This is a genomic window from Dichelobacter nodosus (assembly GCF_001263335.1).
Taxonomy (GTDB): Bacteria; Pseudomonadota; Gammaproteobacteria; order Cardiobacteriales; family Cardiobacteriaceae; genus Dichelobacter; species Dichelobacter nodosus.
The window spans coordinates 160001-217671 of sequence record NZ_LGVW01000028.1 but is presented as its reverse complement, the minus strand read 5'-3'; the positions used below and the strand labels follow the sequence as shown (position 1 = coordinate 217671).

Genomic DNA, 57671 nt, shown 5'->3' with positions numbered 1-57671 from the left:
AAAGCGTTGGGCGATGATTTGGCTGAAGGAAAGCCGACAATGCCGTTGATTCGGGCGTTGCAACAATTATGTGATCCCGATCAAAAACGATTGCGCGCGATTTTGCAAACGGGCGACCGAGAAGCGATTACGGAAGTAATTACCTTGTTAAAAAAGACGGACGCTTTGGCATACACGCAAGCGCAAGCGGAAAAAATGGCAACCGCGGCGGCGGAAGCGTTAATGATTTTTCCAGAAAATGATTATAAAAACGCTTTGATTTCTTTAGCTTATCAAGCAGTGCATCGTGAAGCATGAAAAAAGCAGCCTAAAAATTAGGCTGCTTTAAGTTTCTAATGATTATTCACCGGCTTTTATTGGTGCTTTTCCTGTTTTTTCTGTGATTTTTTCTGTCATTTCCGCTTCCAGCGCTTTCATTTCTTTAAATACTTTTTCAGCTCTTGCCATAGAGGTTTCCGTTGCTTTTTCTGCTGAAACTTCTGGCAGTTTATTCAATTCTGCTTGTTCCTCGATAAATGTTTTTTCCATCGCTTGCCATTTTTCTAAAACGGAATTGCCGAATAAATCGGGGTAATCAAACGCCATTTTATCGATGTTTGCAGCAACCCAATACCATGAATTTTCATCGTATTTTGTGCTTTGTGAATTTTTATAAGCAGAATAAGTATCTGTAATGTTGCCGTAATACGGTAAATAAGGCGCGCTGCGTGTTAATCCCGTTGCTAACCATAAAACGCTGTTGGTATTCTGGGGTAATTTATCGCTTAATTGATAAATATGACCTTCCAAGACGTATTCATTGCCGAGAGGATATTTATAAACCGCGCGATCTTTTAAATCAGTGATGGCGTAACGACCTCGAGCGTTGTAAGTGACGGAAGGCGCTTTATCAGAGGGTTTAAATTCAGGCAAATGCTCGAAGCGATTGCGTTGCAAATTCATAACGTCAACAATGCTGATTTTACGATCGGAACTTTGTAAAAGTTCGTAGTGCGTATCGGTATATTTAATATTGGCGTTGGGATTTAAAAGTTTGATGCCAGAATAAGTGCGCGAACGGTTTCTATCTTCCATTTCTGGCGCATAAGATAATGCAACGTGGAATTTACCTTCTACAGTGGTATACGTGGTTGCTTTTCGTCGCTGTCGTATTAGCTAAAATTGAAACAAATAAAAAGGACGCTTTTTACTGCGTCCTTTAAAATTTGATTGGTCGGGGTAACAGGATTTGAACCTGCGACCCCTTGCACCCCATGCAAGTGCGCTACCAGACTGCGCTATACCCCGAACAGGGCGTTTATTATAGAGAGTTAAAGAAATGATGCAAGTAAAAAAAACATTATGGTTGCCGGCACAATGGTCAGAAAAGCTGCCAGTGATTGCCGGCGTGTCATTAACCGCGCAGGAAGATAAAAAAACGGGCTTTAGTCTTGCTCGTGATAACGATTTATCTATTGTGACCGCGCGCCGCGCACAATTAGCGCAATCTAGCGGTTTAACAGGCTCGTGGTTATGGTTAAATCAAAGCCATAGCGCGCAAGTTATCAGCGATGACGATTATCCACAAACGCAATCTGCCGATGCGTTAATTGCGCGTTCGAGCGGAACTGTCGCCGTGGTATTGACGGCGGATTGTGTTCCCGTTTTATTAAGCAACCGCGACGGCAGCGAAGTTGCCGCGATTCATGCCGGTTGGCAGGGACTTTATCGTGGCATTATTGCGCAAACCGTTTCACAAATGCACACGCCACCGCAGGCATTATATGCGTGGATCAGCGCCGCCATTCGTCAACCAAGTTATGAAGTTGACGAAGCTTTTTATCAGCGGTTTTTGGCATTATCTCCTGATTATGCGGCATTTTTCCGCGCCAATCGTTTGGGACATTATTTGGCGGATTTGCCTGCCATCGCGCATCAACAATTGCAAAACGCCGGATTACAACGCCCGCATATTTGCGACAGCGGATTATGTTCGTTTTCGGATCAACGGTTTTTTTCCTATCGCCGTAATCAACAAAATGCCGGACGCATGGCAAGTTTTATTGCCGTTTGCTAAAAAAATCCCCCGAACGAGCGGGGGAGATTCATTTAACGATAACCGTTAGGATTTTTTGTTTGCCAGCGCCAAGTATCTTTCATCATTGTTTCCAAATCACGCGTTGCTTTCCAGCCGAGTTCCCGCTCGGCTTTTGCAGGATTGGCGTAACACATCGCAATATCGCCTTGGCGTCTTGGCGCAATTTGATAAGGAATATTTTTACCGCTGGCGCGTTCAAAAGCATGAATGATTTCTAACACGGAATAACCCGTGCCCGTGCCCAAATTCCAAATATGCAATCCCTTTTTTTGTTCGATCACATTAAGCGCGTCAAGATGACCCTGCGCTAAATCCATCACATGAATATAATCGCGCACGCCGGTGCCGTCTTGCGTCGGATAATCGTCGCCGAAAACAGATAAATGCGGAAAAACGCCGGTTGCCACGCGCGCAATATAAGGCAGCAAATTATTGGGAATACCGTTGGGATCTTCACCAATTTCCCCGCTTTCATGCGCACCAATCGGATTGAAATAGCGCAAAATGGCAATATTCCAATCATTATCAGCGCGGACAACATCGCTTAACATGCGTTCAATCATCAATTTAGTAGCGCCGTAAGGATTGGTTGGGCTTTGCGTGGGATAATTTTCATCGATGGGATTTTGTATGGGATCGCCGTAAACGGTTGCCGATGAACTAAATACAAAAGTTTTGATTTTTGCTTCTTGCATCGCTTGCAACAGCACGGTAGCGCCGTATACATTGCAATGATAATAATCCAGCGGTTTTGCCACACTTTCGCCCACGGCTTTCAGCCCCGCAAAATTCATTACGGCGTTGATCGGATAATCGCAAAATAATTGATCCAGCAGCGCACGGTCGCGGATATCGCCTTTTACAAAAGGGATATTTTTGCCCGTGAGTTGCGCGACGCGGCGCAATGATTCTGGACTGCTGTTGCTTAAATTATCCAAAACAACCAGTTCATAGCCTTGATTTAAGAGTAATAACGTGGTGTGCGAGCCGATATAACCAGCACCGCCTGTAATTAAAATCATAATTCCCCCTCAATGTCGCCAATATCGCGGCGATAAGTCATACTGTTAAACGTAATGAGCTGAATGCCGCTGTAGGCTTTTTGTTTGGCTTCGGCAAGTGAATTGCCCAAACCGATGACGTTTAACACGCGACCGCCATCAGTTAAATATTCGCCGTCGAGTAATTTTGTTCCCGCGAAAAAAACATGTGAAAAAAACCGTGCTTTTTCAATATGTTCTATCGTGTAACCTTTTTTAAATGCCGCGGGATAACCTTGAGATGCCGCTACCACGCAAACCGCCGTTTGCTTTGACCAAGTCAGTGGCGTTTCTTCAAGACGCGCTTCCAAACACGATTGAATCACGGTTAATAAAGAACTTTGCATTAACGGCAATAAAGTTTGCGTTTCCGGATCGCCAAAGCGTAAGTTGTACTCTAACAGAAACACTCCGCGCTCATTAATCATTAAACCGAAAAAAATCACGCCGGCAAAACGCAAATTTTCGGCTTGTAATCCGCGCAATGTGGGTTGCAAAACGTCGGTTAAAAACTGCTGATATTGCGTTTCCGTAAATTGCGGGTGCGGCACAACAACACCCATGCCGCCCGTATTTTCCCCCGTATTATGTTCGCCGATGGTTTTATGATCTTTGGCGGCAAGCATGGGTTTGATGTATTTGCCGTCGTAAAAACTTAAAACAGAAGCTTCAAAACCCTGCAAATATTCTTCAATAACGATTTCTAATCCCGCTAAACCAAAGCGTTTTTCAATCATCATGTTACGAACGGTTGTTTGCGCTTCGGTATGCGTTTGACAAATCACAACGCCTTTTCCCGCCGCCAAACCGCTGGCTTTAATCACTACCGGATAACGGCAATTTTCTAAATAAGATAAAGCAGCTGACGGTTCGGTAAATATTTGATAATCAGCAGTTTTTATCTTGTATTTTTTCATGAAATCTTTGGCAAATGCTTTACTGCCTTCCAACATTGCCGCGGCTTGATGCGGTCCAAAAATGGCTAAATTTTCGTCATGAAAACGATCAACAATTCCTTCAACTAACCAAGCTTCCGAGCCGACAATGGTCAAATCAATATCGTTATCGAGCGCAAAAGCAACGATTTCATCGAGATCATCGCAACGCACGCATTCGGCTTTTTGTAATTCAACAATGCCGGCATTGCCGGGAGAAACGTAAATATTTTGAATTTCAGCTTCTTGAGCGAGCTTCCATGCGATAGCGTGCTCGCGCCCGCCGTTACCGATAATGAGGATCTTCATAAGAGGAAAACTCCTTATAGATGGCAATAAAGCTCTATTTTAACGGAATTACCGCGCATCATCGGGGTAATTTATCGCTATTTGATGATGATAACGATAAAAATCCGGTGCTCCATTCATGACGCTTGTCAAGCTATCGCGTATAATTTTCTCTTTTTTACGGGAATTCTATGATGGAGCTGAATTTAGATTATCAGCAGATTGATGAATTATTAGAACGAGAGCAGTCGCTGCGGAGGTATCTTTGACTACGCTGGAAAAGCAGAACGTTTAGAAGAAATCAACCGCGAATTAGAACAACAAGCGATTTGGTCGCAGCCGGAACGCGCCGCCGCGCTTAATAAAGAGCGTTCCAGCATGCAAACGGTGGTTTTAGGATTGGATAACATTCATCAGGGATTAAATGATGCGCGCGAACTCATGGCGTTAGCAGAAGATGAAAATGATGAAGAACTGGTGCAATCCGCGCGTTTGGATATTGAGCGTTTACAAAAATCTGTAGAAATTTTGGAATTTCGCCGCATGTTTTCCGGCGAATTAGACGCTAACAACGCTTTTTTGGATATTCAATCTGGATCGGGCGGAACAGAAGCGCAAGATTGGGCGGAAATGTTAGAACGCATGTATTTACGTTGGGGTGAAGCAAAAGGGTTTACCACCGAATTATTGGAAGAAACGCCAGGCGACGTTGCCGGCATTAAATCGGCAACTATTCGTTTTACTGGTGAATATGCTTATGGTTGGTTAAAAACGGAAATCGGCGTGCATCGTTTAGTGCGCAAATCGCCTTTTGATGCTAATAATCGCCGTCATACGTCTTTTGCCGCGGTTTTCGTTTCTCCAGAAATTGATGATGCTATTGAAATTGACATTAATCCTGCGGATTTGCGGATTGATGTTTATCGCGCATCTGGCGCCGGCGGGCAACACGTTAACCGAACCGAGTCCGCTGTTCGGATTACGCATTTGCCAACGGGAACCGTTGTGCAATCGCAAGACAGCCGAAGTCAGCATCAAAATAAACAAACTTGCATGCGCCATTTACGCGCTAAATTGTATCAATTAGAGTTACACAAACGTTCAGAAAGCGCGCAAGCGCTGGAAGATAGCAAATCTGATATTGGTTGGGGGAATCAGATTCGTTCTTATGTTCTTGATCAACAAAGAATTAAAGATTTACGCACCGGTTATGAAACCAGCAATACACAAGCGGTTTTAGACGGTGATTTAGACCCATTTATTCAGGAAAGTCTCAAACAAGGGGTAGAACTATGAGTCACAATGAAAAAATACAAGATGAAAATAAGTTGATTGCCGAACGCCGGCAGAAATTGCAAAAAATCCGCGATACGCAAAAAATTGCGTTTCCTAATGATGCGCGTCCCACGCATAAAGCCGCGCAATTGCATCGCGATTTTGATCACGGCGATGAAGCCGCTTTATCGCAAGCAGGAACCGTTGCCATTGCCGGACGCATGATGGGAAAACGGGTGATGGGAAAAGCCAGTTTTGTGCATGTTCAAGATGGATCTGGTGAACAAATTCAATTGTACGTTTCCAGCGATGCGTTAACCGAGGAAGTTTATGAAGAATTTAAAACGTGGGACGTCGGCGACATTATTTTTGCGTCCGGTTCTCTTTTTCGCACTAAAACCGGCGAGTTAACCGTACAAACAAACGCCATTCGTTTATTAACAAAATCATTGCGCCCGTTGCCGGATAAATTCCACGGTTTAACTGACCAAGAAATTCGTTATCGTCAACGTTATGTGGATTTAATGGTTAATGCACAAAGCTGCGATGTTTTTAAAGCGCGGTCAAAAATTATCAGTTATATCCGCCATTTCTTTGAAGCGCGGGACTTTTTAGAAGTGGAAACGCCGATGATGCACCCAATTCCCGGTGGCGCCGCGGCAAAACCGTTTATTACGCATCATAATGCTTTAGATATGCCGCTTTATTTGCGCATTGCGCCGGAATTGTATTTAAAACGGCTGGTGGTAGGCGGTTTTGAGCGCGTTTTTGAAATTAACCGCAATTTCCGTAATGAAGGCGTATCCGCGCGGCATAATCCCGAGTTTACTATGTTGGAGTTTTATCAAGCTTATGCCGATTACAACGATTTGATGGATTTAAGCGAAGTATTATTCCAAGGTTTGGCGCAAACCATTTTGGGCACGACGAAATTTGATTATCAAGGAACGGAAATCGATTTTTCACAATTCCGACGTTTGCCGATGCGCGATGCCGTTTGCCAATACGTTCCCGAAGCGGCAAATATTTTAGAAGACGCGCCGAAAATGGTGCAATTGTTAAAAGAAAAATTCCATATTGACGCGGGCAATGAAAGCGATTGCGGCAAATTGATGACGATGATTTTTGAAGAAGGCGTGGAACATTTATTAATTCAACCGACATTCGTCATCGAATATCCGGCGGTGGTTTCACCTTTATCACGGCGCAATGATGAAAATCCAGACATTACCGATCGTTTTGAACTCTTTATTGGCGGACGCGAAATTGCCAACGGCTTTTCCGAACTCAACGATGCCGAAGATCAAGCCGAACGCTTTAAAGAACAAGCTGCCGCATTTGAAGCCGGCGATGAAGAAGCAATGCATTATGACGGTGATTTCGTGCGCGCGTTGGAATACGGTTTGCCGCCCACCGCGGGTCAAGGCATTGGCATTGATCGTTTAGTGATGTTATTGACCAATGCGCCTTCAATTCGTGATGTGTTGTTATTCCCTCATATGCGTCCCGAGTAGGTCATGATACGGATATTATTGTTAGTAATGAGCGTGACGATGATGCGTCACGCTTTTTCCGAACGCTTTGTATTACCGCCGGCAGGCGTTGATATCGTCGGCATGGTGCGGCAAGTAAACGTGCAAAAAGATGAAGATTTGCTCGATATCGGACGTCAATTTGGTATTGGCGTTGAAGCAATGCGTCATGCAAATCCTGACGTTGATTTATGGGCGCCGGAAGTTGGGAAAAAAGTATTGGTGCCTTCGCGTTATATTTTGCCGGAAGTGCCGCGGGAAGGCATTGTGATTAATTTGCCGGAAATGCGTTTGTATTATTTTCCGGAAGGTAAATCATTGGTTTACGTTTACGCCATCGGCATTGGTCGTGAAGATTGGGGAACGCCGCTTGGTGTGCACACGATTACCGAAAAACGTCCTAATCCCACGTGGACGCCGCCGGCTTCTTTGCGCGCCGAACACGCTGCAAAAGGCGATATTTTGCCGGCGGTTGTAGAAGCAGGCCCTAATAATCCTTTGGGACTTTTTGCCATGCGTTTATCGAATCCGAGCTATTTAATTCATGGCACAAATAAACCGTGGGGCGTCGGCATGCGCGTTTCGCACGGCTGCATTCGTATGTTTCCCGAAGGGATTAAAGAATTATTTGCGATGACGCCGCAGGGTACGAAAGTAAACGTAATCAAACAAGAAATGAAAGTCGGCTGGTTTGGCGATGAATTATTTCTTGAATATCACCCGCCGATTGATGAAGATCGCATCAGCGCTCAAGCGGCGATGAAAAAAGCCATTGCCGTGGTGACAGAAAAAGCATCAGCACGCGGATTGCGCGTTTCAGAAAATTTGATTCGAGCGGTGGTTGAAGAAGCATCGGGCATGCCGGTTCCCGTGACAACGACGCCAGCAAACAATCTTTAACGCAAAAAGCGGAAGTTATTCTTCCGCTTTTTCTGTATGTTCTTCATTCGTTGCGACAACTTTTAACTGCAAAATGCGCCGTTGATTGGCTTTACTGACGATAATTTCCCAACCATCGATGGATAAACGTTCGCCGTTGATGGGAATGCGTCCAAAATAATGCAGTAAATAACCGCCGATAGTGTCGGCATCTTCATCGGGCAAATGAGTTTGAAATTGTTCATTAAAATGCTCGATCATCATCAGCGCTTTCACTTGATAACTGCCATCGGGTAGCGTACGAATTTCCGCATCGGGAATTTGATCGTGTTCATCGTCAATTTCGCCAACGATTTCTTCGATAACGTCTTCAATGGTTACCAATCCCGATAAATTGCCGTATTCATCGATGACGATCGCCATATGATTGCGGTTGGTTCGAAAATCGCGCAGCATCGCATCGAGCGGTTTACTTTCAGGAACAACGGTTGCCGAACGGATTACTGCCATAAAATTGGGATTTTCGTCGTCATCAACCAATATCGGCAGTAGATCTTTAGTAATTAAAATACCGAGAATTTTTTCGTGACTTTCATCGATGACGGGATAACGCGAATGTCCCGATTGAATAATTACGCTTAATACTTTATCAAGCGACCAATGCTCATGAATAACAACCATTTGCCCGCGCGGAATCATCACATCGCGCACGTGCGTATGATTGAGTTCAAGCAAGGATTCCATCATCGTGGCAGTATCATCATTGATGGTTTGATTGTGACGGTAGTCGTCTAACAAAAGATGAAAGGCATCTTGGGGATTTTCGGGTTGTGTTTTATCGGTGAGTAAAAGCGCCAGTTTTTTCAACCAGCTGCTTTTCGATCCAGAAAATTCATCATTCATTGAGGTTAAGGAATAATTGATACGGCGATTATTGTAACGCATTTAAAAGTAATTGTGCTTTATGCGCGGTGATACGGGTGATGATGATTAATTGACCACGCGCGATATAACGCTTCGGCAACGATAATGCGCACTAAAGGGTGCGGCAAAGTCAGCGCGCCTAATGACCAACTTTCTTGCGCGCGGTTTTTTACTTCCGCGCTCAATCCTTCAGGTCCGCCGATAATTAAAGCCAACGAACGGGCATTTTCTTGCCAGAATTGCAAACGCGCCGCCAATTGTTCGGAGCGATAATTTTTGCCAGCAATATCAAGCGTCACCACATAATCTTTGCCGGCGAGCGCGGCTAATATTTGTGCACTTTCTTTGCTGCGCGCGGCAGCGATTTGTTTATCATCACCGCGTTTTTGCAGGGGAATTTCTTTTAATTGCATATTGATTTCCGCATTAAAACGCGTTGCATAATCAGAAAAACCTTCATTAACCCAATCCGGCATTTTATTGCCCACCGCAATAATTGTGATATCCATTTTTATCCTTTGAAAAATAGCGCGTACCGTAAATGATTTTGCCGCCGCGGTAAAGTCGGAATAACGGCAGCAATTTTCTTTAAAGTGCGGCGGTAATCACTGCGGTTAAAAAATCTATTTGCTAAAATATTACTTTTTAAACAGGATTTTTATCATGAGTGTACGTCGTATTTTTGTCAGTTCGGCTTTGCCGTATGCCAACGGTTCCATTCATTTAGGGCATATGGTGGAACACATTCAAACCGATATTTGGGTGCGTTTTCAACAATTACGCGGGCATGAATGTTATTACGTTTGTGCCGATGATGCCCACGGCACCGCGATTATGTTACACGCCGAAAAAAAAGGCGTTACACCAGAAGTATTATTAGACGAAGTGCGCGCCGAACATATCAGCGATTTTCAAGGATTTTTAATCAATCATCATCATTATCACACCACGCACAGCGATGAAAATCGTCAACTCACCAACGAAATTTATCAAACGCTGAAATCCAAAGGTTATATTCTCAAAAAAGAAATTTCCCAGCTCTTTGATCCGGAAAAAAATATCTTTTTACCCGATCGCTTCATCAAAGGCATTTGCCCTAAATGTCAGGCAAAAGATCAATATGGCGATAATTGCGAAGTTTGCGGATCAACTTATGCGCCCACGGATTTAATCCAACCGTATTCCGTGTTATCCGGCGCGACGCCGATCATGAAAAAAAGTGAACATTTCTTTTTTGATTTGCCGCAATTTACCGATTTTTTAAAAGATTGGTTACAACGCGCGGATCTGCAACCGGCAATGCGTCATAAATTAGCGGAATGGTTTGAAGCGGGATTACAACCGTGGGATATTTCGCGCGATGCGCCTTATTGGGGTTTTACCATTCCTGAAGCAAAAGATAAGTATTTTTACGTTTGGCTTGATGCGCCGGTAGGTTATTTGGGCAGTTTTCAAGCATTTTGCCAGCAACATCAACACGTTTCTTTTGACGATTTTTGGCGTGATGACAATAAAACGGAACGTTATCATTTTATCGGCAAAGATATCGCCTATTTTCATATGTTATTTTGGCCGGCGATGCTGGAAGGCGCAGGATTACAAAAACCGACGGGCGTTTTTTGCCACGGTTTTTTAACAGTCAACGGCGAAAAAATGAGTAAATCACGCGGCACATTTATCAAAGCCCGCACTTATTTAAAACATTTGCGCCCCGAATATCTCCGCTATTACATCGCCAGCAAATTATCGGCGAAAGTTGAAGATATTGATTTGAATTTGAACGATTTCCGGCAAAAAGTAAACAGCGATTTGGTCGGAAAATTGATTAATTTAGCCAGCCGCAGCGCGCCGTTTTTACAACGTTTTGCCGATAACACAACAGTTTCCGCTTTTTCGGATAGCGCATTATTGGAGCAATTGCGCGGTAAAAGTGAAACCATCGCCCGCGATTATGAACAACGCGAATTTGGTCAGGCGGTGCGCGAGGTGATGGCGTTGGCTGATGCGGTAAATGCTTATGTTGATGAAACAAAACCGTGGATTTTGGCAAAAGAAACTGGAAAAGCGGCGGAAATTGCGCAAATTGCCAGCGTGGTTTTGGAAGCATTTCGTTTATTAATCATTTATTTAAAACCAGTTTTACCGAAAGTTGCCGCTGATGCGGAAGCGTTTTTAAAATTATCGCCGCAATCGTGGCAAGATATTGAAAAACCGATGATCAATCATGAAATTGCCGCATTTTCGCCGATGATGCAGCGGATTGAAGAAGCAACTTTAAATGCGCTGATTCAAGACAGCCGAGAAGAATTGAAAGCCGAAACAAAAGCGCCCGTGCAACCGTCCGCCGCGCCGGAAAAAAGCGAAATTACGATTGATGATTTTGCACAATTGGATTTACGCATTGCCAAAGTTTTGGCGTGTGAGGCGGTGGAAGGTTCTGATAAATTGTTGAAATTTCAATTAGATGTGGGCGATTTGGGCAAACGCCAAGTATTTTCTGGCATCAAAAGATTTCATCAACCAGAGGAATTAGTTGGGCAATTAGTTGTTTACGTAGCCAATCTTAAACCGAGAAAAATGCGGTTTGGCGTCAGCGAAGGCATGATTTTATCTGCCAGCGACGATTGCGATTTACAAATTCTTTTGGCAAACGGACGCGCCCGCGCCGGTATGACCATCAGTTAGCATTAAATGAAGATTAATATGCGCGCCGGCAACGCTTTGGACGTTGCCGACATGGCGCGCGAATGTGGCGTTTATGTGCCGCAAGAACATGATGAATTGATTGTTGCCGTTGATGGTAACACGTTATGCGCGTTTGCGGCGTGGCAAAAAGTTTTCGATGAGGCAACGTTATTATCGTTTGCCGTGGTGCGCGATTATCGGCGCCGCGGTATTGGTAAAACATTATTAGCTGAATTTTGTCGGCAATGCGATGCGCGCGGCGTGGCGTGTTGTTTTTTAGAAGTGCGCGCGAGTAATGACGCGGCAAAATGTTTGTATCAACAGTTGGGTTTTATGCCGATTGTTCGTCGTAAACATTATTATCCCGCGTCGAACGGTCAGCGAGAAGATGCGATTTGTTATTGTCGAAACGCGGCGGTTGACGTTTTACAAAAGGAAAGAAGATGACGGAATCATTGGAAATGGGTAAAAGCATTGATTTTAATGTGCAAACTTTTGATTTTAAATCGGCACAATTTTATCTCGATCGGGCTTATGCAAATGCGCCGTTTATTCATTGTTTAACGAATAATACGACTAAATTTTTTGTGGCAAATGCATTGTTGGCAATTGGCGCGAAACCGGCAATGGTGGAATCGTGGCAGGAAGTCGTTGAATTTTCTCAACGTGCGGCAAATGTGGTGATGAATTTGGATTCGTTAACCGATGAGCGGTTGCGTTCTTTATCGATGAGTGCGCAAGTAGCGCATGATCACGGCAAATGGTGGGTTTTTGATCCGGCAGCGGTCAGCGATATTTTGTCTTACCGCAGCGGTTTTGCGCGCGAATTATTGCGTTATTATCCGCGGGTGATTCGTGGCAATGCCTCGGAAATTTCTTATTTGAATGATACGTACGGACGCCGTAGTTTTGAAAATGTGATGAGTTCTTCGGAAGCAATTGAAGCGGCAGTGAAATTAGCCATTCATCAACGTGCGGTTGTCGTCGTTACGGGAGAAATTGATTATGTGACCGACGGCGAGACGATTTTAGCAGTGCGCGGCGGACACCCTTTTTTAGGGCGCGTTTGCGGCACGGGTTGCGTTTTATCGGCGATGATTGCGTCAACGGTATTATGTGGTGACGTTTTGTATGGCGCGGCTTCTGCGTGCGCTTTGATGAAACGCGCCGGTGAACGGGCGGGTTTAACGACTTCGGGATTAGGCAGTTTTTATGTTGCGTTATTGGATAATTTAACGTTTCCAATGCGTTATCAAGATTAAGCGTTGATTATTAAGCGCATAAAAAAATCCCCTGAAAAGGGGATTTTTTCTGGGTGGAGGGTGGAGTTTTTAGGCAAAAGCCACTTGCAATAACAAGAATGTGATACTTGCCACCATAACGTATGCAAAAATCGGGAAAATAAACCGCAACCAATGGGTATATTTCATGCCGGTGAGTTCGGAAGTAACTAAAACCATACCGGTCGGCGCGATAAAGGACATGGTATTTTGTCCCCAAATATAAGCCGAAACGATAACAGAACGATCAATACCGGCTGTATCTGCTAAAGGCGCCATAACAGGCATTGACAATACGGCAAGTCCTGAAGATGACGGCACCACGAATCCCAAAATGAAGAACACGAAATACATCACGATAACAAAGAGATAACTGGACATACCCGCAACGCCGCTAGATGCATAATTGAGAATAGTGTCTGAAATCATACCGTTTTCAAGGATAATGTTGATACCGCGCGCCACGCCGATAATCAATGCAACGGATACTAAATCAGATGCGCCACGCATGAATGCGCCGATTACTTTTTCTTCACCCATATTGGCAACAAACATCATGATCAAAGTAATGGCTAAAAATGATGATGCCATTTCTGGGAACCACCAGCCCAAAGCTACCACGCCATAAATCATGATGAAGAAGGAAGTAATGAATAAGCAAAGAATGATTTTTTTGCGTGCGGTGAAATCGGCAGCAGTTTCGCTATTTAAATTAACGGGATAGCGCCGCATATAATCTTCTCTATCTTCATAAGCATAGGAAAATTCTGGATTGGCTTTAACTTTTTTGGCGTACCAATACAAATAAGAAATCACCACGATACTACCCAAAATTAAACCGATAATCCGCCAGCTGATACCGTTAGTAAACGGAATACCCGCCGCGCCAGAAGCAATAACCACGGCAAACGGGTTAACTGTGGTATACGTGGTACCAATGGTTGAAGCTAATAATACCGCGCCCACGCAAACGAGCGAGTCATAACCCAAAGCGATAAAAATCGGGCATAGAATCGGATAAAACGCAACAGTTTCTTCCGCCATACCAAAACTGGTACCGCCAAAAATCGTAAAGATGGAGACGAAAAATACCAAAATAAATTCGCGACCTTTGGTGCGTTTGGTCAGCGCCGTAAGTCCTGCTTCAAACGCGCCGTTGGCGTTAACGATACCAATCATACCGCCGAGTATTAAAACGAATACCATGATATCTGCAGCTTCAATGGTACCGTTGACAATGCTCATCACCAATTCTTTAGCGCCTTGGCGTTTGCTTTCTAAACGTTGATAAGTATCGGGAACGGAAACCGCTTTGCGAATTTTTCCTTCGGTAAATTGACCCAAGTCAATCGAAATTTTTCGGGCTTGTAACTCTTCTTTTGTAGCTGGTGCAGATTCAACGCGTCCATCTGGATGTGTGATGCTAAATTGCTGTGTATCGGCATCATATTTTAACTTGGCATACGAACCGGCTGGAATCACCCACGTTGAGAACGCGGAGAGCACTAAAATGATGAATAAAATGGTAAAAGCTGTTGGCATTTTCAGCTTTCTAAAAAAGCCACCGATAGACATCGCATTATCTCCAATTTAATTAATTAGTTGAATGAAAAGGATTTTATCTTCTAATCTTGATAAAAGGTCAGAAAATCCCCCGCGCGGGATTATACTATGAGCGTTTCAATTTTTTAATATATTTGCGGCGCGGATTGGGATTTAAGTGCAAAAGCAGTGTTTTTTAATAAAAAACGGCACAAAATGTGCCGTTTTCTTATCTTTTTAAATCCAATTAGTTCATGGATTTCATCAAACGCTGCGCTTCAAATACTTCCTGCCGCATTTGCTCGCTAATAACGTCTTTATCGCAAGCTTCATCAACGCGCGCGGTAAATGTTTGTGCGGTTAATGTTCCGGCTTTATGCGCTTGATGAATCGCATATTCAGCGGCTGCCGCGGTTTGTAATGTCTTTAATGCAGAATGAACGGTTGCAACGGCGGGATTCGTTTTTTCATCGCCTAAATAGAGTTCCTGCGTTAAATTTTTTAATGAAACCGCGTTATTTTCCACCGCTTGAGCACAAGCAAGAATTAACGCATGACTGGGGCATTTTTGCCGGCGTCCCAATGGAAAACACAAACATTTCATTAAAAACACCATTTTGCGGCAAGAAAATGCTTCAATCATGGCATAAATAGCATTTTCGGCAGCGAATAAAGCCGTGGTCAATCCATATTGAGCCAACGCCAATTCATCGGTTACGGCGCCGTTATTTTGCCAAAATGCCAACGTTGCCCGCGCGCGATAAAGCGCCGCAAATGCGGTAGTTGCGTGTTTTAAAAAACGCGGATTATCGTCAATAGCGCGACTGATGACCGCAACATCTTTAATAAGCGCAAAACTTGCTGCCAAACGCGTTAATTGTGCGTAATAAGGAAATAATTCCGGAACAAACGGCGCCGGCGCTTTAAATCCTTTGCCGTGCGTGATGCCCAAAACAACGCTACGACCATAATGGCGCAAAAATTGCCGCGCGTGGCGGAAAAGTACTTTTTCTAACGTTAAATCTTGTTGTTGGCTGATGGCTTGACTTTCTTCCAACCAAAAATCGTGTTGACCGATTAGTTCGGAAAGGGCAGTTAATTCTGGTTTTTGCGACAAATGAAAATGCGGCAAAACATGGTGAAAATGATTCAGCGGCGTGCAAAGCATTTCCGTGCTTGCCAATGTTTGTAACGCCAATGAGCGCTCGATTAATGCCGTCAATAACGATTGACCTTGCGCTTGCCCGATGAGAGTTAACGTATTTTGGTTTTGAGCGGCGGGTGCGGCAGCTTGCAAAGCGCGTAATTGATAAGTAAGACCGGCAATATCGGCTAATTCGTCTTCAAATTTTTGTCCGTGACGCGCGGTTGCCATACTTGCCCAAGCCGAACTCAAATATAAAGCGGTTTGACTCATGCCCCAACGAACGGTTGCGCGATCAGCATTTATATAAAGTAATGCGCTGGGACTATGAGATGCGATTTTTGCCATGATATGCGCGGCGGCAGTGGTTGAAAAACCGCGTCCACCGCGTTCTTTGGCGATTGTTAATGCTTGAAAACCGTGTTCTTCAATATATTTTTGCGCAGCTTTGGATAATGATTGCTGTTGGGCGATTTCTGTTTCATCGAGTAATGCACACAATTCCTCTGTTTCTTGAGCTAAAAAGGCACGTTCTGCTTCGGTTAATGCTGTTTGCGCAGCGGGTGCGCTTTCGATAGTGCCGTTAAAGAGATCTTTTTCCCAACCTGTATAAACGGCATCAGCCAATTGTTTTTGTTCACTTTCTGTGATGACAGGACAATATTTTTTAAGACGCGGAAAAAGGTAAGGGCGGATTTTTTCGCGCAACATTGGCAAAGCAATGGCGGCGCAGATTGCTAAACTGAGCAGTAATACCAAAGTAGAATTAATAATGGTTGCCAAAATGGCAAGACCGACAGCCCAACCCCATAAAGGTGCGCCGCAATAAGCGAGCAGGGTAATTCCAGCGATGAGAATGAAAAAAGCAAAAATAAATGTCATTTATACAGTCCTTTAAGAATAATTGACAAACGAAACGGTTTGCCGGCGTGGTGATGGCGCGTTCCATAAAATTGGGCAAACGGTGCGCAATCACGCATGAGATTTATTTAAAAGATTGTAAACATTTTTTTACCGTTAAAGCTATATCAAATTGCTTTTTGAGTATTAAACGATACGGGCAGCGAACGGTCTGCGTTTCTTGGATAAGCAAAATTGGGAGAGAATAAAAAACGGCGTAAAATCGATTTTTATAAAATTTTTATTTTTTAACAATGAGTTGAAAGAAAAAAGATGATTTTTGAACGTTATTTTGGGATTTCGCGGTGGAGCGAAATCCCATTTTTTTTTGATTATTGATGATCTTTATCAAATAAGATAATTTCATTGGTTTTTGCGGCGCCGGTACGTTGGATTACCGTCATCACGCGTTCAACTGCTGCTTCAGCAGCTTTTTCCAAAGAATGTCCTTTTAATAAATGTGCAACTAATGAAGCGGCAAAAGTATCGCCGGTGCCGTAGGCTTCCACATCGTGAAACGCGTGCGTTTTAACGATGGTTTTATCTGCGGTTACAATCACATATTTCATTTCACCATTAGCCCAAGTTTGCGGCGCGGCGCTGGTTGCGATAATCCAACGCGTGGTATCAGAAAGCAGATTTTTTGCCGCCGTAATCGATTCTTCTAATGAATTGATTTTACAATCAGCAAGATATTCTAATTCAAAGTGATTAGGCGTCATACCGGTTGCGAGATGGCGTAATTTTTCCCGATAAACTTTCGCTAAATTCGGATCAACATATAATCCGCAGCCCACGTCCCCTAAAACCGGATCAATTTGAATTAAAATATGCGGATAGTCGCGACGAACTTCAGTTAAAAAATTTGCCAAGATATCAGCTTGTTTGGGACTGCCTAAATAACCCAAAATAATCGCGCGCGCGCTTTTTAAAACGTCTCGTTCTTTTAAAGCGGTTAAAAAGCCTGCAAACCATTGATCGTCGATAACGCCGCCGTACATGGTGGGATAATGCGGACGATTGGAAAGTAAAACGGTGGGAACAGAACTAACGGTTAAATTGTAGTGTTCCAGCGTTGGAACCGCCGCGCTATTGCCCACGCAGCCATAAACGACTTGCGATTGAATAGAAATCACATCAACGGGCAACGGTAAATTTTGACTCATATTTCCTCCTACAGTTTAATTTGGGGCGGTCATTGTAACCTTTTATTAAAATGATAACTAATACATTTAATCTATAGCGTTATATCTTTGAAGGTATCGCATGTGCTCATATCACCCGTTTTGATGCCGGCTTTTAACCATTGCATGCGTTGTTGAGAAGAACCGTGGGTAAAATTTTCTTGATACGGTTTTTGTCCATAACTTTGCAAAATATGATCATCGCCGACGGCTTTTGCTGCCTGAATACCTTGCGCAATATCTTGTTCATCAAGTGCAATGTTGTAACGCGGAATATTAGCCGCCCAAACGCCGGCAAAACAATCCGCCTGCAATTCTAAACGCACGGATAACGCATTTGATTCCGCTTTATTGCCGGCATAATGCATTGCTTTTTGTGCTTTGGGCAAAATACCGAGAATATTATGAATATGATGACCGTATTCATGAGCGATAACGTATCCCATCGCGAAATTACCGGCAACATTACTATTTTGGCTGGCGCCTAATTGTTGCATTTGACGGATAAACGTCAGATCAATATAAATTTTTTCATCTAACGGACAATAAAAAGGGCCCGTTTGTGAACTTGCCATGCCGCAGCCGCTTTTGGTTCGGTCAGAAAATAAAACCAATTTAGTGGGGCGAAAAGGAATATTTCTTTTTTGAAATTGTTCCTGCCAAACGTCTTCATTGCTTGCCATCATCACGCGGATAAAGTCGCTTGCTTCATCGGCGCGGCGGGATTTTGTTGATTGATTAAATTGCGGATTGGAATCAGCGGGTTCTAATAACATGGATTGTCCGCCGCCGTTGAGCAGAGAAAAGAGAAATTGAATAACAACGCTGGGATCTTTTTGCGTAAATGCGGTAAATAAAACGAAGATAAACATGACTAACATCGCTGGTTTTGATTTACCCAAACCCATTAATCTTTGCTGCCCCATGTTGGTTGATAACCGCGGTTGGGAACCGCCCGAATCGCGGCGGTCTTCAACGTTATCGCTGCGTCTTCCTTTTTGCCAGTCCATATTGAATCTCCTTAAATGTTTTGTGATTGGGATAGTTTATCTTGAATTTGCCGAAAATAACCGCCCGCAAATATTAAAAGCAGGGTAATTGCATTGAATAACGGGCATTTGTTTGAGGTAAATAATTATTGGGATCAAAATATTATGCCGTGCGTGCCATTTTTCTGCTGCTTTTCAACGCTATTTTTCGCCGTTGATTTCTAAAAAGGGAAAAAATCTATAATCATTTGAAGAAAAGGAAAGGTACCAACGGGTTTATTTGTTCCGTTTCCTCTTCCTGATATTTTTTTATGAGGATTTTCAATCTATCATTTCTTTTGATTTGATTGCATTTTTAGCCAAAAATCATGTTCCTGTTGACCGCATTCATCGATTAAATGACGGAAAATCGTCTCTAAAAATTGCCGATCAATACCATATTCATCGGCAATTGGTATGACGCGATGAATAATTTCCTCAATCCGCGCTTCCACGCGAATGGACGCTAAATCAGGTTTTAACGGCGCGATTTTTTTCACCAACAATAAACGTTGACACAATAAATGCGCTAATTGTTGATCGTAGTGATCAATGCATTTTCGCAGTTCGGCAAGTTCGGGCGTGATCAAATGATTCATAATATTGGTTTGAAAAAGAAAGAAATTAAATGAGTTTCAACATTCATCGCAGCATTTTAATAGTTCATCAAATCTGCCGGCAACTCAATTGCAAAAGTATGAACGCACGCTAAAAAGTGAGACAGTTTATCGAATGTTTACCTTGTTTTTGAGATGAAAATGTTATGATAAAAACGATATTTTAGTGATTGAAGTAGGGCGAAATGGGGATTTTTTTTACAGCAGATACGCATTTTTTTCACCGCAATATTATTAAATATTGCCAGCGTCCCTTCGCCTCACCGCAAGAAATGAACCGCGCGATGATTGCCATTTGGAATCGTCAAGTGAAAAAAGAAGATAGCGTTTATCATTTGGGCGACGTTTCTTTTGGCGGACTTTCGGAGACGTTTCGTCTGCTGGCAGAACTCAATGGCACGATTTACCTCATTTGCGGCAATCACGATGATGAATTGTGTGCCGATTCTTATTTGGTTAGCCGGTTTGCTTGGATTAAACCGTATGCAGAATTAGTCATTAACGGGCAGGAAATTGTGATGTGTCATTATCCGATTGTTCAGTGGCGTAACGCGCAGCGCGGCGCGTGGCATTTATATGGTCATACACACGGCAGCATTCGTTTGCGCGGTCGGGCGATGGACGTGGGGATTGATGCGCACCCCGCGTTTCAATTATGGCGCTGGATAGATATTGCTAAACATATGCATGCCCGAAAAAATTTGCCGTATCCCGCAAAACCCAATTACCCCAAACGTGTTTTAACCCGTGAATACCATCTTATTTCGTCTCAACCTCATCAGCCGGCGGGAAAACATGTTTAAGCGCAGATTTTTTGCATTATAAAGAGAGTGGATTATGCAACAACGTATAGGATTCATACTGATAAGTGCACTATTAATGGTGGGATTTACGCGTCCTTCCATCGATGAAGTGATTTATCAAGATGAACAAGAAAAAACGCAATTCCCCGCACCTGTTCAACAAGAAACATTACCGGATTTATCGTTAATTAAACGTCTCATTGGTGATCGCGATACGATCGAAGCCGTGGTATCAACGCCGATTGATGACTTATTTCAAGTTACTGCCGGCGCGCAAGTATATTATTTAAGCCGCGATGGACGTTACATGTTGCAAGGTGATTTATTAGATTTAAAACAATATAAAAATCTCACCGAAACGCAACGCGATCAAGCGCGTTTAGCGGTGATTAATCGTCTTAATTTATCGGATTTAATTATTTATCCCGCCGTGGGGCAAACGCGTTACACGGTCACCGTTTTCAGCGACGTTGATTGTCCGTATTGTCAAATGTTATTCGAGCAAATCGATGACTTTTTAAAATTGGGCATTGAACTTCGTTTTGCGGCATTTCCGCGCACCGGAATTGATTCGCGCAGCTACTATAAATCCGTATCCGTTTGGTGCGCCCCCGATCGTAAAACCACATTATTACGGGCAGGGCGCGGTTTAAAACACGAAAAATATTCCTGCGAATCGCCCGTGAAAGAAAGTTACGATATCGGCGTTAAAGCGGGCATCACGGGAACGCCGTCATTCGTATTTAGCGACGGCTTTCTCATCTCCGGATTTGTTTCACCAGAAAATCTGATGACGATGTTACAAACCCATTTTTCCAACAAATAAAAATGCTGCCCAATCAGCAGCATTTGAATAAAAACGTATCACAAAAAACGATCAAGCCGGCAATTGCCGCACGTCCACAACCGGATTAGTACCAAATAAACCGCTCAAACAATAAGAAAGAATTTGCATCGCCGTATCATCAACATTTTGTAACTTATGATTTTCATGCAGCGCCACAAAACGTTCCCGCGCCGGAAAATAAAGATTATTGCGAATTGCTTTTTGCATCGGCGTATCCACCACGCCCGGCGCGATGCTCACAACCGTAATCAACGGATTATTTTCGCTAAGCGCCACGCGCGCATGCATATCCAAAGCCGCTTTTGTTGCGCCGTAACAGCTCCAACCGGGATACGATTTGCGCCCCGCGCCGCTACTGATGTGAACAATATTCAGCGGGATTTTTTTGCGTTCCGCCCACGCTGCAAATACTTCACTTAAAATAAACGGCGCGGTAACGTTGAGCGCAATGGCATGATTAATCGCATCGGGCGTTTGCATACCGATATTTTTACTATCGCCAATCGTTGCCGCATTATTAAACAACCAAATGCGCGTACCCTCTTGAAAAAATTCATCATATTGCGGTGTTTCTAACCATTCCCGAAGTTGTTCAATATTGGATAAATCAAGCGATACTTCATAAAAATCGTCCGGAAAATCATTCTTTAACGATGGATTACTCCGGCGGGCAATGCCGAGTACTTTTGCCTCGCATTCCAACCACGCGCGAGACAAAGCCGCTCCCAAACCACTACTGTGTCCGGTGATAATCACCCGTTCGTTCATAAATTTTTCTCCTTGAGATATAAGGCATTAGCAAGACGCGCAAAGCTTGCGCCGTCAATAGTCTCGGCTCTTGCCGTCGGATCGACATCAAGCGCCATCAATTCTTTTGGCTCAAAATACGCCGCCAATGATTTGCGTAACATTTTCCGGCGTTGCGAAAAAGCACTGCGTACAACGCATTCAAAATGCGCGATGCTTTCTATATTCCATGTTAATTGCGTCTGCGGAATCAAACGCACAACCGCTGAATTGACTTTTGGCGGCGGCGCAAACGCTTCTGGCGGAACGTCAAACAACGCTTCAACTTGGCAATACAATTGAATCATCACGCTTAATCGACCGTATGCCGGCGTATCAACGGGCGCGGTGATGCGGTCAACGACTTCTTTTTGCAACATAAAATGCATATCTACGATGTCGGATCTTTGCGCTACACAATGAAACAGAATCGGCGAGGAAAGATTATAGGGAAGATTGCCAATAATGCGTATCGGCGCCGGCGCTACTTCAGCAAAATGAATGTTTAAAATATCGCGTTCGATCAAATGCAAAATCCCAACGGCGGCAGCTTTTTCGCTCAACGGCTGCAATACACGATGATCCAATTCGACGGCATATAATTCGTGGCAACGTTCTAAAACGGGCAGCGTCAATGCTCCTAAACCCGGACCAATTTCAAGGATTTTTTGTTGTGGTTTGGGATCAATTGCCGCTAAAAGTTGCGTGATGATGCCTTCATCGCGCAAAAAATGTTGCCCCAAACGTTTTACTGCTTTTATTTCTGTCATGGAAACCACCGAATATAAGCCGCTTGTCGCATTTGTGCGCATTTTTGCTCCCAAGCTAAAGCCAGTGCTTCTTCATATAAAGTGCGGCGAATATGATCGCGGATACGTTCTTCACTGCGATCAACGGTTTGCCGCGCAAATACTTCAATAATATGCCAGCCCAAAGCCGATTCAAACGGTTCGCTGATTGTATTAAATGGAATGCGGTGCATCACGGCAACAAAACGCGGATCGAGTTGATCCGTACTCATCCAACCGAGATCGCCGCCGTTAACGGCAGATCGCGGATCTTGTGAATAACGCGCGGCTAATTGCGCAAAATCGGCGCCGGATTGCAATTGCTGATAAAGCTGTTCAATTTGCAAACGGCTAAATTGCGGATTATTGGGATCGCGGCGAATCAGAATATGGCGCAATTTTCCTTGCTCAACTTCATAATGTTGTCCGTTGGCAGCGGTTTTAGAAACGACTTTTAAAAAATGAAGTCCATCGGCATCAGCAACGGGTTCGGCGACAAGTTCACCCGAGTTTAAAGTGGCGACCGCTTGAGCAAATTTTGCAGGAATTTGCCCGAGATTGACCGCGCCTAAATCGTTAAATTGAGCTTTGGGTAAAAGTTGTGCAGTTTTTGCTAAATCATTGCCCGTTGTTTTGAGCGCTTGAGAAATGGTTTGCATTTGTTGACGGTACGCCTGTTCGGGCAATTCTTTTTTGGGCAGCGGCAGCAATAAATCTTGAAGATGAAATTTCGTGCCGCGTTGACGAATAATTTGCGTAATTTGGTTATTGATTTGTTGTTCGGAAATATTGATATCACGACCGATTAAGCGTTGTTTTAATTCATCTTGCAGCATTAATTGCGCGATTTGTTGACGGTATTCGGTTTGGCTCAATCCCATCGTGCGCGCGATTTGTTGATAAAGCTGCGCGACGCTGATTTTATGCTGCGCGGCAACGGTGGCAATGGCGTGATCAATTTCAGCATCTTTAACGGTTAAATGAGCGGATTTTGCCATTTGTGCCATTAAAATTTGCATAATGATTTGTTCTTGCAGCTGTTCTTCGGAATACGGCTGATCGCGCGGCGCACGGGCGCGTTGTTGTTCTAATAATTCGTTTAACCGTTTTCGGCTGATCGCTTCTTCATTGACGACTAACCCGATTTCATCTAACACGTTCTGCTGCGGCATTGGTTTGGGGCCAAAATCCAGCGCCCAACTGGGCAACAGCATCAGGGCAAAAAATAATATTATTAATTTCATCAATATTCCTTAACGTATACCTCAAAAACGCACTTCTTCGGGGAGCGGTTGAAAATCGGGTAATTGTTGGTGCAACAATTCTTTAGTGTCATTACCCATCGTTCCCAGTCCTTTAAAGATAAATTCCAGATAAATACCTTTTTCCATAGCATTATCTTGCGGGTGCTCGCGATAGTGCCGTCCGACTAATCGCCACGCCCAACAGCAATCGCTATATTCTGCTGCCAACATTTGATTGATCGGCTGTTGCTCTTTTAACGAATAATCATAACGGGCAAAAACGCGCCAATCATTGCCCAGCTTCCAGCCGCTGTTGAGCGTAATTTGATCATAATGGGGACGATGATAACGGTGTCCAATTGAAAAGTAACGATTTTGATCAATGTGATAACGCAAATCGAGAATATTGCCTTGATTGCGGTGCAAAGAGCTATCCCAAAAAGATAAACCGTATAAATGCCAGTGGCGATCAATTTGATAATTGCCCTCGCTGATTAAAGCCGAGCGCAGATTATCATCATCGATATTGCCGTGCAATCCAACTTTACGCTTGGAAAAATAATAAGTTTGCCCGACGGAAAGCCGCAATTTTTCAGAACCATCGTGGTGACGATAAAACCGCGTGGTGCCGGCAACCGTTAATTGATGCGCATCGCCAATGCGATCGCTGCCGATAAAACGATTGCGGTCAAACAACGATTGCCACGATAAACTGCTGTTAGTGGTATCAAAAAGCGGCAACATACTTTGATCTTGATAGGGCGTATATAAATAAAAAAGTCGCGGTTCTAACGTTTGCGCATAATGTTCAGCGCCGAGCGTGGCATCGCGTTCAAAAAATAAACCCGAATCAAAACTAAAAGACGGCAAAACGCGGCTAATGTGTTCATCATGAAGCTGATTTTTCTGCCGCGCGAGCGTGTAATACCGCGCATCTAAGCTAATGGTGGGTTTAATAAAACCATATGAACGCTCTAAATCGTAATGCAGCGCCGCATTCACGCGAAAACGATCATTTTTACCATCGGCGTGGCGATAAAAGCGCACCGCTTCCGTGGAAAAATCAAAATTCCAATAACCTTGTTGCCAATGATTGCGATACACGATTTGCGGCAGCCGGCTAAACGGCTGATTATCCGCATCAAAATGAGGAACGGCTTGTTTATAATCTTGAATTTTAAACGTAAATTGTCCCCAATCACCCGTGCCGTATAATGCCGCATAACGATCGAGATACCATTCATGCTCGCGCAAAAGCGCACCCGTCATATCCGCGAGATAATGTTGATCGGAAACGTTTCGATAATAAATAGTGCTGCGCCAATTCGGCGAAAAATAATATTCATGTTGCACATTAACTTCACCGCGCGCTTCGCCATATTTTCTATCATTAGGCAACCACGAAAAATTAACTTCCCCCGATTGTTGGCGCCCGAGATAACGGTATTGACTTTCCAGCATCACGCCGCGCGCACTCATCGGATGCAGCGTAAAAGTTGCATCTTGATTGGGCGCAATATTCCAATAAAACGGCATTTTTACTTCTATGCCGCGCGAGTGAGAACTGGCAAATGAAGGCGTTAAAAGTCCCGTTGCACGTTGACCGTCAATCGGAAAACTAAAATACGGTAGCCATAAAACAGGCACATCACCAATGCGAAAAGTCGTATTGCGTACATTGCCGCGGTGGCGATCGTAATGAATCGTCATTTGCTGCGCGTTTAATTGCCAAACGGGATTTTCGCGATTACACGTGGTATACGTCAGATTTTTAAAACTATCAATATTGCGGTTGCGGTCGATTTCGGCATGAACCGCAGAACCTTTGGCAGCATTGGGTTTGCGGTCTAAATAATAATCGAGCGTATCAAAACGCGCCGTTTTTTCGTTGAAATGATAACTGCCGTTGGTGCCGCTGATGACTAAATTAGGCGCTGCTAAAATCATACCGCTTTGACTGTCAACGCGTTTTTTTTCGGCATCGTAATGCAGTTGAGGCGCTAATAAATGTTTATCGCCTTGCTGAAGTTGCACGGATCCGCTGAATTGTTGGCGAGTAAAATTGCCTTCTGATTGATCCGCCTGAATATAAATATGATCATCGTTATTATCGCCGCCTAATTTTGTGTAATTCGCCAGCGGATCAACCAAACACGGTGCAGCGGTAATGCGTATTGAAACCACAGCGGATAAAAATAATAACGATCGCAACATATATCCCTAAAAGACGGCAGCAAAAAGTCGCATCATTTTAGAGAGCGCAACTGCTCTTGTCATCTGTTGACACAGATTTGAACACTGCAAATTAAATCGTAATTTTGTATGATGGCGCTTTTTGGGGAGACTTTAATCATGACTGATGCTCAATTACTTTTTCCGCGGCGCGCTTTGTTAAGCGTATCTGATAAAAGAGGAATAGTTGATTTTGCGCGACGTTTGGTGGAAAAAGATGTTGAGCTTTTATCCACCGGTGGCACGGCAAAAGCATTGCGCGAAGCGGGCATTCCCGTTTGCGATGTTGCGCAATACACAGAATTTCCCGAAATTATGGGCGGACGCGTGAAAACGTTACACCCGAAAATTCACGGCGGCATTTTGGCGCGCCGCGGCACTGATGAAGCGGTAATGGCAGAAAACGGCATTAAACCCATCGATTTGGTAGTCGTGAATTTATATCCCTTTCGCGAAACGATTGCTAAAGAAAACGTCACACTTGCTGAATCCATTGAAAATATTGATATCGGCGGGCCTTCAATGTTGCGCGCGGCAGCAAAAAATCATAACGATGTGGCAGTTGTTGTTGATCCCACGGATTATCCAGCGCTGCTTTCTGAATTAGATAATGGCGGCATCACGGCGGCGTTGCGTCAAAAATTAACCGTAAAAGCATTTCAACACAGCGCCGAATACGATCGCGCCATTGCCGTTTATTTATCCGCGCAATACGGCGAAAAAGAAGATTTTCCGCAACAATTGTCTTTAGATTTTCAACGCGCTGATGTTTTGCGTTACGGCGAAAATCCGCATCAACGGGCGGCGTTTTACCGGCATAATCATTATTCCGCCGCAAGCATTGCCGCAGCGAAACAATATCAAGGCAAAACTATGTCTTATAACAATATTGCTGATGCTGATGCGGCGCTGCGTTGTGTTTGTGATTTTGAGATGACGGCGTGCGTGATTGTAAAACACGGCAATCCCTGCGGTGTTGCCGTTGGTGAACATACATTAGCAGCCTACGATCGCGCGCACCGCACGGATCCTACTTCGGCATTCGGCGGCATTATCGCTTTTAACCGCAGTTTGGACGCCGAAACCGCGCAGGAAATTTTGAGCCGGCAATTTGTGGAAGTATTAGTGGCGCCGAAATTTACTGATGCAGCGTTAAAAGTTTTAGCGCAAAAGCCCAATGTGCGCGTTTTAGAAATTAAGAATATGGAACACCCCGAATCTGGTTATCAAATGCGCAGTGTTTGTGGCGGGATTTTGGTTCAAGATTGGGATCGCAGCAATGTTGCCGCGGGACAACGCACTGTCGTTAGCGATCGCGAACCGACGCATCAAGAATTAGAAGATTTATTGTTCGCGTGGAAAGTGGTGCGTTCGGTAAAATCAAATGCGATTGTATTATGCCGTCAGGGCGCAACTTTGGGCATCGGCGCCGGACAAACGAGCCGTGTTTATTCTGCCAAAATTGCGGCGATGAAAGCACAAGATGAAGGATTGAATACGCAGGGCGCGGTTTTAGCAAGCGATGCGTTTTTCCCGTTCCGCGATGGTATTGATGCCGCTGCCGCGGTGGGCGTAACGGCGATTATTCAACCCGGTGGTTCAATTCGTGATGAAGAAGTGATTGCGGCGGCAAATGAACAAGGTATTGCGATGATTTTTACCGGAGTTCGTCACTTTAATCATTAATCAGCTTCGCTGATGCCATAAATTTTGCGGTAAGCTTGCATTTTTTCTAAAACGGCAGGTTTACCGCTTTCTTTTACGAAAGTCATTAAATCATCTAAAGTAATAATTGCGCGGGTTTGCAGTTGATTTTCAACGGAAAACTGTTTGAGCGCGGATAAATTACTGTCGCCGACTTTTTCTTGACGATCTAAAGCGATCACTAAACCAACCGGCATTGCTTGTTCTTGAGCCAGTAATGCCAGCGATTGACGCACGGCGGTTCCAGCAGTTAATACGTCATCAACGAGTAATACTTTTTTTCCGGCAACGCTCGCGCCAACGATATTGCCGCCTTCGCCGTGTGTTTTCGTTTCTTTGCGGTTAAATGCCCAAGCCAGATTGATATCGTAGCGGTGAAACAATGCTTGCGCGATGCCGGCAACGAGCGGAATGCCTTTATAAGCCGGTCCAAAAAGAACATCGATGGCGCATGTTTCGTGTAATTCGGCAATCACGGCGGCGTAAGCTTCCGTCATTACGCTTAATAATTTGCCGTTACAAAAGGCGGCGGCATTAAAAAAATAGGGGCTGTGGCGACCGGATTTTAAGGTAAATTCGCCAAATTTTAGGGCATCGGCTGCCAGTGCCGCTTCTAAAAAGCGGGTTTGATATACTGCTAACATCTTTTTTTAACCTCGATGATGAATCATGTCTTTTAAAATGATTACGTTCAATGCGAATGGTATTCGCGCCGCGCAGCGTAAGGGATTTTTTGATTGGTTGGCAACGCAAAATCCCGATGCCGTTTGCATTCAAGAGACGAAGGCACAACGCCATCAGCTTGAAGATAATCCCGTTTTTTTTCCGTTGGCGCACAATTATTATCACGACGCGCAACGCAAGGGTTATAGCGGCGTGGCATTGTACCTGAAAAAAGAACCTGATCAGGTGCGTTATGGCATTGGTTGGGCGGATATTGATGAAGAAGGGCGTTATTTGGAAGCGCGTTATGGCGATTTATCGCTGATTTCTTTATATATGCATTCGGGCACCAGCGGCGCGCATCGGCAAGAAAAGAAAGAGTCTTTTATGGTTCGGCTTTTGCCTTATTTGGAAGAATTGGCTCAATCGGGGCGACGCGTGATTGTGTGTGGCGACATCAACATTGCGCATTGTGAACGCGATATTAAAAACTGGCGGGGCAATATTCATAATTCTGGTTTTTTACCGCACGAGCGGCAATGGTTAACGGATTTATTTGCCGGCGCATATAAAGATGGTTTTCGTTTAAAAAATCAAAATGATCATGAATATACGTGGTGGAGTCAACGCGGCAAAGCGCGCGCTAATAATGCCGGTTGGCGGATTGATTATCAGATTGTGAGTAATAATTTGGCAGCCGATGTTTTATCGGCGGAGATTTATCGCGCGCAAAATTTTTCGGATCACGCGCCGCTGATTTTAACCTATCGAGATTTATGGTGAAGGCGGCGTTTGGCGCTTGCTCTTCTTAACCCGCTCGCCTAGAATTAGCCACCTAATTTTAGTTGACGGATCATTCATGGCAGACGCAGTTTCAGAAAAAAAAGGCAATCGCTTTACATACGCGCTCGTTGGGGTGGCAGGATTAGGAGTTGTTTTTATTGGCGTTCCGATTTTAACGCCGAAATATCAGCCGGCAACGGTGGCACAAGTTAACGGTATTTCCATTGAGCAGCATGATTTTAACCGTATGGTTTCTCATTTGCAGCAGCGTTTAACGAACATTCCCAGCAAAGAAGTGCGCGAACTCGCGTTACAACAAATTATTAATGAAACTTTATTGCGTCAGCACGCGTTGCAAAGCGGTTATTTAGCGTCGCGGCAAGATTTATATACCGCGGTAAAAGCGCAATTTGGCGATAATGAAACTTATGAAAAATGGTTAAAAAGTCAAAGAATTACCGCGCAAAATTATGAAGCAGGTTTGTATCATGATTTAACGGTGAGCCAGTATTATCAATTATTGGGAAAAACCGTTTTTATTGGCGATGAATTGCAAAATGCTTTTTATCGTTTGTTTTCGCAGCAGCGCGATGTCACTTTATTTACTTTGCCGTTAGCAGAAAAAATAGCTTCCGTAAAAACCACGCCGGAAGTGTTGCGCGCTTATTATGAGGAAAATCGCGCGCGGTATATGAGCGATGAAACGGTTTCTGTGCGCTATGTGATTTTGGACGCCGCGCATTTGGCGGGAAATGCGGAAATTAGTGAACAAGAATTGGCGGCGGCGCGGGCGGCAATGGTTAACGATGATCGGCGCGACGGACAATATATTATTTTTGATGATAAAGCAGTCGCAGAACAAACGGCAGCGGCGTTAGCTCAAGGTGAGCGTTCTTTTGCTGATATTGTGGCAGCGATTGAGAAAAAAGAGCTTGCGGGGCAGTCTGGTTTATTTGATTTGCATAAAAAAGGCGAAGGTCCCAGCGAGAAAGCCGATGAGGTATTGTTTTCATTGCAAAAAACGGGCGATACGTCTGCTTTATTTGATACGGAATACGGTGCAATGTTGGTGCAATTGGGTAAAGTTGTTGCCGCTGATTTAGATGAGGCGGCTTTGCGCAGTAAATTGTTAGCAGAAAAAAATCAAGAACGTTATACCCATTTGGCAAATGAAGCTTTTGATACGGTGGTGCGCGGCGGCACGATCGATGACATTGCTGCGTTGGCGAAAAGCGCGCCGCAACAATTATCCCAAATCACCGCGCATACTGCGCAACCTGATTGGTTAACAAAAGCGGAGTTGCAAAATGTTTTATTCGGCGCCGATGCGATGGCAACGGGTAAGTTGGGAACACCAATTGAATTAGATGAAACGCGCAGTTTATTTTATGAAGTTGATGCGCGAGTTTTGCCAAAAGAATTGCCGTATGAACAAGTGGAAACGCAAGTGACGCGCGATTATCGTACTGATGAAGCAAAAAAAGCGTTGCGGATAACCGCGGATACTTTGGCAACCCAATTAGTAGCCGGCGATGATTTAGATACGCAAACATTAGGGGAAAGCGCTAAGGCGGTTTACCAAAAAATTGGTGAATTTAAAGTGCCCGAAAAAATGGATAATGCGATTTTTCAGCAAGTGATGCAGCAACATGAAAAAGTTGCGCAACTTGAAGCGACAAACGGCGATTTAGTAGTCAGTCGCATTGATGCGGTTTATGACGGTAGCGTTGATGCCGTCCCCAAAGAAGCGGTAGATTTATTTAATCAGCAGATGGTTTTAACTTATCAAACTGATGCGATGCGGGGTTATACCGATTGGTTGCGGCAACGGGCGAATATTAAAACCAATCAAAGCTTATTAAAAGATGAAGAAGATTTGTAGTTTTAGGGATTAACTTTTTTCATTGAATTATGAGTAACAGTCTTATTTTTAAATCGCAAATGGCGCAACTTAATACCGTCTTGATTGAAGAGCGCAATCTCGAGGTGTTATACGAGCAATTAACTGAAAAATTGGCAAAAGCACCCGAGGGGTTTTTTAAGGGCGCGGCGATGGTTGCTCATTTAAAAGCCGTTGATAATGTTGATTTATCTTGGCTGATGCATTTAAAAACCGTTTTTCAAAAGCATCATTTATTGTTAGTGGGAGTTACGCAGCACCCGTTTGATTCGGAAACGTTATTTCGCGCGGGATTAATCGATGTACCTTTTCTGGAGCCGAAATCAGCAAAATTAGAAGGGGAAGAAGAGATTAAATCCGTTGATTTAAATGAAGAAATTGAATCATCATCACCCCATTTTTTAAGCGGTGCCGCTCATCGCAAAACCTTAACGGTGAGGCATCATGTTCGCTCCGGTCAGCGTATTTACGCGCACGGAGGGGATTTAGTGGTTATTGGGACGGTTAATGCCGGCGCTGAAATATTGGCAGATGGTAATATCCATGTTTTGGGTACGCTGCGCGGCAAGGCTTTTGCGGGCATTAAAAATAATGAAGATGCTCACATTTTTTGTTTAGAAATGGCGGCAGAGATTATCTCCATCGCAGGTATTTATCAGAATCTTGAAAAAAATGCACATACAACAAAAAACAATTGTTTAATTACATTAAATTCTGATGAGACAATGCAAATTACGCCACTATAAATAGCGGAGCTTTTATGGAGCATTTATAATGGAAATAAAAATCAGCCTTACGACTAAAGCGAGGAGCAATATGCCAAAAATTATTGTAGTGACGTCAGGAAAAGGTGGTGTCGGAAAAACAACCACAAGCGCGAGTTTGGCTACGGGCATCGCGTTATTAGGATATAAAACGATCGCAATTGATTTTGACGTTGGCTTGAAAAATTTAGACTTATTGATGGGTGTTGAACGTCGCGTTGTTTATAACTTTATTGATGTTATTCGCGGCGGCGTACGTTTAAATCAAGCCATTATTCGTGATAAGGCAATCGAAAATCTTTACACTTTAGCCGCTTCACAAACTTGGGATAAAGACGTGCTCACGCAAGAAGGCGTGGAAAAAGTGCTTAATGAACTCAAAGAAATGGGATTCCAATATATTATTTGCGATTCTCCCGCGGGCATTGAGCGCGGCGCGTTGATGGCATTATATTTTGCCGATGAGGCAATTATTACAACGAACCCAGAAGTTTCATCAATTCGAGACTCTGATCGCATTTTGGGCATATTGTCGAGTAAATCACGGCGCGCGGAATTAGGTGAAGAGCCGGTAAAAGAACATCTTGTCATTACGCGTTATGATCCGCGGCGTGTGCGGATAAAAGATATGCTTTCCGTTGAAGATGTGATTGATGTTTTAGGCGTTGAATTATTAGGCGTTATTCCAGAATCTAATGATGTTTTATTAGCTTCTAACGAAGGTATGCCAGTTATTTTAAAACGCGATACGATTGCAGGACAGGCTTATTCTGATTTGGTAGAACGTCTTTTAGGAAATACTTCTTTGCCGCATCGATTCCTTGAAGATAAAACCAATTTTATTTACAAAATATTCGGGTTAAAAAAATTATGAGTTGGAAAAAATTTTTTACGTCACCTGTAACGCCTCCTGATGAAAAAAAAGAGAGTCTCTCGTCTGCCGAAATTGCAAAAACGCGCTTATTAGATTTATCTTTGAAAGCAAAAGTGCGCCACCAAAAGCAAAACGGACACGTTGGCGAACGCATTGAAATCGAACGTATGACGGACGAAATTTTAACCGTAGTGAGTAAATATATTTCCATTTCTAAAAATGACATTCACGCCAAAATTGAACAAGAAGGCGATTTTGAAGTGCTTTCCGTTAATGTCAGCTTGAATGAAGTCGATAAAATTGCAACAAAACAATGATTGCCAACGAGAAACCGTCCGCTTAGATCAATGGTTGTGGGCGGCGCGGTTTTTTAAAACACGACCCGTTGCGGTGCAAAATATTAAAAATGGACGGGTTTTAGTCAACGGACAGCGCGCAAAACCAGCGAGAACGATCAGCGTTGGCGACACGCTCACCATTCAAAAAACGCCGGAATTATGTTTTGAAGTAAACGTGCTGGCGCTGGAAAATAAACGTCTCGGCGCAAAATTGGCAACGGCGCTTTATCAAGAAACTGAAGCAAGTATTCACAATCGGCAAGAATTAGCGTTGCGGCAACAGCTGGCAAAATCTTTGGTGCAATTTCCAACTCGCCGACCCGATAAACGCGAGCGGCGCGCATTGCGCAGTTTGCGTTATCAGTAATTATTTTTATTGCTGACGATAGCGACATGTTCGATGCGTGTCGTTTTTTTATGTCATTAAATTCAAACGATATCAAAATCCATCGCGATATTTCGCAAAAAATATAAATCTTTCTTTTTTCAATTTTCGCGTTTATCCAAGTTTTACCAATAAAAACAATCTATTGTAAAAAACAAATTGAAAAACAGTTTTGAAACAATTCTTTTTATCTAAGAAAATTTTGTTGTTAGAAACAGTTTGATGCAAGAAAAGTGATTGATCCCCCAGTTTTTTCTATTGGAAAAATGGAATGATGACGCGTAGTCTATCGCGCCACAATCCGCTAGCAACACAATATCTAGCGTATTGATTAAAATATAACCACTGTATATAGTAAAAAATAATGTATCCCCTTCATTTTATAACGGAAGAAATTGTGTGGCAGGAAGTGCCTAATGAAGTTTCTTTGGCATTTTTATGCAGCGGCTGCCCATTAGCCTGCAAAGGTTGCCATAGCGCCTACAGTTGGGCAGCTGACCGCGGAACGCTATTAAGCGCGGATTATTTGGAAAACCGCCTCGATCGTTACCGCGATTTGATTTCTTGCGTTTTATTTTTGGGCGGGGAATGGGAAGCAGCGGCGTTACAACAATTATTAATGATTTGTCAACAAAGAAATTTAAAAACCTGTTTATACACCGGTTTGGAAATGGCGGAATTATCAGCGTTACCAGTAAATATATTGCCACATTTAACTTATTTAAAAACAGGGCGTTGGATTGAATCATTAGGCGGTTTAGATTGCCCAACCACCAATCAACGTTTTCTCGATGTTCGCACGGGTCAAAATCTTAATTATTTATTTCAAAAGGGAGTTCAATCATGATTCGGTTATCGTCTCAACAAATTGACGGCAAAATTCAATTTATACGCGATTATATTGCCGCTCAAAATGCGGCAGACGGTTCAAAAGTAGACGCTAACGCTAACGTCACGCAAAAAAATATTGCCACCATGGAAACCGAATTATTAAAAGATTTTTTGGTGCAAATTAACCGCGGACAAGTTAGCCAAAAAATCGCCGAATTATTTGGACAAGAAACCGCCGAAGAATATTTGCGCCAAATTGAATCGCATGAAATCTACGTTCACGATGAAACCAGCTTAAAACCTTATTGCGTATCGGCAACTTTATATCCCTTTTTGCGCGACGGTTTAACATCTTTAGGCGGTGAATCGAAAGCGCCGCATCATTTGGCTTCTTTTTGCGGTTCTTTTATTAATTTAGTTTTTGCCATCAGCGCGCAATTTGCCGGCGCCGTTGCTACCGTCGAATTTTTAACTTATTTCGACTATTTCGCGCGCAAAGATTTTGGTGACGATTATTTAAATACGCATCGCCACGAAATCGCCAATCATCTGCAACAAGTCGTCTACAGCATCAACCAGCCCGCTGCCGCGCGCGGTTATCAAAGCGCGTTTTGGAATATTTCTATTTACGATCGCTATTATTTTGAGGCGATGTTTGGCGACTTTGTTTTTCCGGATTTTTCGCGCCCTAATTGGCAGACTGTGAGCCAATTGCAATATTTCTTTATGGATTGGTTTAATCAAGAGCGCTGCAAATCCGTTTTAACTTTTCCCGTGGTGACCGCGGCGATGTTAACGCAAAATGGTCAATGTAAAGATGAAGCATTTGCGCAACAAATGGCAGATGAGCTCGCGCACGGCAACTCATTTTTTATGTATTTATCAGATAACCCCGATTCGCTTGCGTCTTGTTGCCGTTTGCGTAACGCCATTGAAGATCGCACCTTTTCTTATACTTTGGGCGCGGGCGGCGTGGCGACCGGTTCAATTAATGTCATTACGTTAAATATGAACCGTTTGGAACAAGACGGACGCGATTTGGCAACCGAAGTTAAAAAAATCCATCAATATCAATACGCTTACCGCAAATTGATGGAAGAATATCAAGCTGCCGGTATGTTGCCGGTTTACGATGCTGGTTTTATTACTTTGGATAAACAGTTTTTAACGATTGGCATTAACGGCATGGTGGAAGCGGCTGAATATCACGGCATTGAGGTGGGATATAATCCGGAATATATTGAATTTGTTCAAAATCGCCTCAAAACCATTTATCAATTAAATCAAGAAGCTTCTAAACATTATCGCGTTAAATTTAATACGGAATTCGTGCCGGCGGAAAATTTGGGCGTTAAAAATGCAAAATGGGATAAAGCAGACGGTTATCAAGTTAAACGCGATTGCTACAATTCTTATTTTTATCCCGTTGAAAATGAAGAAATTAATGCTTTGGATAAATTTTTATTGCACGGACGCGAATTGGTCGATTATTTAGATGGCGGTTCGGCGTTGCATTTAAATTTGGAAGAAGCATTGAGCACGGAAGGCTACCGCAAAATGCTTAATATCGCTGCCAAAACCGGTTGCAATTATTTTTGTATCAACGTTCGCATTACCATTTGCAATCACTGCGGCACCATCGATAAACGCACTTTAGCGGCGTGCAGCGCTTGCGGTTCACATGATATTGATTACGGCACACGCGTTATTGGGTATTTAAAACGCGTATCAGCATTTAGCAGCGGTCGCCGTAAAGAACACGCATTGCGCCATTATCATCGCCAATCCGGCAATTTTAATCAGAAAACTGCCCATCAAACCGCGTTGACAGTTGAGGCGTCATAACTGTTTAAAAAACGTGTTAGTAAAATAAAATCGCGCCGGAAAACGGCGTGATTTTTTTATGGATAACTGCTGATGCGGTGGTTTTATCGGTTGATTGACGCCACTAAACGCCCGCGCTAATTTCTCATCAAGCGCTCCCTATTCGCTTCCGGTGCGTCATGATACACTTACCGGCTACTGTTTTATGGTCATAGTGAAACGTATGATTCAATCTGCAAAATTTCAACTTTCTTTAATCGATTTAACTAGTCTCAATGAAGATGATACGGCGGAACACATTGAGCGTCTTTGTCGTCAAGCCGTCAGCATTCACGGCAAAGTCGCCGCGGTTTGTGTTTATCCGCAATATATTAAAACCGCGCGGCAAACGTTAGACGATTGCGATGGCAGTTCCGTTGCCGTTGCGACCGTTGTTAACTTTCCTTCCGGCGAACATGAATTAACTACCATTTTGCAAGATACGCAACAAGCGCTCGCCGATGGTGCCACCGAAATTGATCTGGTTTTGCCCTATAACAGCTTGTTTCAAAAAGAAGATACCACCGCGTTAACCGTGGTGAGTCAAGTCGCCGAAGCAACGCACGGCGGCGGCGGGCATTTGAAAGTTATTATTGAAAGCGGCGCGCTGGAAAACGATGCCATGATTGCCAAAGCCACTGAAATCGCCATTTTGGGCGGTGGTGATTTTGTCAAAACGTCCACCGGAAAAATTGCCGTCGGCGCGACGCCAGAAGCCGTGGAAATCATTTGCGCCACCATTATTCGTCTAGACGCCAAAGATCGCGTGGGCATAAAAGTTTCCGGCGGCATTCGCACGATGAACGATGCCGCGGTTTATTTAGAGATCATTCGCCGTCATTTCGGTGAAGAATGGATTAAACCTGACCGCGTGCGTTTGGGATCATCTTCTTTATTATCTGATATTTACACGGAATTATCCGCGTAAATGACCACTTTGTGATGACAACTTATCTTCCCCAAGAAATTATCCGCAAAAAAAGGGATAAACAACCGCTTTCTTCAGAAGAAATCGGTTTTTTTGTCAACGAAATCAGTCAAAACCGCATTTCTGAAGCGCAAATTGCTGCATTTTGTATGGCAGTTTTTTTCAACGGATTGACTATTGACGAGCAAACCGCGTTAACTTTAAGCATGCGCGATTCGGGGCAATGTTTGCGTTGGCAAACAACCACGCCCATCGTTGATAAACATTCAACCGGCGGCATCGGCGATAACGTCTCGCTGATTTTGGCGCCGCTTTTAGCCGCCTGCGGTGTTTGTGTGCCGATGATTGCCGGTCGCGGATTAGGGCATACCGGCGGCACCATCGATAAACTCGAATCCATTCCTCATTTTGAGGCTTTTCCGAACGCGGCGCGTATGCAAAAAATCGTGCAACATATCGGCTGCGCCATTGTTGGGCAAACTGATGAATTGGCGCCGGCGGATAAACGCATTTATGCCGTTCGCGATATCAGCGCCACGGTAGAATCGATCGCGTTAATTACCGCTTCGATATTGTCCAAAAAATTAGCGGAAGGACTCGATGGTTTGGTGATGGATATTAAAGTGGGAAACGGCGCTTTTATGACCGATATCACTCAAGCCCGCGCGCTCGCGCATAATATCGTGCGCGTTGCCAATGCGGCGGGGTGCCAAACCAGCGCTTTATTAACCGATATGAATCAACCGTTGGCGGCAAGTATTGGCAATGCGGTTGAAGTGGCAGAAGCGGTACAATTTCTGCGCGGTGACGATCAAAATCCGCGTTTGAAAAACGTAACTTTTACGTTAGCAGCGGAAGCGTTACGGCACGCGCAATTAGCGCCCGATCAGGGTGCCGCTCTAAAAATCGTGCAAAAAGCATTAGACAGCGGCGCCGCCGCAGATCGTTTTGATCGTATGATTGCCGCTCAAAGTGGTGTGCAGGATTTTTGTCAGCATTATGCGCGGTTATTGCCGCAGGCAGCGGTGCAAAAACCATTATTCGCGCCGCATGCAGGAACGATTACGGCGATGAACAGTCGCGAAATGGGTTTAGCTGTTATTCAACTGGGCGGCGGAAGAGTGCGCACCGATGATCGCATTGATTACTGCGTGGGTTTTTCTCAAATTTTACCGATAGGCAGCGCGGTTGATGAACATACGCCGCTGGTGATGATTCACGCGCGCGATGAGTATTCGTGGCAACGCGCGGCAAACGCTTATCTTGCCGCAGTGACGATTGATGATGCCGTTGTGGCGCCGTTAAATTGTGTGTACGAAATTGTGCGCGCCGAAAATATATCATCATGAATTTAATCGTTTTTTGGAGGATTTATGTCTACTTTAATTGAACAGGCGCAAGCATGGCTTGCCCAAGATCCCGATTCGGAAACGCGCGCCGAATTACAAGCGTTTATTGATGCCAACGATGAAGCGGAATTAAAACGCCGTTTTGAAGGGCGCTTGCAATTTGGCACGGCGGGTTTGCGCGGACGTTTGCAGGCGGGACCCAATGGCATGAATCGTGTATTAGTGGCGCAGGCGGCAGCGGGTTTGGCGCGTTATTTGGGCGCCGGAAAAAAAGTGGTTATCGGTTATGACGGGCGCAAACATTCGCGCCGTTTTGCCAAAGATACGGCAGAAATTTTGCAAGCATCAGGAATTGAAGCTTATTTAATGCCTGATTTACGTCCGACGCCAGTTTTGGCTTTTGCTTTGCGCGTTTATCAAGCTGATGCTGGTGTGATGGTGACGGCGAGCCATAATCCTGCCGAAGATAACGGTTATAAAGTTTATTTGGGCGGTGAACATCGTGGGGCGCAAATTGTGCCGCCAGCTGATGCCGATATTGCCGCGGAAATTGATTATGTGGCGCAACATTTACGCGTTAACGAATTGCCGCGGGATATTCATTATCATCTGATTCCGATGTCGGTGATTGATCAATATATTGAACGCACGGCAGCGGTGTTTCAAAGTAAACCGGTTTTAATGAATTACGTTTATACCGCGATGCACGGCGTGGGCACGGAAACTTTGCTCGATACTTTGCACGCGGTGGGATTAACGCAACCGCAATTGGTGGAAACGCAGGCGCAACCTGATGCGAATTTCCCAACGGTAGCATTTCCCAATCCTGAAGAAAAAGGCGCTTTGGATTTGGCAATTGAGTTGGCAAAAAAAGTCAACGCGGAATTTATTATTGCCAACGATCCCGATGCTGATCGTTTGGCGGTAGCATTGCCGAGTTCTGAAGGCGTTTGGGAACGTTTGCACGGCAATATGGTGGGATTGTATTTGGCGTGGCATTTAGCGCAACGCGCGCAGGCGCAAGGAAAAAAAGGTGTTTTTGCCTGTTCATTGGTTTCCAGTCCGTTATTGAAAAAAATCGCCGCCGCGTACGATATGACGTATCAAGAAACGCCGACCGGTTTTAAATGGATTGGCAGAATTGAGGGGCTGATTTTTGGTTTTGAAGAAGCTTTGGGTTATCTCGTTGATGCCGATAAAGTTGCGGATAAAGATGGTATTTCTGCCGCGATTGCTTTTTTGGATTTAATGGCAACCTTAAAAGCGCAAGGCAAAACGTTTTTGGATTATATGCAAGCATTTCAAGCGCAATTTGGCGCTTTTCACAGCCAACAAATCAGTATACGTATTGAAGATAATGAAAAAATTAATCGTATTATCAATGTATTGCGTGAAAAACCTTTTGAAAAAGTGGGCGATTATCGCGTGATGCATTATTGCGATCATTTAAAAACGGCAATGGCAAGTAATATGTTGGTATTTGAATTGGTGGACGGTCATCGCGTGATCGTGCGTCCATCGGGCACCGAACCCAAATTAAAGATTTATTTAGATACTTTTGCCGATAATCAAAAAACAGCTGCCGAAATCGCCGCGCAATTAGCGATGAATATCGAACAATTTTTAAAAATGACGAATTGATATGAGTTTTCGCAGCGTTATTTTTGATACCGAAACCACGGGCATGAATTTTGAAAGCGATAATAAAGCCGAAGGGCATCGCATTATTGAAATTGGCTGCGTGGAATTAATTGACCGCGTTCCAACCGAGCATTATTTCCATTGTTATCTTAATCCCGAGCAACCAGTTGATCCTCAAGCTTTTAAAGTGCACGGCATTTCTGATGAATTTTTGGCAGATAAGCCGTTTTTTAAAGACGTTTTGCCGGAATTTGAAGCTTATTTGGCTTCTGCCGATGAACTGGTGGCGCATAATATCGCCTTTGATCGACAATTTATTGATCGGGAATTGCAGCTGGCGGGTTGCGATTATCGTTTGGGCGATAAATTTACTTTGGTAGACAGTTTGAAAATTGCCCGAGAAAAATTTGCCGGCGCGCGCAATAATTTGGACGCGTTATGTAAACGTTTCGGCGTGGATAATACGGGACGCGAATTGCACGGCGCTTTATTAGATGCGCAATTATTAGCGGAAGTGTATTTAAAATTAACCGGCGGACAATCGGATTTATCGTTTGCGCACCCCATGATGGCGTCCGCCCGCCGCGCCGAACAAAAAACCGCCGCAACGTTTGCAAAAACGCCGTGCGCGTGGTTGCCCGTTGACGTTCCAGAAGCGGAACGCGCGTTACATGAAAAAATTTTAAAACAACTGAAAGAATAAAGCGTTTTGAAACCGCAAACGATGCTCGATTATTCGGTTTTTTTTGCAACGCCTGATTGCGCGCGTTTTTATCAACGTGCGCAGTTGTCGTCGTCGGATCGATTACGTTTACAACACGCGCCGCAGCGTGAACGCACGCTTTCTTGGCAAAATTCGCGCGCTTTAAAAGCATTTGTGACGCAGAAAAATCCCGAGGCGCCGTGGTGTTTGAGTCATAAATATGACCATGCTTTTATTGCTTTGGGACAAAAAGGAGCAGTTGGTGCGGATTTGGAGTTTATGCAGCCGCGCGATTTTCATGCTTTGATGAAGCAGGTTTGCAATGAAAAAGAACAGGATTTTTTGCAATCATCACCGCAATTAATGGTGGATTTTTATCGTTTGTGGACGTTAAAAGAGGCGCTAATTAAGGCGGAAGATTTACGTTTTCCTACGCAAATGAAAGCCGTTGGCGTGGCAGAATTTGCGCCAATTTGGCGTTTAAAAAGCGCGTTAAATCGTCATTATTTTTGGTTGACGGCGGTTTTTAATCGCGATTGGATTTTTTCGGCGCTTTGGCAAGAATGCGTCCGCGATCCGGTTTGCGTCCGATTTTTTTTCGAAAATCCGCCCGTTTTTCAGGCAATTTATGGTAATGCGCCGCTTTCTTTATTGGGGCAAACGTTGACCCTCGCGCCATAATCGCGGAATAATGGTTTGCGTACTTAAAAAGTTCAAAAGGATAACCTCGTGGATAAAAAAAATAATTTGGTTTGGATCGATTTGGAAATGACCGGATTGGATCCGCAACACGATGAAATCATTGAAATTGCAACGATTGTTACCGATGCACAATTAAATATTTTGGCAGAAGGTCCGGTGATTGCTGTTTATCAGCCGGAGCCGATTTTGGCGCAAATGGACGCGTGGAATCAAAAGCATCACGGCGCTTCGGGTTTGATTGAGCGCGTGCGGCAAAGTTCATTTAATACGCTTGAAGCCGAAGCGCAAACGTTATCGTTTTTAGAGCAATACAGCGAAAAAGGGCGTTCACCGATTTGTGGCAATAGTATTTGTCAGGATCGGCGGTTTTTATCGCGTTTGATGCCGCGTTTAGAAGCTTTTTTTCATTACCGCAATTTGGACGTTTCAACGATCAAAGAATTGGTGGCGCGTTGGTATCCCGAGCATTATTTTCATAAAAATACGACGCATCAAGCATTGCAAGATATTCGCGATTCTATCGATGAATTGCGGCATTATCGGCAACGTATTTTTGTTAATCCATCGTAGGCGAGGCAAGATAGAAGCGCTTATTGGTTATCAATTGAGGAAAATATAGTGAAAAAACGTATTTTATTAGTTGAAGACGAGCCGGCTATTCAACAATTATTGTTATACGGTTTGCAAGACCAGTATCAATGCATTGAAGCCGGAACTTTAGCGCAGGCAAAAACGATTTTGCAGCAGCAAATTCCTGATTTGGTTTTATTGGATTGGATGTTGCCCGACGGCAGCGGTATTAAAATTTTAGAAGATCTTCGCAAAATAGAAACGTTGCGTTATTTGCCGGTGATCATGTTGACCGCGCGCGCCGATGAACGCGATATTATCAAAGGATTGGATTACGGCGCTGATGATTATTTAACCAAACCATTCTCGATGGCAGAACTGCAATCACGCATAAAAGCATTATTTCGCCGCATGCCAGAATCAGAAGAAGAACAATCTTGTTTATCTTGGGAAGACATTACGATGAATTTATTGACGTATGAAGTTTTTTTTCAAGATAAATTATTAAAACTCAATCGGCGAGAATTTCAATTATTAGAATGTTTTTTGCGCCACCCCAATAAAGTATTAAGTCGGGAGCAATTATTAGATTTTGCTTGGCAGGGCGAAGAAGATATTGGCGATCGCGCGGTGGACGTTGCCATTAGACGTTTGCGCAAAGCTTTTGAAAATATTGACGAACAATTGCCGGTGATGTCGATTCGTGGAATTGGTTACCGTTTGGGGCAAAAAAATTAAGTGATAAAAAAATCTGTACCGCAAAGGGTACAGATTTTTTTATGGAAAAACGGATTTATTTCTTTTTCTCGGGCATCAGCGGCAAGAAAATTGTTGAGCCGCGACGGTAAATGAGTACCGGCAGCGCGCGATCCGTTTTCGCTAATAATTTAGAAGCTTCTTTAGGCGTGTTGATGATGCTGTCGCCAACGGCAATTAAAATATCGCCGGCGCGCAATCCTGATTTTGCTGCTGCCGAATTCGGTTCAACGCGCGCAATCAAGACGCCTTCTTTATCTTCGTATTCCAAAGCGTTACGCGTATCATCATCAAGCGCTTTGAGTTCAATGCCCCAATTGCGCATTTCACGCGATGTTGCCGCAGATGAAGTGTCAGCTGTTTCTAAATTTTCGATTTTGACGGTAGTGGTTTGCTTTTTGCCGTCGCGCAAATATTCAATTTCTACATCTTTACCCAACGGCGCCATCGCAACGAGCGGCGGTAAATCGCTGGCTTTATTGATGGTATGACCATTAAAAGAAAGCAAAATATCGCCGACTTTTAATTGTGCTTTTTCCGCCGGCGCATCTTTAACAATTTGCGCAATTAATGCGCCTTCTGGTTTTTCCATACCAAAAGATTCTGCCAATTTTTGGTCAACGGCTTGAATGGAAACGCCCAACCAACCGCGGTTGACGCTGCCAGTGGTTTTTAATTGTTCGGCAATAGTTTTGGCTAAATTAATGGGAATGGCAAAACCAACGCCATTGAAGGCGCCGCTGCGGGTATAAATTTGTGAAGTAATGCCGATTACTTCGCCTTTGCCGTTAAATAAAGGTCCGCCGGAATTGCCTGGATTGATGGCGGCATCGGTTTGAATAAAAGGTGTATAGGTTCCGCTGGGGAGGCTGCGTCCCAAAGCAGAAACGATGCCTTTGGTGGCAGTGGTATCAAAACCAAAAGGGGAACCAATTGCGAGTACCCAATCGCCAACTTTTACCGCGTCAGAATCGCCTAATTGCACGGTGGGCAATTTTTGCGCGGCAATTTTTAACAATGCGATATCGGTACGTTTATCAACGCCAACAATTTCAGCGCTGTATTCGCGTTGATCGGTTAATAATACGGAAACGCTATCAGCGCCATCAATAACGTGCGCATTAGTTAAAACATAACCTTCTGCGTCAATAATAAATCCGGAGCCGTTGCCTTTGCGCAATTCTTTTTCGGGTTGTTCTTCTGGGAATGGTTCGCTAAAAGGTGAGCCTTGTTCGCCGAAAAAATGTTCAAACAAATCAGGAAAAGGAGGCGTAAGTCTTGAAAATTTTGGTTGCGTAACAAGACTTTGCACTTCAATACTGACAACTGCCGGAGAAGCTTTTTCAACTAATTCGGTAAAATTCGGTGGCAGATCGGCATGAATTAAACTGGAGAAGAGCAAATTTATTGCAAAAATAAGGGTTACTAAGGTTTTATTCATCATTACTCCTATTTCCGATAAGATGAGTACAATATTTTTACTAAATTGCCGCAGTGACATCAATGGAGCGGTCAATTAAATGCTGATAACAAATTGGGAGGAAAATATGCACATATTGGTAATTGAAGACGATCAAGATGCCGCAGCCTATATTGCAAAAGGATTGACTGAAAGCGGTTATGTTGTTGATACCGCGCATACCGGCAGCAAAGGATTAATGATAGCGCAAAAAGGTCAATATGACGTTTTAATCGTTGATCGCATGTTGCCGGAATTAGATGGGCTTTCTTTAATTCAACAATTGCGCGCTCAAGGAGCCAGTACTCCAGTATTAATTCTTTCGGCTTTGGGAGAAGTTGACGATCGCGTTGAAGGACTTGCTGCCGGCGGTGATGATTATTTGGTTAAACCTTATGCGTTTTCGGAACTTTTAGCACGCGTGCAATCGCTGGCGCGGCGGCGTAATACCGACGTTCACGATCAAATGGTACTAGAAATTGCGGATTTGCATCTCGATCGATTGCGGCGCAAAGTAACCCGTGCGGGAAAAAAGATTAATTTACAACCGCGCGAATTTCGTCTTTTGGAATATTTAATGAGCAATTCTGGGCAAGTGGTGACGCGCACCATGCTTTTAGAAAAAGTTTGGGAATATAATTTTGACCCGCAAACCAACGTGATTGATGTTCATATTTCACGTTTGCGCAGTAAAATCGACAAAGATTTTAATCCTCCTTTAATTCATACCGAACGCGGCGCCGGTTACAGCATGTATGATCCATCCACTTATCGCTAAAATTATCAGCGACGCCAAACAAACAATGAGAATTTCGGCATTCCGGTTCTCATTGTTGTTTACTTTGGTCGCAAGCATTATTACGGGCGCGGCAATGGTAATGATTTATCAAACCGCGCGCCAGCAAATTTTTGATCAAATTGACGCGCGACTTTTGTCGGAAAGTATGCGTTTACAAAGGCGCTATGAATATCACAGCAGCTTTGATATTAATCCGCTGGCAACGGGGATTACAGAACGCGTGCAAACAGAGCCGGCGATGTCTTATTGTTTGCAGGAATATCCGAGCTTTGATGAAGAAATGCCGGTGATGATTATGACAAACAGTTCTTTTGATGATTTGTGTAATCTCAAGCGCCACATGCAAAGTCAAAATTATTTGAATAATGAAGAACACGAGCCGCTCGTCAATCGCAAAAATATCATGCGCGTGATCGTCATGCCGCTGCGCAATCAATATGCGGTTATCGTGGGGTATGACACCCGCAGCGAACGGCAGATTTTGCATAAAATGAATACGATGGCAATGCTGATGACGGCGGTTTTAATTCTGGCATCGTTTTTTGGCTCTTTTATGATTGGACAAAAGATTACAAAATCTATTGCCCGTATCAGCCGCACGGCAAGAGTCATTGTTGACGGCGATTTTTCCGAGCGCATTTTAATTAAAGGCAATGATGCCATTGAATTGCAATTACTCGCCGAAGATTTAAATCACATGCTCGACAGAATCGAGCGCTTAATTACCAGTCAACGGCAAGTTACTAATAATATTGCTCACGATTTGCGCAGTCCGCTGAATCGTTTGCGCAGCCGCATGGAAGTTGCGTTATTAGACGAGCATCGCAGTAATGCCGAATTGCGCGAGGTGATTTCACAATCGATTGTTGATGCCCAAGGATTGTTGCAAACGTTCAATTCCTTGCTCAATATTGCGCAAGTTGAATCGCGCGCTCGTGATGATTTTGAATTGATCAGTTTGTCGCAAATATCTGAAGATATGGCAGAAATGTATGAAGTGCTCAACGAAGAGGAAGAAGGCATGCATCATTTTTGTGCACAAATTGACGCGGATTTGATGATTATGGGCAATCGACAATTAACCGCTCAAGCGATTACAAATTTATTGGATAATGCCGTGAAATATACGCCGGAAGGCGGTCATATTTTTTTACAAGCGTTACGGCGGGAACATACCGTTGTAGTTGCCGTGTGTGATGATGGAAAAGGCATTGCCGAGCAAGATCGGGAAAAAGTATTAAAGCGTTTTGTGCGTTTAGATGCCGCCCGAAGTACGCAAGGAAACGGATTAGGATTATCATTAGTCGCCGCAATCATGAGTTTACACGGCGGCACGATTCAATTATTGGAAAATAAACCAACGGGTTTGCGGATTGAATTATCGTTTCCCGATCCAGAAGCGTTTAAAAGCCGCTACCACAACGCCGCTTAACCGTAACGCGTGAATCATTCTCAAAAATAAAGGAAGAAAATGCTTTTTTGGAAAAAATGTTGTTTTGTGACGGTTTTTTTGCTTTTTTTCGGCGTGCGCGCAGAAGTACCGCCGCCGGATTTGCCGGTAAAAAGTTATCTTTTAATGGACGCGCAAAGTGGACAAATATTGGCAGAACGCGCTGCCGATGAGCGTTTGCCGCCGGCGAGTATTACAAAATTGATGACGGCATACGTGACGTTTAACGCGTTAAAAACCGGCAAAATTCATTTAACCGATTTGGTGACGATCAGCGCAAATGCGCGAGCGCAAAATGGTTCGCGTATGTTTGTGGAAGTTAATTCTCAAGTTTCGGTGAACGATTTATTGCAAGGCATGATCGTGCAATCGGGCAACGATGCCAGCGTGGCGCTGGCGGAATATATTGGCGGAACAGTGGCAGGATTTGTTCATATGATGAATGCCACCGCCAAACAATTAGATTTACAAAAAACGCATTATCAAAATCCAACCGGCATGCCCGATGAACAACATTTTTCCACCGCTCATGATATTGCGCGGCTCGCTCAGGCGTTAATTCGCGATTTTCCCGAGTTTTATCATTTTTATCAGCAAAAAGAATTTACGTGGAACAATATCAAACAGCCCAACCGCAATCGTTTATTGTGGCGCAATCAAAATGTTGACGGCTTGAAAACGGGTTATACCGATGCCGCGGGTTATTGTTTAGCAGCGAGTGAAAAACGCGGCGATTGGCGGTTAATTGGCGTGGTTTTAGGGGCAGAAAAAGAGGCGCAACGTTATGATGCGGCAGAAAATTTGCTCAATTTCGGTTTTGCAAATTATACGCAGGTAACAGCGTTGCGCGCCGAGCAAGTATTATTGCGCGGCAAGGTGTATAAAGGATTGGAAGCGGAAGTGCCGATCGTTGCCGAGCGCACCGTTCATTTATTGTTGCCCGTTACCGCACAAAATGCGATCAGTGCGCACGTTGCTTTGGATACGCTGATCGCGCCGATTACAAAAGGGCAAAAAGTGGGCACGATTACCGTTACCGATGGCAGCAAAAGTTATGCCACCGTTCCCGCGCTTGCCGGTAAAGATATTGCTGCCGCAGGATTTTTTAAACGGTTAAAAGATAGCTTCACATTATGGCGGCAAAAATAAGGATAGATTGATGAGTGACGAGGTAAAAGAATCATTATTGGAATTTCCCGCGCGTTTTCCAATAAAGATTATGGGAAAAAATGATGCGGATTTTCGCGCGGCGGTATTACAAATTGCGGAAGATTTAATTCCAGAAGCGGATCGCATGGGCGTTACCGAGCAGTTGAGCAAAAATCAGCGGTATTTATCGTTGACGGTAACAGCGATGTTTTATGAAAAGCCGGCAATTGATCGCGTTTATCAAGCGCTATCAAAAAATCCGCATGTTTTGATGGCGTTATAACATGTTGATTCAACAATTAGGGCGGCAGGATTATGTTTCTGTTTGGCAAAAGATGCAGGATTTTACGCGGCAACGCGGCGGCGCCGAAGATGACCAATTATGGTTGGTAGAACATTATCCCGTTTACACGCAAGGGCAGGCGGGCAAAGCGGAGCATATTTTAAATACCGGCAATATTCCCGTAATTCAAATTGACCGCGGCGGACAAATTACTTATCACGGACTTGGGCAGGCGGTGATTTATCCGTTATTGAGTTTGAAGGCGGCGAATATCGGCATTCGGCGGTTTGTGTCGCTGGTTGAAGAAACAACGATCGCGCTTTTGCAGGATTATGCGGTTGCTGCGCACGCGCGCGCTGATGCGCCGGGCGTTTATGTGGCAGATGGACGCAAAATTGCTTCTTTAGGATTTAAGGTGAGTCGTGGTTGTAGTTATCACGGTATTGCCATTAATGTGGCAATGGATTTGTCGCCTTTTTTGGGTATTAATCCTTGCGGTTTATCGGGAATGAAAATGGCGCAATTATCTGAATTTGTGCCAGAAATTGATGTGGATTCCGTGCATAAAAAGTGGGCAGAACTTTTTTCTGCGCGCTGGCGGTAAAAATTGTTTTTTTTTATTTTTAATGAACATTAGTGAACGGATTATTAATAAAAATACATTTTTATGGCATAAAATTTGCATGCGTAAAGATCTGACAGGTTCTGTCAATAAATTTCACTTGTTTAGTCCCAATCTTTGAGTTGGGTTTTACTGCGCGAGCAGTGCTTTGGAGGAATTATGCGTAATTTGAAACATAAAAAAGATGGAACGACCGTGGCATTTGGACGGTTGCCTTTGGCTTTGGCAGTGATTGCCGTTTGCACGCAAGGTTATGCGGCGGACGCGAAAAAAGATAAAGCGGGCATTCCCTTTTCGCCTTTTGCTTATTTGTCTTTAAACTTGCAAAACTTCAGTGAAAGTAGCGGCGGGAATGGTTTTCCAGCAAAAATTATGCTGATGATCGACGACTCTGGTTCAATGGCTGATTCTCCAATGGTGTTTGGGGGCAATTCTTCTAGTTTGTATTGCCCCTCTTATTCTTGGCCTGTCTCTTCTAATGGTTACATGAATTTTGTAAATAAGCGTAATCAGCTTGGTTTGCCATTAATAATACCGTCTGATGAGCAGCTCGCTGTTGGTAGTAATTGCTATTTTTGTATGGATGGTACAAAACCGACCATGTCTTCAGCTAATAGTGTTTCTTGCTCCAATGGTCATCAGAACTTAATGTTGATTCCTACTCCGGCAATTCCTGGCAATGAAGCATCAAAATTTGATATTGCGCGAAATGCGCTTGTTAAAATTTTACGAAATAAAGATTATAAAGATAAATTTTATTGGAGTTTCATCAGTCTTAACAACAAAACAACTCAAAAACCTTCACCGTATACGTTAGACAGCTACAGTATTATCAATAATCAAATGTCTATTTTATCTCCGTCAGGTGGTACGCCTTCAACTTCACGTTATATGGATGCTTTTACGCACGTTGTGAAGAATATGGAGCACGTTTGTCAAAAGAACTATATTATCGTGCTTTCTGATGGAGACTCTTTCTTAGACGAGCCTATTAATGCGGACAATTATTTCCTGAGAAACTCAAATAAACCTAGTACTATTCGTGAAGTTGTTGGGTATAGCTGGTACCGAAACAGAAAAGGAAGATTTTTGCAGGCAACAGGTGGGACGGATAAAGCAGTGCCTTCTTTCTTTGGCGCGTTACCGGCTAATTATTCAGCTGATGGATATCGCCCCATCAAAGATGAATACAAATACATTCCATATACTTGGCCGCAGTGGAAGGCGCGGGGGCAACAATGCCCTAATGGCTTTAAGTTAATATATCCCTCTAGTGGTTTGCATAACCTGATAGCGCAAAGTCAATTTATCTGTCTCTACGATGATCCAAACGTTTATGAAGAAGATCATGGAATTGCCTTTTTTTCGAAACGTTTAGCCAGTAAAGACGTTAAAAGTCCGAAAAATGAAGGTATTTTTTATGGTGATAAAGATAAAGAAGGTCTCGATTGGGACGATGCCAGCTTCCCGCCACAAACCATTAAAACTTATACCATCGGCTTTGGTTCTGGTTTGAGCGCAATTGGTAAAGCGTATTTAAAAAATGCCGCTTCAATGTTGGATACCGATGGCGATAAGAAAGATGATACCGTGGGTTTCTTTAGTGCGTTAAGTCAAAAAGAATTGGATCATGCTTTTGGATTGATCGTAGAAGACATTAATAATAACGGTGCGATTGCTTTAAAACCCACAGAAGGTCACTCTGTTTCTTCTCCTGCCGTTACTCCATCTAAAGATGGCGGGTTTGGTATTGCTTTAACTTTAAATACAGCCAATTGGAGCAGTACGTTAGAGTTTACTCAATTGGATAAGAAGGGCAATATCGTCAAAGAAAAAGATAAAGACGGAGTAGAACAACCGAAACGCGTTAGTGCTGATTATTCGAGCCGGAAGATTATCGTTAATGACGGCACGAAAAATACCTTGATTGATGCTGCTGATGCGCCAAAAGCAGATTTTTATGGCTTTAGTAAAGAACAAGAAAATGATTTCGCGCAATATTTTAAACCGTGGTACACACGTAGTAGCAACATCTCTGATCCTGCTATTCGCGATGGAGCGGCTAAATTAGCGGCAGCGGCAAAAAAAGTTGCGCAATATCGCGTGCGTGCTGAAAAAGCAGACGATCCTCAACGCATGATGGCGGACGTCTTAGGAACGCCGATTCTTTCCACGCAAAAATACGTTATGACCGCTGCCAACGACGGCATGGTTTATATTTTTAAAGCTCAAGAAGGCGAAAAACCTTTTACATTGGCATTGAACTATTTGCCAGCTGCGATGGAACGGGAAAGCGTTGACGGTTCAGATACCGTTGCTAAAGCTTTAGCGGCAACCGCAGAAGAAGGTTACGGTAAAACCGTAAAAGGAACTCCGGTCGATGCTCAACCGCATTTATTCTTAAATAACGGCGGTATGCAATGGCGCGCCACTTCTGAAGATGCTGAAAAAGGCGATAAATCTGGTGTTTATATTGCTGGCGCAATGGGACAAGGCGGACGCGGTGCTTATGTTTTGAGTGTTTCTGGTTTTGATAGAGTTACCAAAGCACCAATTGGTTTAGATGCTGGCGAAGGAAATTGGTCAAAAACAGTTCCTTTATGGGAAACCGCAAAAGGTGCTGATAACTTATTGGCTTATACGGTAAATACGCCACAATTTGGACAAGTAGCAACTAAATACGATAACGGCAAAGCGAAATTTGGTGATGAAGATCCGGTTCGTCAATATTTATTCCTTGCCAATGGTTACCATGGTCGTGAAGGTGCGCCTGTTGCCAATTCTCCAGTGAAACTTGATAATGGACCCACGCTTTATATTTATGAAGCTTTGGGATTAAATCTTAATAAAGGCAATCCTGCTCGTACTGGTAAAGCCGCGGGGGACTTGATTGCTAAATTGACGGTAAAAGATGGCGTTGGTGGTTTATCAACACCGGTTCTTGTGGATACTGACCGCGATTTCTTATTCGATCATGCTTATGCTGGTGACCAAGGTGGTAACTTATATCGTTTCACTTTCAATAAAGAAAACGTTGCAGAGTGGACGGTTCACAAGATTTATCAAGGCAATAAATCGCAACCAATTACTGCACAACCGGCAATTTATCGTGGTCGCGATGGACAAGATAATAAATTGGTTATCGTCGTTGGTACTGGATCGGACGTTTATCAGGAAGATTTGAAGTCGAAAGATCCCCAAGTCATGATGGGTATTTTTGATGATGTAAATGATGAAGATCCCAAAGTACTTACCAGCGATGATTTAGCGCAACAAAAAGTTGAGACAACTGTGCAAGCTGATGGTAAAACAGTAGCTTATTTAACTGATAATCCTGTTAAAGATAAAAAAGGTTGGCAATTGTTGCTCAATGAAGAAAATGGTGAGCGCGTTGTAACGCAGGCTTCAATTTTAAACTCAACCGCTTTCTTCTCTTCACGAATTTATGACTCTTCAGAAACATCAAGCGGAAGCAAGCCTGATCAATCAAGTTCCTATTCTTGTAAAACCAGTGAAACAAAGGCTGAAGCAAAAGGTGAAAGCTGGATATACGGTGTTGACGTGTTAACTGGTAGTAACCCGAAAAAAGATAGTGCTCGATTTAAAAATCTGCCGCCAAGAACAAAACCAATAGATAATAATGGAAATACTGGTGGTGGCAACGGTGGTGGTAGTGAGCAACAAGAAGCTGCTGGTTACAAGGAAGATGGATTAACTTCTGGCGTAGTTCTTTCTTCGTTAGATGAACCTAAATCGGTGACACAACATGGCGCGGCTCAATCTGGACAGGATGAGGCTCCTGGAGTAGATAAGACAAAATCTTATTGTATTTCTCGAAAAGAAGCTGACAAGATTTTGAGTCATTCTTCTACCGGTAAGGGCTATGATGAAATTGGCGTCGATTTCAAAATTTGCCCAGAAAGTGCGCGGTTGATTCGTATCAATACTCGCGAAATCAAAGAATCTGTTTTGAAGTAATGTGTGTTTAGAGCATGGTGGAATCACCATGCTCTCTCTGCTCTTAGACGAAGAGGAAAAGTTATGTTAATAAAAAAACAACGGGGAATGACGCTACTGGAAGTGCTCGTTTCAATGTTGATTGTCGCCGTCGGTTTAGTGACGACAACAATGATGTTGCAGGTGAGTAACCGCTATGGATATTCTGCTGAATATCGTGCACGCGCTATGCATGAAATGCAGTCGCTCATTGAGATGGTACAAGCGAATGCTTTGGGTATCGATGGTTATATTTTTGGTATAGCGAAATATCAAGAAAATGGCTACTCAATTAATATTGGGACGGCAGAATTTAAAACAGATACATGCAGTGGCGAGAAATTTAAAGATAAAGATGTTGACAAAGAAGCTTGCGAATTAAGAAATAAAGCAGGAAAAAATGCTGTAAAACAAGCATATACGGAAATGACTAATTGGTTGCAACGTGTGCAAGCTGTTGTGCCCAATGGTCAAGCTGCTGTGACTCGCGATGAGGATAAGACGGGTATTTATACGGTTACGATTATGTGGCGTATTTTTGAAGCAGACCAACGTGCGGAAGGAAGTGCAACCAGTAATAAAACCGATCAAGTTAGCGTAGATTTTACTCTTTAAGGATTTATCATGAATTATCAATCAACTCATAAATTTCAAAAGGGTATCAGTTTAATGGAAATGATGGTTGCCCTAACAATTGGTCTTATTTTGCTGCTTTCTTTAGCTTCTATCTATGTAACGGCAAATAAGATGGATAAGGATCGAAGCTTAAATGAGGCTTTAGATGAATCGGCGCGGCAAATTTTTGAACGTTTGCAGCAGGATTTAAATATGGCTGGCTACGTTGAGCTTTTTGATGTTTCCGAAAATATTATTGAACCTATTACTTTTAAACAAATTAAGGGGTCAGATGAGAATAAGGAATCAAGAAAGCACTACAATATTATTGGTAATATTAATAGACAAGATATTCAAGCTGCTTATGCCAGAGTAGAAGGTTGGAAATCGGGAAGTGCTGATATAAAAGTTAAAACCCCGTTTTTTATTACTTTTGGTAAAGAGGCGGTAGAAGAACTTAAAGAAAATTCCAGAGAATCTTTGGTGATTCGTTATCAGTTTGCATCAAGTGAAAATTCAGTGACCTTTGATAGAAATAAAAACATTCCTTCTGGTCTTTATGAGAAAGGTGATTTAGAGGAAAAGGCTCGCCTTAAAGAGAGTGGTTTTGGTAGAGATTGTTTAGGGCAAAAACCAGAAGGAAAGCTTGTAGAAAATAAATATTTTTTACAAGATGGTGCTTTTTATTGTGAAGGTAATGGTAAAAATAATGATAAAGCAGGTAATGCAGAGCCGATTGTAGATAACGTAACCGAATTGAAATTTCGATACGCTCTAACCGGTTATACCCCTTCGGCTGGAGGAGACGGAGGAACAGAGACTACCGAAGATGGCGGAAGCAATATTAACGTTTATTCCTCTCAATCAGGTTTATATACCGACAAAATCGTGAAAGCTGAAGACGTTGGAGGCGAATGGGCAAAAGTAATTGGTGTGGAAGCTTGTATTGTTGTGGCTGGTGAACCGCTGAAAAGCCAGAAAACGCAAGATATAGCTGAATTACAACCCAAAATTCCTACTTGTGTACGAGATAGTAAAGGCAATTTTAATGAGGATAATAACCGTCCTAAAAATGATACACGCCTATATCGCCGTTACGTTAGAACTTTTGCGGTTCCTAATCTGATTTATTTCCCTCTGGGAGGTGGACTATGAGCTATATTTATCGCAAAGAAAAAGGGGTCGTTTTGCTGACCTGTTTGGTCTTTTTGATAGTAATCTTAACTTTGTTGCGGTTTGTACTCGGAAGCGCTAGTGTGCAAGAGAAGAAAGTTGGTGCCGATTACGAACAATTGAAAGCATCTCAAGCAGCGTCTGTGGCGCTTCGGGCGGCAGAGCTCTACATCATAGATGAAGATCATCTGGAAAAGAAACCATCTGATAACAACGGTATCGATTATGTGCTTTCAACCGAGATAGTCGATTTTTGGCTAGATGATGGTAAGGTTAGTAATCTTCCTGGTGTAGTTGATGCCAGTACCTTTGATTACAAAGGAAATTGCGACAATTCACCAGTACAAGATTGTCCATTTTTTAAATGGACAGGCGATTGTCAAGCATTGGCAAACCAACCCGCTTGTTATGAAAATGATAAAAAAATCAGATATTTAATTGAACGGATTAAAGCAGAACCTAAGAATGTTGGCGTTAATGAAAAACTCCAAACCAATGTTATTGAAACAAAAATGTTGATGCGGGTAACGGCTGTTGGTCTTAGCGATGATACGAATAGTGCCGTAAACGTAATAAAACAAAATACTTACGTTTTATTAAAGCAAGAAGAAGTGCCCATCAAGTCTGATGAAGGGAAGGAATAAAATGACACAAAAAATGAAGGGCTTTACGCTCCTTGAAGTGACCGTTGTCGTTGCTATTCTCGGAGTCATGATGGCATTTGCTGCACCAAGCCTAAAGCGAGTGATGGTTACAAATCAAATGCGCGCGGTTGCCGGCGAATGGCGAAGCGCTTTCTATCTGGCACAAAAAGAAGCAATTCGTTTAAAACGTCCTGTTCAACTATGCGCGAGTAAGAATGGGGAGTCATGTGATAATGCTAATGACTACTCTCAAGGTTGGATTGTATTTGATGTTAATGAGAAAAAAGTCATTCGTGATTATCCGCCGATTCACGAGAATGTTGTTGTTAATTTAGGTGTTGGAAATGGTGTAGATTTAATTTTTCTTAACAATGGACGCCCTCCTCTTAATTTTGTGGGGGGAAATTTGACAATAACGCACAAAACGGTTAAAGGTTTAGAACTTAAACTTAGTATTAGTCGCGCTGGTCGAATTCAGTAAAGAAGGAGTTCAAAATGATTTCTCCCAAGCAAAAGGGATTTACTTTAGTAGAAATGATGGTTGTTGTAGCAATCATAGGTATTTTGGCAGCGATTGCTATTCCAAATTATCAGCGTTACGTTTTGCGCGGCTATCGTGTTGATGCGCGAAATGTTCTGATGAGCGTTGCGCAAAAGTTGGAGCAAAATTATAGTATTTCCCATAAGTATAACCAAATGAGTAATGGCGATCCCATTGATAATGCTCTATTGAATAAGTGGGGATTAGACGTTTCTCCTGCTACTGGTACGAAGCGCTATGACATTACTCTTTCTGAAATTGAGGAAGATAAGTTTACCGTGAAAGCTACAGCATTTGGCAGTCAAGCTTCCGATGAATGTAAAGAATTTACTTTGGATCACCGCAATGTGAAACAAGCAAACGGTAAAGGGGCAAGGGATGCGATTTCTACTCGTTGTTGGGGACGGTAATTTTTGATTTTTTTGGCGAAAAAGGATGGAGCGTTCCATCCTTTTTTTGCATTGTTATTTCAAACAATCAGTTAAGTTATCAGCTAATTGTTGCATCAGTTTTTGATATAAAGATTGATCTGCTGGTAAATCTGCGCCGATGGGATCTAACGTTCCCGTTTTTACTTTTGAGCCTTGGGCGAGTTTATCCACGATCGTAGAAGGAAATTGCGGTTCTTTAAAAATGCAGACGATTTTATGTTCGGTGAATTGTTTGCGTAGCGCTTCAATATCTTTCAAACCGGGTTCGTGTTCCGGATCGACGCGCACCACGCCCACCGCATTTAAACCAAAATCTTGTTCAAAATAATGATACGCATCGTGAAAAACCATATAAGGCTTTTTATCGAGTCCTGAAAGTTGCTTTTTAAGCGCGGTTTTTTGTGCATTAAGATTATCGAGCGTTTTTTGTGCATTTTGCTGATAGGTTTTTGCGTGTTCTGGATCAAGTTCGGCAAGCGTTTGTGCGGTGGCGTTTACTAAAACTGATGCATTATCAATTCCTAACCAAAGATGGGCATTGTTAATACCGTGATGATGCTCGTGGTGATGTTCATGTTCTTCATGTTCGTGATCGCCATGTTCATGATCATGCTCTTCATGTTCGTGAACGCCGTGAGCATGATCATGCTCTTCATGCTCGTGATCGTTATGATCATGTTCTTCCCATAAACCGCCCGCGCGATTTTTGAGTAATTTTATCCCGTCAATTTCTGACCAGTTGAGTTTACGCGCCGTATTTTTACGCAATGCTTTTTCCATAAATGTTTCTAAATCATTACTCACCCATATCACTAAATCTGCATGAGCAAGAGCTTTAGCATCATTCGGTTTCATTTGATAACCGTGCGGTGAACCTTGATCGATAAGTAAATCAGGTTGAGACACGCCGTCCATCACTTGCGCTACCAAACTATGCAACGGTTTAATTGTGGTGACAACTTTGGGCACTTCCGCATAAGCTAAAATTGAAAACAAAGAGATAGTGCTCGCAATCAAAGTTTTTTTCATAGTATTCTCCAATAAAATTGCAGTTACACTATAACAAAACTATTTTGTCATTAATAATTTTTTTACCGCCGAAATAACGCGTTCTGCTTCTAGCAAAGCCATATCTTTACCGCCAGTGGGTGGGCAATCAGGCGGCTGCAAAATGATGAGCGGTGCTTGATAAATGGGCGCGGTGCGTTGCGGATTTGTCGGACCATATAAACCAATGGTTGGCACGGCAAGCGCATTAGCAAGATGCAATCCGCCCGTATCATTGCCGACTACTAAACGCGCTTGCCGTAAAATGTGGGCAAATTCTGACAGAGTTGTTTTTCCGGCAAGGTTTTGAATACGCACGGCATTAAAGGGCGCCGTGATTTCCTGAATCAGCGCAATATCATTTTTCGTTCCGCAGAAAATAATGTTTTCATGCGTATGAAGAAGTAAAAAATCCAACAAAGTACGCCAATGTTCAACCGACCAACGTTTCGCGGGATAATTTTCTGAACCACAAATAAGCACAATGCCGTTACCAGTTTGTTGCGGAAAAAAGGTTTCAAAAGAAATGCCATCGTGCAATGCAAAGTGAGCGGTAAAATCTGCTAATAATTGCGTTTGATGGCGGTTATTATCTTGTTCAGGGTGAATAATGGGAAAGCGATGATTGAGCAGCCACCGCGGGCGATTATGCCAGCTGATGCCGTAACGATCCTGAGC

55 protein-coding genes and 1 tRNA gene (2 of these 56 running past the window's edge) are annotated in these 57671 nt (G+C 43.4%); 37 read left to right on the top strand and 19 right to left on the bottom strand.

The features are described from left to right. A protein-coding gene (locus AKG33_RS05555; RefSeq protein ID WP_041729571.1) for a polyprenyl synthetase family protein crosses the window boundary here: on the top strand, positions 1–297 show its end. 681 nt of this gene lie to the left of the window's left edge; only the last 297 of its 978 coding nucleotides appear in the window; its start codon lies beyond the left edge, outside the window; its stop codon occupies positions 295–297. Between the two features lie 42 nt (positions 298–339). On the opposite strand, the gene AKG33_RS05550 is transcribed toward AKG33_RS05555, so the two are convergent. Both AKG33_RS05550 and AKG33_RS05545 read right to left on the bottom strand, forming a co-directional pair. Then, positions 340–1152 (bottom strand): C69 family dipeptidase, encoded by an 813-nt coding sequence (locus AKG33_RS05550; RefSeq protein WP_081423597.1) that lies wholly within the window; start codon positions 1150–1152, stop codon positions 340–342. 58 nt (positions 1153–1210) lie between these two features. Beyond that, positions 1211–1287 (bottom strand) — tRNA-Pro (locus AKG33_RS05545). Positions 1288–1318: 31 nt separating this feature from the next. On the opposite strand from AKG33_RS05545, the gene pgeF reads away from it, so the two are divergent. Continuing rightward, the gene (gene pgeF, locus AKG33_RS05540; protein ID WP_012031258.1) at positions 1319–2056 is read left to right on the top strand and encodes a peptidoglycan editing factor PgeF; all 738 of its coding nucleotides are present in this window, start codon (positions 1319–1321) and stop codon (positions 2054–2056) included. A 32-nt stretch (positions 2057–2088) separates the two neighbouring features. Here the strand turns inward: pgeF and galE are convergent, their stop codons facing one another. Then, entirely contained in the window at positions 2089–3099 is a 1011-nt protein-coding gene (gene galE / locus AKG33_RS05535) for a UDP-glucose 4-epimerase GalE (RefSeq protein WP_012031257.1), read from the bottom strand. Next, complete coding sequence (purD, locus tag AKG33_RS05530) at positions 3096–4361, bottom strand: phosphoribosylamine--glycine ligase (RefSeq protein ID WP_012031256.1); 1266 nt, start codon at positions 4359–4361, stop codon at positions 3096–3098. The genes galE and purD overlap by 4 nt, the downstream gene beginning before the upstream one ends. A gap of 170 nt (positions 4362–4531) precedes the next feature. Between purD and prfB the strand changes: the two genes are divergently transcribed. The 3 genes from prfB to AKG33_RS05515 all read left to right on the top strand — a co-directional run bounded on the left by prfB (position 4532) and on the right by AKG33_RS05515 (position 8047). After that, positions 4532–5636 (top strand): peptide chain release factor 2 gene (prfB, locus tag AKG33_RS05525; protein ID WP_119185535.1). Its coding sequence is split into 2 segments (ribosomal slippage): positions 4532–4606 and positions 4608–5636, totalling 1104 coding nucleotides; the frame shifts between segments, so codons are not numbered across the junction. Next, positions 5633–7129: a lysine--tRNA ligase gene (lysS, locus tag AKG33_RS05520; protein ID WP_050708021.1), complete on the top strand. Its 1497-nt coding sequence runs from the start codon at positions 5633–5635 to the stop codon at positions 7127–7129. Before prfB ends, lysS begins: the two co-directional genes overlap by 4 nt. Positions 7130–7132: 3 nt before the next feature. Next, entirely contained in the window at positions 7133–8047 is a 915-nt protein-coding gene (locus AKG33_RS05515; RefSeq protein ID WP_228369801.1) for a L,D-transpeptidase family protein, read from the top strand. 15 nt (positions 8048–8062) lie between these two features. On the opposite strand, the gene AKG33_RS05510 is transcribed toward AKG33_RS05515, so the two are convergent. Further along, positions 8063–8929, bottom strand: coding sequence for an HlyC/CorC family transporter (locus tag AKG33_RS05510; RefSeq protein WP_012031252.1), 867 nt, complete (start codon positions 8927–8929; stop codon positions 8063–8065). 59 nt (positions 8930–8988) lie between these two features. Next, complete coding sequence (rlmH, locus tag AKG33_RS05505) at positions 8989–9459, bottom strand: 23S rRNA (pseudouridine(1915)-N(3))-methyltransferase RlmH (protein WP_012031251.1); 471 nt, start codon at positions 9457–9459, stop codon at positions 8989–8991. A 154-nt stretch (positions 9460–9613) separates the two neighbouring features. On the opposite strand from rlmH, the gene metG reads away from it, so the two are divergent. Genes metG through AKG33_RS05490 form a run of 3 tightly spaced genes read left to right on the top strand, consistent with a single transcriptional unit; the run spans position 9614 to position 12897 of the window. Continuing rightward, on the top strand, positions 9614–11635 hold the full coding sequence (gene metG, locus AKG33_RS05500) for a methionine--tRNA ligase (RefSeq protein WP_012031250.1): 2022 nt from the start codon (positions 9614–9616) through the stop codon (positions 11633–11635). A gap of 6 nt (positions 11636–11641) precedes the next feature. Next, a complete protein-coding gene (gene rimI, locus AKG33_RS05495) occupies positions 11642–12082 on the top strand; it encodes a ribosomal protein S18-alanine N-acetyltransferase (protein ID WP_119185534.1) in 441 nt (146 codons plus the stop codon). After that, entirely contained in the window at positions 12079–12897 is an 819-nt protein-coding gene (locus AKG33_RS05490) for a hydroxyethylthiazole kinase (protein ID WP_012031248.1), read from the top strand. Before rimI ends, AKG33_RS05490 begins: the two co-directional genes overlap by 4 nt. Positions 12898–12966: 69 nt before the next feature. On the opposite strand, the gene AKG33_RS05485 is transcribed toward AKG33_RS05490, so the two are convergent. The 5 genes from AKG33_RS05485 to AKG33_RS05465 form a co-directional block, all read right to left on the bottom strand. After that, complete coding sequence (locus tag AKG33_RS05485; RefSeq protein WP_200902144.1) at positions 12967–14457, bottom strand: YfcC family protein; 1491 nt, start codon at positions 14455–14457, stop codon at positions 12967–12969. A gap of 247 nt (positions 14458–14704) precedes the next feature. Continuing rightward, positions 14705–16483, bottom strand: coding sequence for an acyl-CoA dehydrogenase domain-containing protein (locus AKG33_RS05480; RefSeq protein WP_012031246.1), 1779 nt, complete (start codon positions 16481–16483; stop codon positions 14705–14707). A gap of 350 nt (positions 16484–16833) precedes the next feature. Beyond that, the gene (gene pdxK, locus AKG33_RS05475; protein WP_012031245.1) at positions 16834–17667 is read right to left on the bottom strand and encodes a pyridoxine/pyridoxal/pyridoxamine kinase; all 834 of its coding nucleotides are present in this window, start codon (positions 17665–17667) and stop codon (positions 16834–16836) included. 71 nt (positions 17668–17738) lie between these two features. Beyond that, positions 17739–18695 carry a KPN_02809 family neutral zinc metallopeptidase gene (gene ypfJ / locus AKG33_RS05470; RefSeq protein ID WP_012031244.1) on the bottom strand — a complete coding sequence of 319 codons (957 nt, stop codon included), beginning with the start codon at positions 18693–18695 and terminating at the stop codon, positions 17739–17741. Positions 18696–19003: 308 nt separating this feature from the next. After that, positions 19004–19312: a chorismate mutase gene (locus AKG33_RS05465; RefSeq protein ID WP_012031242.1), complete on the bottom strand. Its 309-nt coding sequence runs from the start codon at positions 19310–19312 to the stop codon at positions 19004–19006. A 203-nt stretch (positions 19313–19515) separates the two neighbouring features. Between AKG33_RS05465 and AKG33_RS05460 the strand changes: the two genes are divergently transcribed. Beyond that, positions 19516–20133: a metallophosphoesterase family protein gene (locus tag AKG33_RS05460; protein ID WP_082203971.1), complete on the top strand. Its 618-nt coding sequence runs from the start codon at positions 19516–19518 to the stop codon at positions 20131–20133. 34 nt (positions 20134–20167) lie between these two features. Beyond that, a complete protein-coding gene (locus AKG33_RS05455) occupies positions 20168–20959 on the top strand; it encodes a DsbC family protein (RefSeq protein ID WP_012031240.1) in 792 nt (263 codons plus the stop codon). A 51-nt stretch (positions 20960–21010) separates the two neighbouring features. Here AKG33_RS05455 and AKG33_RS05450 read toward each other — a convergent pair whose 3' ends face one another. The 4 genes from AKG33_RS05450 to AKG33_RS05435 are packed head-to-tail and all read right to left on the bottom strand — an operon-like array spanning position 21011 to position 26012. Next, a complete protein-coding gene (locus tag AKG33_RS05450; protein WP_012031239.1) occupies positions 21011–21748 on the bottom strand; it encodes an SDR family NAD(P)-dependent oxidoreductase in 738 nt (245 codons plus the stop codon). After that, complete coding sequence (gene rsmA / locus AKG33_RS05445) at positions 21745–22545, bottom strand: 16S rRNA (adenine(1518)-N(6)/adenine(1519)-N(6))-dimethyltransferase RsmA (protein ID WP_407635238.1); 801 nt, start codon at positions 22543–22545, stop codon at positions 21745–21747. Before rsmA ends, AKG33_RS05450 begins: the two co-directional genes overlap by 4 nt. Then, positions 22533–23798, bottom strand: a complete 1266-nt coding sequence (locus tag AKG33_RS05440; protein ID WP_012031237.1) for a peptidylprolyl isomerase — start codon at positions 23796–23798, stop codon at positions 22533–22535. Before AKG33_RS05440 ends, rsmA begins: the two co-directional genes overlap by 13 nt. 21 nt (positions 23799–23819) lie before the next feature. Then, on the bottom strand, positions 23820–26012 hold the full coding sequence (locus tag AKG33_RS05435; RefSeq protein WP_012031236.1) for an LPS-assembly protein LptD: 2193 nt from the start codon (positions 26010–26012) through the stop codon (positions 23820–23822). 138 nt (positions 26013–26150) lie between these two features. On the opposite strand from AKG33_RS05435, the gene purH reads away from it, so the two are divergent. Continuing rightward, positions 26151–27716 (top strand): bifunctional phosphoribosylaminoimidazolecarboxamide formyltransferase/IMP cyclohydrolase, encoded by a 1566-nt coding sequence (gene purH, locus AKG33_RS05430; protein ID WP_012031235.1) that lies wholly within the window; start codon positions 26151–26153, stop codon positions 27714–27716. Here purH and pyrE read toward each other — a convergent pair. After that, positions 27713–28378: an orotate phosphoribosyltransferase gene (gene pyrE / locus AKG33_RS05425; protein WP_012031234.1), complete on the bottom strand. Its 666-nt coding sequence runs from the start codon at positions 28376–28378 to the stop codon at positions 27713–27715. The genes purH and pyrE overlap by 4 nt on opposite strands. Positions 28379–28403: 25 nt before the next feature. On the opposite strand from pyrE, the gene AKG33_RS05420 reads away from it, so the two are divergent. The 15 genes from AKG33_RS05420 to AKG33_RS05350 all read left to right on the top strand — a co-directional run bounded on the left by AKG33_RS05420 (position 28404) and on the right by AKG33_RS05350 (position 42766). Continuing rightward, the gene (locus tag AKG33_RS05420) at positions 28404–29180 is read left to right on the top strand and encodes an exodeoxyribonuclease III (RefSeq protein WP_012031233.1); all 777 of its coding nucleotides are present in this window, start codon (positions 28404–28406) and stop codon (positions 29178–29180) included. A 76-nt stretch (positions 29181–29256) separates the two neighbouring features. After that, positions 29257–31062: a SurA N-terminal domain-containing protein gene (locus tag AKG33_RS05415; RefSeq protein WP_041729565.1), complete on the top strand. Its 1806-nt coding sequence runs from the start codon at positions 29257–29259 to the stop codon at positions 31060–31062. Positions 31063–31091: 29 nt separating this feature from the next. Then, positions 31092–31826 carry a septum site-determining protein MinC gene (minC, locus tag AKG33_RS05410; RefSeq protein ID WP_012031231.1) on the top strand — a complete coding sequence of 245 codons (735 nt, stop codon included), beginning with the start codon at positions 31092–31094 and terminating at the stop codon, positions 31824–31826. Between the two features lie 70 nt (positions 31827–31896). Then, positions 31897–32718 carry a septum site-determining protein MinD gene (minD, locus tag AKG33_RS05405; RefSeq protein WP_012031230.1) on the top strand — a complete coding sequence of 274 codons (822 nt, stop codon included), beginning with the start codon at positions 31897–31899 and terminating at the stop codon, positions 32716–32718. Further along, positions 32715–33035, top strand: coding sequence for a cell division topological specificity factor MinE (locus AKG33_RS05400; RefSeq protein WP_012031229.1), 321 nt, complete (start codon positions 32715–32717; stop codon positions 33033–33035). Before minD ends, AKG33_RS05400 begins: the two co-directional genes overlap by 4 nt. After that, the gene (locus AKG33_RS05395; protein WP_012031228.1) at positions 33004–33423 is read left to right on the top strand and encodes an RNA-binding S4 domain-containing protein; all 420 of its coding nucleotides are present in this window, start codon (positions 33004–33006) and stop codon (positions 33421–33423) included. Before AKG33_RS05400 ends, AKG33_RS05395 begins: the two co-directional genes overlap by 32 nt. Before the next feature lie 382 nt (positions 33424–33805). Further along, complete coding sequence (gene nrdG, locus AKG33_RS05390; RefSeq protein ID WP_012031227.1) at positions 33806–34288, top strand: anaerobic ribonucleoside-triphosphate reductase activating protein; 483 nt, start codon at positions 33806–33808, stop codon at positions 34286–34288. Then, positions 34285–36117 (top strand): anaerobic ribonucleoside-triphosphate reductase, encoded by a 1833-nt coding sequence (gene nrdD / locus AKG33_RS05385; protein WP_050708020.1) that lies wholly within the window; start codon positions 34285–34287, stop codon positions 36115–36117. The genes nrdG and nrdD overlap by 4 nt, the downstream gene beginning before the upstream one ends. Before the next feature lie 202 nt (positions 36118–36319). Next, on the top strand, positions 36320–37063 hold the full coding sequence (gene deoC / locus AKG33_RS05380) for a deoxyribose-phosphate aldolase (protein WP_012031225.1): 744 nt from the start codon (positions 36320–36322) through the stop codon (positions 37061–37063). Positions 37064–37077: 14 nt separating this feature from the next. Further along, positions 37078–38412 carry a thymidine phosphorylase gene (gene deoA, locus AKG33_RS05375; protein WP_050708019.1) on the top strand — a complete coding sequence of 445 codons (1335 nt, stop codon included), beginning with the start codon at positions 37078–37080 and terminating at the stop codon, positions 38410–38412. A gap of 24 nt (positions 38413–38436) precedes the next feature. Beyond that, positions 38437–40053 (top strand): phospho-sugar mutase, encoded by a 1617-nt coding sequence (locus tag AKG33_RS05370; RefSeq protein ID WP_012031223.1) that lies wholly within the window; start codon positions 38437–38439, stop codon positions 40051–40053. 1 nt (position 40054) lies between these two features. Then, entirely contained in the window at positions 40055–40756 is a 702-nt protein-coding gene (gene dnaQ, locus AKG33_RS05365; RefSeq protein ID WP_012031222.1) for a DNA polymerase III subunit epsilon, read from the top strand. 21 nt (positions 40757–40777) lie between these two features. Next, the gene (locus AKG33_RS05360; RefSeq protein WP_152907713.1) at positions 40778–41437 is read left to right on the top strand and encodes a 4'-phosphopantetheinyl transferase family protein; all 660 of its coding nucleotides are present in this window, start codon (positions 40778–40780) and stop codon (positions 41435–41437) included. A 48-nt stretch (positions 41438–41485) separates the two neighbouring features. Beyond that, positions 41486–42028 (top strand): oligoribonuclease, encoded by a 543-nt coding sequence (gene orn / locus AKG33_RS05355; protein ID WP_012031220.1) that lies wholly within the window; start codon positions 41486–41488, stop codon positions 42026–42028. Positions 42029–42076: 48 nt separating this feature from the next. After that, positions 42077–42766, top strand: coding sequence for a response regulator (locus tag AKG33_RS05350; RefSeq protein ID WP_012031219.1), 690 nt, complete (start codon positions 42077–42079; stop codon positions 42764–42766). Positions 42767–42821: 55 nt separating this feature from the next. Here the strand turns inward: AKG33_RS05350 and AKG33_RS05345 are convergent, their stop codons facing one another. Then, positions 42822–44225, bottom strand: coding sequence for a DegQ family serine endoprotease (locus AKG33_RS05345; protein ID WP_012031218.1), 1404 nt, complete (start codon positions 44223–44225; stop codon positions 42822–42824). 106 nt (positions 44226–44331) lie between these two features. Here AKG33_RS05345 and AKG33_RS05340 point away from each other — a divergent pair, with 106 nt between their 5' ends. The 11 genes from AKG33_RS05340 (at position 44332) to AKG33_RS07520 (ending at position 55925) form a co-directional block, all read left to right on the top strand. Then, positions 44332–45021, top strand: coding sequence for a winged helix-turn-helix domain-containing protein (locus AKG33_RS05340; protein WP_012031217.1), 690 nt, complete (start codon positions 44332–44334; stop codon positions 45019–45021). Beyond that, complete coding sequence (locus AKG33_RS05335; RefSeq protein WP_049752499.1) at positions 44999–46474, top strand: sensor histidine kinase; 1476 nt, start codon at positions 44999–45001, stop codon at positions 46472–46474. Before AKG33_RS05340 ends, AKG33_RS05335 begins: the two co-directional genes overlap by 23 nt. A gap of 93 nt (positions 46475–46567) precedes the next feature. After that, complete coding sequence (locus tag AKG33_RS05330) at positions 46568–47641, top strand: D-alanyl-D-alanine carboxypeptidase family protein (RefSeq protein ID WP_161802466.1); 1074 nt, start codon at positions 46568–46570, stop codon at positions 47639–47641. Positions 47642–47651: 10 nt separating this feature from the next. Further along, positions 47652–47924, top strand: a complete 273-nt coding sequence (locus tag AKG33_RS05325) for a YbeD family protein (protein WP_012031214.1) — start codon at positions 47652–47654, stop codon at positions 47922–47924. Position 47925: 1 nt separating this feature from the next. Next, positions 47926–48528, top strand: a complete 603-nt coding sequence (gene lipB / locus AKG33_RS05320; protein ID WP_012031213.1) for a lipoyl(octanoyl) transferase LipB — start codon at positions 47926–47928, stop codon at positions 48526–48528. Positions 48529–48705: 177 nt separating this feature from the next. Continuing rightward, entirely contained in the window at positions 48706–52524 is a 3819-nt protein-coding gene (locus AKG33_RS05315; RefSeq protein ID WP_050708017.1) for a PilC/PilY family type IV pilus protein, read from the top strand. A gap of 63 nt (positions 52525–52587) precedes the next feature. Continuing rightward, the gene (locus tag AKG33_RS05310; RefSeq protein ID WP_012031210.1) at positions 52588–53157 is read left to right on the top strand and encodes a prepilin-type N-terminal cleavage/methylation domain-containing protein; all 570 of its coding nucleotides are present in this window, start codon (positions 52588–52590) and stop codon (positions 53155–53157) included. Between the two features lie 9 nt (positions 53158–53166). Then, a complete protein-coding gene (locus AKG33_RS05305; protein ID WP_012031209.1) occupies positions 53167–54312 on the top strand; it encodes a PilW family protein in 1146 nt (381 codons plus the stop codon). Continuing rightward, the gene (locus AKG33_RS05300) at positions 54309–54974 is read left to right on the top strand and encodes a pilus assembly PilX family protein (RefSeq protein WP_012031208.1); all 666 of its coding nucleotides are present in this window, start codon (positions 54309–54311) and stop codon (positions 54972–54974) included. Before AKG33_RS05305 ends, AKG33_RS05300 begins: the two co-directional genes overlap by 4 nt. 1 nt (position 54975) lies before the next feature. Continuing rightward, positions 54976–55455, top strand: coding sequence for a GspH/FimT family pseudopilin (locus AKG33_RS05295; RefSeq protein WP_012031207.1), 480 nt, complete (start codon positions 54976–54978; stop codon positions 55453–55455). A gap of 14 nt (positions 55456–55469) precedes the next feature. Further along, a complete protein-coding gene (locus tag AKG33_RS07520) occupies positions 55470–55925 on the top strand; it encodes a type IV pilin protein (RefSeq protein ID WP_012031206.1) in 456 nt (151 codons plus the stop codon). A 54-nt stretch (positions 55926–55979) separates the two neighbouring features. On the opposite strand, the gene AKG33_RS05285 is transcribed toward AKG33_RS07520, so the two are convergent. Together AKG33_RS05285 and AKG33_RS05280 are read right to left on the bottom strand one after the other, a co-directional pair. Continuing rightward, positions 55980–56975: a zinc ABC transporter substrate-binding protein gene (locus tag AKG33_RS05285; protein WP_012031205.1), complete on the bottom strand. Its 996-nt coding sequence runs from the start codon at positions 56973–56975 to the stop codon at positions 55980–55982. A 39-nt stretch (positions 56976–57014) separates the two neighbouring features. Continuing rightward, a protein-coding gene (locus tag AKG33_RS05280) for a glycosyltransferase family 9 protein (RefSeq protein WP_012031204.1) crosses the window boundary here: on the bottom strand, positions 57015–57671 show its 3' portion. 279 nt of this gene lie beyond the right edge of the window; the window shows 657 of its 936 coding nt (coding positions 280–936); the start codon falls outside the window, past its right edge; the stop codon is at positions 57015–57017.

Bases quoted from the DNA above. Each gene is read 5' to 3' on its own strand.
- pgeF (WP_012031258.1), top strand. From the start codon at position 1,319: ATGATGCAAGTAAAAAAAACATTATGGTTGCCGGCACAATGGTCAGAA.
- galE (WP_012031257.1), bottom strand. From the start codon at position 3,099: ATGATTTTAATTACAGGCGGTGCTGGTTATATCGGCTCGCACACCACG.
- purD (WP_012031256.1), bottom strand. From the start codon at position 4,361: ATGAAGATCCTCATTATCGGTAACGGCGGGCGCGAGCACGCTATCGCA.
- lysS (WP_050708021.1), top strand. From the start codon at position 5,633: ATGAGTCACAATGAAAAAATACAAGATGAAAATAAGTTGATTGCCGAA.
- AKG33_RS05515 (WP_228369801.1), top strand. From the start codon at position 7,133: ATGATACGGATATTATTGTTAGTAATGAGCGTGACGATGATGCGTCAC.
- AKG33_RS05510 (WP_012031252.1), bottom strand. From the start codon at position 8,929: ATGAATGATGAATTTTCTGGATCGAAAAGCAGCTGGTTGAAAAAACTG.
- rlmH (WP_012031251.1), bottom strand. From the start codon at position 9,459: ATGGATATCACAATTATTGCGGTGGGCAATAAAATGCCGGATTGGGTT.
- metG (WP_012031250.1), top strand. From the start codon at position 9,614: ATGAGTGTACGTCGTATTTTTGTCAGTTCGGCTTTGCCGTATGCCAAC.
- rimI (WP_119185534.1), top strand. From the start codon at position 11,642: ATGAAGATTAATATGCGCGCCGGCAACGCTTTGGACGTTGCCGACATG.
- AKG33_RS05490 (WP_012031248.1), top strand. From the start codon at position 12,079: ATGACGGAATCATTGGAAATGGGTAAAAGCATTGATTTTAATGTGCAA.
- AKG33_RS05485 (WP_200902144.1), bottom strand. From the start codon at position 14,457: ATGCCAACAGCTTTTACCATTTTATTCATCATTTTAGTGCTCTCCGCG.
- AKG33_RS05480 (WP_012031246.1), bottom strand. From the start codon at position 16,483: ATGACATTTATTTTTGCTTTTTTCATTCTCATCGCTGGAATTACCCTG.
- pdxK (WP_012031245.1), bottom strand. From the start codon at position 17,667: ATGAGTCAAAATTTACCGTTGCCCGTTGATGTGATTTCTATTCAATCG.
- ypfJ (WP_012031244.1), bottom strand. From the start codon at position 18,695: ATGGACTGGCAAAAAGGAAGACGCAGCGATAACGTTGAAGACCGCCGC.
- AKG33_RS05465 (WP_012031242.1), bottom strand. From the start codon at position 19,312: ATGAATCATTTGATCACGCCCGAACTTGCCGAACTGCGAAAATGCATT.
- AKG33_RS05460 (WP_082203971.1), top strand. From the start codon at position 19,516: ATGGGGATTTTTTTTACAGCAGATACGCATTTTTTTCACCGCAATATT.
- AKG33_RS05455 (WP_012031240.1), top strand. From the start codon at position 20,168: ATGCAACAACGTATAGGATTCATACTGATAAGTGCACTATTAATGGTG.
- AKG33_RS05450 (WP_012031239.1), bottom strand. From the start codon at position 21,748: ATGAACGAACGGGTGATTATCACCGGACACAGTAGTGGTTTGGGAGCG.
- AKG33_RS05440 (WP_012031237.1), bottom strand. From the start codon at position 23,798: ATGAAATTAATAATATTATTTTTTGCCCTGATGCTGTTGCCCAGTTGG.
- AKG33_RS05435 (WP_012031236.1), bottom strand. From the start codon at position 26,012: ATGTTGCGATCGTTATTATTTTTATCCGCTGTGGTTTCAATACGCATT.
- purH (WP_012031235.1), top strand. From the start codon at position 26,151: ATGACTGATGCTCAATTACTTTTTCCGCGGCGCGCTTTGTTAAGCGTA.
- pyrE (WP_012031234.1), bottom strand. From the start codon at position 28,378: ATGTTAGCAGTATATCAAACCCGCTTTTTAGAAGCGGCACTGGCAGCC.
- AKG33_RS05420 (WP_012031233.1), top strand. From the start codon at position 28,404: ATGTCTTTTAAAATGATTACGTTCAATGCGAATGGTATTCGCGCCGCG.
- AKG33_RS05415 (WP_041729565.1), top strand. From the start codon at position 29,257: ATGGCAGACGCAGTTTCAGAAAAAAAAGGCAATCGCTTTACATACGCG.
- minC (WP_012031231.1), top strand. From the start codon at position 31,092: ATGAGTAACAGTCTTATTTTTAAATCGCAAATGGCGCAACTTAATACC.
- minD (WP_012031230.1), top strand. From the start codon at position 31,897: ATGCCAAAAATTATTGTAGTGACGTCAGGAAAAGGTGGTGTCGGAAAA.
- AKG33_RS05400 (WP_012031229.1), top strand. From the start codon at position 32,715: ATGAGTTGGAAAAAATTTTTTACGTCACCTGTAACGCCTCCTGATGAA.
- AKG33_RS05395 (WP_012031228.1), top strand. From the start codon at position 33,004: ATGAAGTCGATAAAATTGCAACAAAACAATGATTGCCAACGAGAAACC.
- nrdG (WP_012031227.1), top strand. From the start codon at position 33,806: ATGTATCCCCTTCATTTTATAACGGAAGAAATTGTGTGGCAGGAAGTG.
- nrdD (WP_050708020.1), top strand. From the start codon at position 34,285: ATGATTCGGTTATCGTCTCAACAAATTGACGGCAAAATTCAATTTATA.
- deoC (WP_012031225.1), top strand. From the start codon at position 36,320: ATGATTCAATCTGCAAAATTTCAACTTTCTTTAATCGATTTAACTAGT.
- deoA (WP_050708019.1), top strand. From the start codon at position 37,078: ATGACAACTTATCTTCCCCAAGAAATTATCCGCAAAAAAAGGGATAAA.
- AKG33_RS05370 (WP_012031223.1), top strand. From the start codon at position 38,437: ATGTCTACTTTAATTGAACAGGCGCAAGCATGGCTTGCCCAAGATCCC.
- dnaQ (WP_012031222.1), top strand. From the start codon at position 40,055: ATGAGTTTTCGCAGCGTTATTTTTGATACCGAAACCACGGGCATGAAT.
- AKG33_RS05360 (WP_152907713.1), top strand. From the start codon at position 40,778: ATGCTCGATTATTCGGTTTTTTTTGCAACGCCTGATTGCGCGCGTTTT.
- AKG33_RS05345 (WP_012031218.1), bottom strand. From the start codon at position 44,225: ATGAATAAAACCTTAGTAACCCTTATTTTTGCAATAAATTTGCTCTTC.
- AKG33_RS05340 (WP_012031217.1), top strand. From the start codon at position 44,332: ATGCACATATTGGTAATTGAAGACGATCAAGATGCCGCAGCCTATATT.
- AKG33_RS05335 (WP_049752499.1), top strand. From the start codon at position 44,999: ATGATCCATCCACTTATCGCTAAAATTATCAGCGACGCCAAACAAACA.
- AKG33_RS05325 (WP_012031214.1), top strand. From the start codon at position 47,652: ATGAGTGACGAGGTAAAAGAATCATTATTGGAATTTCCCGCGCGTTTT.
- lipB (WP_012031213.1), top strand. From the start codon at position 47,926: ATGTTGATTCAACAATTAGGGCGGCAGGATTATGTTTCTGTTTGGCAA.
- AKG33_RS05315 (WP_050708017.1), top strand. From the start codon at position 48,706: ATGCGTAATTTGAAACATAAAAAAGATGGAACGACCGTGGCATTTGGA.
- AKG33_RS05310 (WP_012031210.1), top strand. From the start codon at position 52,588: ATGTTAATAAAAAAACAACGGGGAATGACGCTACTGGAAGTGCTCGTT.
- AKG33_RS05305 (WP_012031209.1), top strand. From the start codon at position 53,167: ATGAATTATCAATCAACTCATAAATTTCAAAAGGGTATCAGTTTAATG.
- AKG33_RS05300 (WP_012031208.1), top strand. From the start codon at position 54,309: ATGAGCTATATTTATCGCAAAGAAAAAGGGGTCGTTTTGCTGACCTGT.
- AKG33_RS05295 (WP_012031207.1), top strand. From the start codon at position 54,976: ATGACACAAAAAATGAAGGGCTTTACGCTCCTTGAAGTGACCGTTGTC.
- AKG33_RS07520 (WP_012031206.1), top strand. From the start codon at position 55,470: ATGATTTCTCCCAAGCAAAAGGGATTTACTTTAGTAGAAATGATGGTT.
- AKG33_RS05285 (WP_012031205.1), bottom strand. From the start codon at position 56,975: ATGAAAAAAACTTTGATTGCGAGCACTATCTCTTTGTTTTCAATTTTA.